The organism is Arthrobacter sp. MDT1-49-2 (assembly GCF_059090185.1).
This window is the reverse complement of sequence record NZ_JBNHFK010000010.1, coordinates 1-56,101: the sequence shown is the minus strand read 5'-3', so window position 1 is coordinate 56,101 and position 56,101 is coordinate 1. Positions and strand designations below refer to the sequence as shown.

Below are 56,101 nucleotides of genomic sequence, written 5' to 3'. Positions count from 1 at the left end.
GCCGCGTGCCCCGCCACCTCGACCGATTCCCTTTTTCTGGTTCTCTCGTTTTTTATCCTGCTGGTTGGAGCGGTTCTTCTTGTTCGGGGGATCATGCTGAGGCGGCTGGAGCCCGGGGCAGGGATCACGGGACAGCCGATGACGGCGACGCCGGGTCCTCCTCCACCGCTCTAGTTCCGCGTGCCTTGCTCCAGATGCGCACGCAGGTAGGAAACGATATGGTCCCGTTGTGGGTAAATCCCGCCGTGGTGCTCCTAGTGCTTCTGGCCGCAACCTTCGGTGCGTTCTGCCTCACCCAAGTCATCACACTGTGGCGGGAGCGGAAAGAAACTGCCAATGTAGGTGGTCGGGTCGCCGGCGGCACTTGTTGACTCCGTAATCATCCTCAGCGCCGTCCAGTCGCCGTCGCCTCTATTGTGCGGCGGACATCTGCTGGACACTGGACATATAGGCCGCAGGAGCGCGGCGCCGGATACGCAGCGGCAACAGAGCCGCGGGATGCCGCTGCATCAGCCCTCTGATGAGGAAGAACAGCCGAACACCGTACCCCGGAAAGGCAATCCGATGAGACTTCCTTCTCTTGCCCGGCGGGCTTTCTCCGCACTTCTAGCCGTCTGCCTTCTGGTCCTGGCGACGGGGTCGGCTGCATTCGCCGTGTCACCGGAGTCAAGCCCGCAGTCCGCGCCCTTTGCCGTGGTGAACGACGGCTCCGGTCCGCAGTTCTACAGCGGAGTGAACATCGACGTCCAGAATGACGTTTCCGGCGACGTGTACGTCTCCGGGCAGAGCGTCACCATCAGCGGGAATGTCACGGGGGACGTGATCGCGGCAGCCCAAACGATCAGCATTACCGGCAACGTCGACGGGAACGTGCGGCTCGCCGGGCAGGACGTGACCATCAGCGGTGAGGTTGCGCGCAGCGGAACGATTTTCGCGGCAACCCTCACCGTCACCGATGCCGGGTCTTTCGGGGATGACCTGGTGGGTGCCGCGGGAGACATCGCGATCGCCGGTGCGATCGGCCGGGATGTCGAGGTCGGCGTCGGAAACCTCACCATCAACGGGACAATCGGAGGCAACCTCACGTACAACTCCGACCAGGAGGCCAACATCTCCGATGGTGCGGTCAGCGGCACCGTGGAGCGCATCGCTCCGGAACCCGAGCAGGAGCCCACGGCGGGGGAGAAGTTCGTCGGGTGGCTGCTCGGGCTGCTGTATGCGCTGGTTGCGCTGAGCCTCATCACGGTGCTCGCGGGCTGGCTCTTCCCCCGTTTGCTGCACCGGGTGACCGACCGGCTTCTGCCTCGGCCGTGGACGGCGCTGCTGGTTGGTTTCGTGGCCTCAATCGCCGTTCCGCTTGTGGTGGTGCTTCTTCTGGCCACCATCATCGGGGCGCCCCTGGCGCTGGCGATCCTGCTGGTATGGATAACGCTGACGCTCGCCACCTTTGTTTTCGGCGCCTATTTCATTGGCAGGCTCATTTTCCGCGGCAACCAGCATCCGGTGGTCAAGGCGCTTGTCGGGGGCCTGATTCTGATTGTCGCGCTGCATATTCCGTGGCTGAACATTGTCGTATGGCTGGCCATGGTCTTCCTTGGGCTGGGTGCGCAGCTGCTGGCAATTTACGACCGGCGTCCCTGGCGCCGCGTACCGCCCGCATCCGGGGTGTCCGGCGCGTCCGGCGCCTCCGCCGTCGAACAGCGGAAGGGCGACGGCGGCGACCAGCCCCCAGCCGTCGACTCCAACTGACACGCTCCTGCGTCGGCAGCTGGAAACGCGCAATGCCCGGCGAAACGACGGCAGGCCTCCCGCATCGCGCGGAAGGCCTGCCGTTGTCGTTCGTTTCGGTTAGGAAGCCGGTTCCAGCACGGGGTAGTCCGTGTAGCCGGCGGCGCCGTCGGTGTAAACGGTAGCCTGGTCGACCTCGTTCAACGGGTGGTCCTCCTGCCAGCGGCGGGCCAGGTCCGGGTTGGCGATGACCGGGCGGCCGACGACGACGGCGTCGGCCAGGTCCTCCTCGAGCAGCATGATCGCGTCGTCGCGGCTGGTGACCGTGCCGAAGCCGGTGTTCAGCAGCACCGGGCCGCCGAAGCGGTGGCGCAGGTCCTGGACCATTTCATCGGCCGGGTCCTTGTGCAGGATGGACAGGTAGGCCGGCTTCAAGTCGGCGATGCCGTCAACGAGGGCGGTGTAGGTGGCGGTGACGTCGGCGCGGTCAGTTTCCAGCACGCCCTGGATGTTGTGCTCCGGGGAGATGCGGATGGCGGTGTGCTCGGCGCCGACGGCCTCGGCCACGGCGCGGAAGGTCTCGATCACCATCCGGGCGCGGTTCTCCGGCGAGCCGCCGTAGTTGTCCGTGCGGGTGTTGGAGACGGGGGAAAGGAATTCCTGCAGCAGGTAGCCGTTGGCACCGTGCAGCTCGACGCCGTCGAACCCTGCCTTCATCGCGTTCCGTGCCGCGGAGACGAAGTCCTGTACGACGCCGGGGAGTTCGGCTTCGGTGAGTGCGTGCGGTACCGGGAAGGGCTGCTTGCCGTCGTAGGTGTGGGCCATGCCTTCGACGGCGATGGCGCTGGGGGCCTGCACTTGGCGTCCGCCGTTGATGTTCTCGTGCGCGACACGTCCGGAGTGCATCAGCTGGGCGACGATCCGGCCGCCGGCCTCGTGCACGGCGTCGGTGACGCGCTTCCAGCCGGCGACGTGCTCCTCGGTGACCAGGCCGGGCATCAGGGCGTTGCCCTGGCCGGGGAAGGAGGGGTAGATGCCGTCGCTGATGATCAGGCCCATGGAGGCGCGCTGGCGGTAGTGCTCGACCATGATGTCGGTGGGCACGCCGGTGCGGTCGGCGCGCACTCGGGACATCGGTGCCATGACGAGGCGGTTGGGCAGTTCCATGGTGCCGACGGTGAGGGGGGTGAAGAGTTTCAAGTGGTTCCTTTTGTTGCTCGGTTCAGGGTGGAGGGGCCCCGGGTGAAAATGTGTATACACAGACCAACTGATAGGGAGGGTCCGGGTATTCCACTTGGCCTGAGACGTCACATTGAAGGAGATGTGCCTCTGGATGGATTTGTTCGCGGCGGCGCAGACTGGCGGGTATACGGGATGTCGATGCCAGCGCTGGTCCATGAAAGGCCGCTACCAAGGGAATAGGTCCCAGGGAACTTCAGACTGCTCCTAAGCCAACACGCGTCAAACAGGTATCACGGCAAAAGCGGGTTGCCTGATTTAGTGCCCCGTGCGCCAATCAGATTTCCTAGCCGGTCAATCGAGCTTGCGTTCGTTTTCGCGTTAGCGGCGATCGGCGACGTGCTTGGAAACGTACGACACCAACTTCTGCATCTCGTCCGCGAGTTCCGCAGACGCCACATAAGCTTGGCATGCGGACGTGGCCACATGCCCCTCGTCCAATGACAGTCCGCTAGATATGGCCGATACATACGAATGGTGATCCGATGTTGTTGCCAGAATGGAACGAATATCGGCCCCGTAGCGTTCGAAAAAGTGGTCCGCTACTGAATCGTGCCAAAATATTTGCTTCTCGGGCGGATCGTAACCCGGAAAGCTAGTAACGCCGTCGACGCCGTCGTGGTGGTTCATATCGCCGTCGGTGATACCAACCACACGTAACCCGGCCTTACGAATCTCAGCGACGCCCTTTGGGAGCGATTGACCTGACCCCATTGGGATCATATTTGCTCCGGCCAGCAGATCTGGGCTGTGCTGCCTAAAGATTTCCCGGGCGTACGTAGCCGCAAACTCGTCTTCCACGCAGATAGTTGCCCGGTCGGCTGAGGGCCTTGTTTGGAGATAGGAATCAATCTGGTAGGTGCTCAATCCGGACGTCGCCGTCAGTCCGCCACCCTGCACCCGCCGAAGGTAGACAACAGATTCTCGGCCTAGCTCACCCATTATGGCCGCGCTATGGGTCGTCAAAATAATCTGATGTCCCTTTCGATCACATACGTCTACTAGGTACTGGGCTAACCGCCGTTGCGCATCGCCGTGCAAGGATGTCTCTGGTTCTTCAAGAACGAACAAGCTGTTGTTGATTGCCCGTTCCATGAGGGAAACCATGTACACAATACGTCCTTCCCCAAAGCCCATGTGGTTCTCGGAGTAGCGCTTCCCGTTTCGCTGGGCCATGGCGAGGTCCGTAGTCCGTTTGGAATGAACGACGGCTGTAAAGTCTAGAGCGTCATAGTTGAGACCCAGGATTCTTCCTATAGCGGCGGTGGCCACTTCCGATAGCGGGACGGAGTCGCCAACTGTCAGAGCCTTCCCTCCATAAACAGAGAAGTCTCTGCGCTCGACTTTCGGTATAAATTGGGTGAACCCAACGTAATAGCAAGATCGACTTGGTTGACGTTTGTACCCAGACCATTCTTTCTGGGCCCTGCTTACGGTCACTTGTTTTACGGCTGAAGAAGCGGCTGCTGTAGTCGCCGCCGGAGGAGTCTCGATTGCATACGAATAGACGACGCTTCCGTCCAGTTCAAAAGGAGCTGGATCAATGGCCGAGACCGGGAAGAAATCCTTGACGTAGAATCTGTTGTTCGAGGCAGTGTCAGATTTCCTATACGCACAGCACGCCAACTGGGCGATGGTGCTTTTCCCAGTACCGTTCAGTCCTGAGAGTGCAGTGATTGGAGACTCAAAGCTTAGCTCAAGGTCTTTAACGCCACGGAAACCACGGATGGTCAACCCCTCAAGAACAGGACCAAAGTTTGCATAACGGGCTTTTGCGTCAAACCGTTTACGGAGCTGCCGCACCTTGTCATTGTGGCTCTTCATCTCCCAAATATACGACGCAACGATTCCTGACAGCGCCACGAGGGGTGTGACCCATCAGCTGTGCGTTGAGAAACGCGCATCTTAGCTAATGTACAGAGTGAAGGAGGGCATGTATGTCCCAGCTGGATCCCGTATGGGGAAAGCAAGTTTTAGAGTGGTGGAAAGATAATGCTTCGGCCATCTTGGTGCCGGGATATGGGTTCGCTGCAAAGAACAAAGCGGATTTATTGCGTGAACGCGAACACCAGACACAGCTAGTCGTGCAGCGAGTTCTAGGTTCGGCGAAGCTTCCCACCCTGATGGTCACTACGTCGAACGCAAAATTTGTGCACCTTTCTCAAGGGATTGACCAGGTGCTCCATGCCCTCGGAATTCTAGCGACGCAGGAAGAAACGCTCGCTCATATGGGCACCTCTGCTCCCGTTATGTCAGCGGACGGGTTGCATTCGACAGTCTGGGACGCGGCAGCGAAGTTGTGGTCCGATGGTCATTACGGTCAGGCCGTTCAACGTGCTGCAACGTTTTTGAACGCCCATGTGCAGGATCGTGTGGGCCGGCACGACGTCTCTGATGCGGGTCTTATGCAGCAAGTGTTTTCCCTCGCCGCCCCTGAAGTTGGGAAGTCCCGGTTGCGGTGGCCGGGTAAAGATGACGACCTCACCGTGAAGGCGATGCGCAGCGGTATCTTAACCTTCTCTCAAGGTTGCTTTATGGCAATCCGGAACCCAGCCACACATAGGTCCGAAGAACACACACGCCAGGTTTGGCTGGAACAACTCGCCACTCTTAGTACCCTCGCCCGGTGGATCGATCAATGCGAGGTCGAGTGTCTAACTGATCACTGACCTCCCGAAATTGGATTAGTCAATAACTCGAGCCTCAGGTGGCTGACCTGCTGCGGTCCGGTACGAAATAGCCTCGCAGGAAAATGAATAAGCGGTGTCGTCCCGCGGGTGAATTTATCCGAAACCGATGCCCCCTTGACGTGACCCCCACCACATGTCACCCTCGATGATATACGATTTCGTACTTGATCCAGGAGAGACATGGGCAACGACGCCACCACGGACACGCTCAAGCAGGTCGGCAAGGTCATCGCCGTCCACATCAACTACCCCTCGAGGGCAGCAGAACGCGGACGCACCCCGGAACAGCCCTCCTACTTCCTCAAGCCCAGCACCTCCCTGGCCCTGACCGGCGGCAGCGTGGAACGCCCGGCCGGTTGCGAACTGCTCGGCTTCGAAGGCGAAATCGCCCTGGTCATCGGCAAGACCGCCCGCCGCGTCAGCATCGAGGACGCCTGGAGCTACGTCGGGGGAGTGACGGCCAGCAATGACCTCGGCGTGTACGACCTGCGCTGGGCAGACAAAGGCTCCAACCTCCGCTCCAAAGGCGGCGACGGCTTCACCCCCGTAGGCCCCGCCATCCTCAACGCGGCCGACGTCGACCCCGCCAACCTGCGCATCCGCACCTGGGTCAACGGCGAAATCGCGCAGGACGACACCACCGCGGACCTGCTCTTCCCCTTCGCCCAGCTGGTGGCCGACCTCTCCCAGCTGCTCACCCTGGAACCGGGCGACCTGATCCTCACCGGTACCCCCGCCGGCGCCTCCGTGGCCGTCCCCGGCGATCGCCTCGAAGTCGAAGTGGACGTCCCCGGCACGGACAAGACCACGGGCCGCCTCGCCACCACCGTCACCGACGGCACGACGCCGCTGGCCTCCTTCGGCGCGCAGCCGAAAATCGACGACACGCAGCGCGAAGAAGCCTGGGGCTCCGCCGAAAAGGCTGGGCTGGCACCCCAGGGAAAGACCCTCACCCCGGAACTCAAGGCCAAGCTGGAATCCGTCGCCACCGCCACCCTCTCCTCTCAGATGCGCGCCCGCGGCCTGAACAACGTTTCCATCGACGGCCTCACCGGCACCCGCACCGGCCGCAAGGTGGTGGGCACCGCCCGCACCCTGCGCTTTGTCCCCAACCGCGAGGACCTCTTCAAGACCCACGGCGGCGGCTACAACGCGCAGAAACGCGCCATCGACTCCGTGGGCGAGGGCGAAATCCTGGTCATGGAAGCCCGCGGCGAAAAGGGCACCGGCACCCTGGGCGACATCCTCGCCCTGCGCGCCAAGCACAACGGCGCCGCCGCCATCATCACCGACGGCGGCGTTCGCGACTACTCCACCGTGGCCGGCATCGACCTGCCCGTCTACTGCGCCAACCCGCACCCCGCCGTCCTCGGCCGCAAGCACGTCCCCTGGGACACCGACCTCACCATTGCCTGCGGCGGCGCCACCGTGCAGCCCGGCGACATCATTGTGGCCGACGACGACGGCATCCTGGTCATCCCGCCGGCCATCGCCGAGGAACTGGTGGAGGCCAGCCTGAAGCAGGAGCACCAGGAAGAGTTCATCGCCGAAATGGTGAAGGCCGGCCACGGCGTGGACGGGCTCTACCCGATGAACGCGGCCTGGAAGGAAAAGTACGCGGCCTGGGCAGCGGAACAGGCATGACCAAAGAACCCATGAGCGCCGCACCCATCAGCGCGGGACAAACAAGCACCGCCACCGGCTCCAAATCGGAGCAGGCCTACACCCAGCTCAAGGACCGCATCCTCGGGGGCGAAATGAGCCCGGGCTACCGCCTGGTGCTCAGCAGCATCGCCACCGAGATGGGCTTCAGCGTGGTCCCGGTCCGCGAAGCCATCCGGCGGCTGGAAGCCGAAGGGCTGGTGCACTTTGAACGCAATGTGGGCGCCACCGTGGCCGGCATCGACCCGGACCTGTACCTGCACACCATGCAGACCCTCAGCATCATCGAAGGCGCCGCCACCGCGCTGGCCGCCCCGGACATCAGCGCCGAGGAACTGGCGCGGGCCAGGGACCTGAATGACCAGATGCGCGAGCTGCTGGCCGCCTTCGACCCGGTCCGCTTCACCCAGCTGAACACCGAATTCCATGCCCTGCTCTACGCCCGCTGCCCCAACCCGCACATCCTGGACCTGGTCCACCGCGGCTGGAACCGGCTGGGCCGCATGCGCTCCTCCGTTTTCCGGTACGTGCCGGACCGGGCCCACGCGTCCGTAGCGGAACACGCGGCGCTGCTGGGTTTTATCGAGGCGCATGCCGCTCCGCGCGTCATCGAAGTAGCTGCCCGCACCCACCGCACCAATACCCTCAACGCCTTCCTGGCCCAGGCAAACCAGCCACCGTCACCGATCTAACCGCCGCCGATCCAACGAGCCAGACCCAAAGACCCCGCCGAATTCGAGACCAGAGGAAACCATGAGCACGCACTTCGTCCCGGAAAACCTGCCCAGCCACATCCAGCACTTCATCAACGGCAAGTTTGTGGACTCGATCAACGGCGCCACGTTCGAGGTGCTGGATCCGGTCACCAACAAGACGTACGCCACCGCCGCCGCCGGGCAGAAGGAAGACATCGACGCCGCCGTCGCCGCCGCCCGCGAAGCCTTCGTGAACGGCCCGTGGCCCAAGATGAAGCCGCGCGAACGCGCCCGCATCCTCAATAAAATCGCGGACGCCGTCGAGGCCCAGGAAGACCGCCTGGCCGAAATGGAAACCTTCGACACCGGCCTGCCCATCACCCAGGCGAAGGGCCAGGCCCTGCGCGCTGCGGAGAACTTCCGCTTCTTCGCGGACCTGATCGTGGCCCAGTTCGACGACGCCATGAAGGTCCCCGGCGCCCAGATTAACTATGTGAACCGCAAGCCCATCGGCGTCGCCGGACTCATCACCCCGTGGAACACCCCGTTTATGCTCGAGTCCTGGAAGCTCGCCCCGGCCCTGGCCACCGGCAACACCGTGGTGCTCAAGCCCGCCGAATTCACCCCGCTTTCTGCCTCCCTCTGGGCGGACATCTTCACCGACGCCGGCGTCCCCGCCGGGGTATTCAACCTGGTCAACGGCCTGGGCGAGGAAGCCGGCGACGCCCTGGTGAAGCACCCGCAGGTCCCGCTGATCTCCTTCACCGGCGAAACCACCACCGGACAGACCATCTTCCGCAACGCCGCGGAAAACCTGAAGGGCCTGTCCATGGAACTCGGCGGCAAGAGCCCCTGCGTCATCTTCGCCGACGCCGATCTGGACGCCGCCATCGACTCCGCCCTGTTCGGGGTCTTCTCCCTCAACGGCGAACGCTGCACCGCCGGCTCCCGCATCCTGGTCGAGCGTCCGGTCTACGACGAGTTCTGCGAACGCTACGCCACCCACGCGAAGACCATCGTCGTCGGCGACCCGCACGACCCGAAGACCCAGGTAGGCGCCCTGGTCCACCCGGAGCACTTCAAGAAGGTCGCCTCCTACGTGGAGATCGGCAAGACCGAAGGCCGGCTGCTGGCCGGCGGCGGCCGCCCCGAAGGCCTGGAAGAGGGCAACTACATTGCCCCCACCGTCTTCGCCGACGTCGCCCCGGACGCGCGGATCTTCCAGGAGGAAATCTTCGGCCCCGTCGTCGCCATCACCCCCTTCGACACCGAAGCCGAAGCCCTGGAACTGGCCAACAACACCAAGTACGGGCTCGCCGCCTACATCTGGACCTCCGATCTCACCCGCGCGCACAACTTCGCGCAGAACACCGAGGCCGGCATGGTCTGGCTCAACAGCCACAACGTCCGCGACCTGCGCACCCCGTTCGGCGGGGTGAAGGCCTCCGGCCTGGGCCATGAGGGCGGCTACCGCTCCATCGACTTCTACACCGACCAGCAGGCCGTGCACATCACCCTCGGCACGGTGCACACGCCCAAGTTCGGGACCGACGACGCCGCCAAGGTCGACGGCTAAAGGTTCCGGACACGTCGCCCCACTTTTGCAAAGGAGCAAAACCATGGAGATCGAACACCGTATTCCCACCCCGAGCATTGCCCCGCCGGACATTGTCCGCTGCGCCTACACCGAACTGGTGGTCACGGACCTGGAGCGGTCCCGGCAGTTTTATGTGGACGTGCTCGGCCTGCACGTCACCGAAGAGGATGAAAACGCGATCTACCTGCGTTCCCTGGAGGAGTTCATCCACCACAACCTGGTGCTGCGCAAAGGCCCGGTGGCCGCCGTCGCCGCCCTGGCCTACCGTGTCCGCACCCCCGAAGATGTGGCCGTCGCGGAGGCGTATTACCAGGAACTGGGCTGCCGCACCGAACGCCGGAAGGACGGCTTCGTGAAGGGCATCGGCGACTCCGTGCGCGTGGAGGATCCGCTGGGCTTCCCCTACGAGTTCTTCTACGAAACCGAGCACGTGGAACGCCTCACCCAGCGCTACGACCTCTACTCCGCCGGGGAACTCGTCAGGCTGGACCACTTCAACCAGGTCACCCCGGACGTGCCCCGCGGCCGCGCCTACCTGGAGGATCTGGGCTTCCGCGTCTCCGAGGACATCAAGGATTCCGACGGCGTCACCTACGCCGCCTGGATGCACCGCAAGCAGACCGTGCATGACACCGCGCTGACCGGCGGCGACGGCCCGCGCATGCACCACCTGGCCTTCGCCACGCATGAAAAGCACAACATCATCCAGATCTGCGACAAGATGGGCGCCCTGCGCATCTCCGACCGGATTGAACGCGGCCCCGGCCGGCACGGGGTGTCCAACGCCTTCTACCTCTACATCCTGGATCCGGACGACCACCGGATCGAGATCTACACGCAGGACTACTACACCGGCGATCCGGACAACCCCACCGTCACCTGGGACGTGCACGACAACCAGCGCCGCGACTGGTGGGGCAACCCCGTGGTCCCGTCCTGGTACACCGAGGCCTCCCTCGTCCTGGACCTGGACGGCAACCCGCAGCCGCTGACCACCCGCACCGAAACCTCCGAAATGGCCGTCACCATCGGCGCGGACGGCTTCTCCTACACCCGGGCCGACAACGAGTCCGGCGAGGAAAAAGGCTTCAAAGTAGGCTCCCAGCTCTGACGTTGCCCCTGGCTCCTGCCGACGACGACGGCGGCACGCGCCCGCCGTCGTCGTACCCCCTCTTCCGCCCTCTCTTCCGCGAACAGAAAGCAGTGCCGTGCTAGATCAACCAACACGCCAGGCGGTGGCCGACGAACTGGTCAAAGCCAAGCGGACCCGGACTCCGGTGCCGCTGCTGACCGCCCGCTATCCCGACATGACCATCGAGGACTCCTACGCGGTGCAGAACCTGTGGGCGGACCGGCTGCTGGCCGACGGCCGCCGGCTGGCCGGGCACAAGATCGGCCTGACCTCCAAGGCGATGCAGGCCGCCACCGGCATCACCGAACCCGACTACGGCGTCATCCTCGATGACATGGTGCTGGAGAACGGCGCAGTCCTGGACCGGAACGCCTACACGCATCCGCGGGTCGAGGTGGAACTGGCGTTTGTGCTGGGCAAGCCGCTCGCCGGCCCGCACGCCACGCTCTTCGACGTCCTGGACGCCACCGACTACGTGGTGCCGGCGCTGGAGATCCTGGATTCGCGGATCGAAATGGAGGGCCGGACCATTGTGGACACCATCGCGGACAACGCGGCGATGGGCGCCATGGTGGTGGGCGGGAATCCGGTCCGAGCCGCCGACGTCGACCTGCGCTGGGTCTCCGCCCTGCTCTACCGCAACCAGGGCATCGAGGAAACCGGGGTCGCTGCCGGAGTGCTGAACCATCCCGCCGCCGGGGTGTACTGGCTGGCGAACAAGCTGGCCGCGCACGGCACCGTGCTGCAGGCCGGGGAAATCATCCTCGCCGGCTCCTTCACCCGGCCCATGTGGGTCTACCAGGGCGACACCGTGTTCGCCGACTACGGACCGTTGGGAACCATCACATGCCGCTTCGAATAGAGGAAACCTTCGCCGCCCGCCTCGCCGCCGGCGGCCGACAGACCGGCATGTGGGTCTGCTCCGGCAGCCCGCTGGTCGCTGAAATCTGCGCCGGCTCCGGGCTGGACTGGCTGCTGATCGACGCCGAGCACAGCCCCAACGGGATCGAATCCCTGCTCGCCCAGCTGCAGGCCGTGCACGGCTATCCGGTCAGTGCCGTGGTCCGTCCGCCCACCGGGGATGCGGTGCTGCTTAAGCAGTACCTGGACCTGGGGGCGCAGAACCTGCTGATCCCCATGGTGGACACCCCGGAGCAGGCCGCCGAACTGGTCCGCGCCGTCCGGTATCCGCCGCACGGCATCCGCGGAGTGGGCAGTTCCCTGGCCCGCGCCTCGCGCTGGAACCGGATCGACGGGTACCTGGAGAATGCGGACGAGTCCGTGACCCTGCTGGTGCAGATCGAGTCCGTGGCCGCCGTCGAGAACGTGGAGGCGATTGCCGCCGTTGACGGGGTGGACGGGCTGTTCCTCGGGCCTGCCGACCTGGCCGCTTCCATGGGGCTGCTGGGCCAGCAGGAGCATCCCGACGTGATGGCCGCCGTCGAGCACTGCATCCGCGTGGTGAAGGCCGCCGGCAAGCCGGTGGGGGTGAATGCGTTCGCGGAAGCCACTGCCCGCCGGTACATCGATGCCGGGGTGGACTTCATCCTGGTGGGTGCCGACGTTGCGATGCTGGCCCGGGGGAGCGAGGCACTGGCGGCGAAGTACATCCCCGCCGCGGATGGAGGGACGCGGGCCAGTTACTAAGCGGGCCGGAGGGTTCGCGGGAATCGAGAAGGCACAAATTACCGTTCTTCGGCTGAAAATCGGTAATTTGTGCCTTCTCGTTTGGCTGCCAGCCTCGCGGTGACTCGGTTTTCCCACGCTCTGGTGCAGGTGGGGCGGATGTTTCCCCACGCGTCGCACCAGTAACACTCCGTGGGAATCTGTGCGGGCCGGTGCGGGCCGGGGAGAGTCCCGGCTTGGAAAATCGACCGGTTCGGGAATCTGCTGCCGGTTTGGGTTTTTGCTGCCCGTTTAAACCGGCAGCACAAACCCAAACAGGCAGGGAATCCACAAACCGGCGGCAAAGTGCCGGGCCCGTACAGCCAGCCTGCCAGCCAGCCCGCCACCCACCGGGGCACCGTGAGCCGCCACGCACCCGAAGGGTATCCGCAACCGTTCGTCCCATGTATATTGTTTCGCATGCGAAATAATGACGTGACCTCGATCACTGCCGAACGGATTTCCATCCCGGTTCCCGCCGGCGGTGCGGTGGCCGGAACCCTGCGCCTACCCGACGGTGCGCCCCTGGCCGCCGTCGTCATCCATCCGGCAACGGCGGTGGCGGAACGGCTCTACACCGGCTTCAGCGAATACCTGGCCGAAAACGGGTTTGCCGTGCTGACCTATGACTACCGCGGGACCGGCGCCTCCGGCAGCCCCAAGGCCAACCGGCAGCTGAGGATGCGCGACTGGATGGACCAGGATGTCCCGGCGACGTCGGCCTGGATGCGGAACCGTTTCCCCGACGTGCCGCACCTGGCCGTGGGCCACAGCCTCGGCGCCCACGCCATGGCGCTGAACAACGGGCTGGAGGACCTGCGCGGATTCGTGGGCGTGGCCTCGCACGCCGGTGTCACCAGGGCCATTGAGGATCGGAAGGAACGGTTCCGGGTGGGACTGATCCTGAGTTTCCTCGGTCCGCTGACCGGCCGGCTGCTGGGCGCCGTGCCCGGCCGGAAGCTTGGCCTGGGGGAGGACATGCCCGGCGCCGCAATGCTGGAGTGGAGCGGCTGGAGCAAAAAACCGAACTATTTCTTTGATGATCTGAGCATGGATGCCGCCCGGCGCACCGCGCAGGTGAAGACCGACGCCCTGGTGATCGGGTTCACCGACGATCTCTGGGCGACGCCGGGGCAGATCAACGCGGTCTTCTCCCACCTGGTCAACGCCCCGGTGGAGCGGCGCACCTATTCACCTGCCGACGCCGGCATTCCGGCCATCGGGCACATGGGCTTCTTCCGCCGCAGTTCGCGTGAGAAGCTGTGGCCGGAGGTGCTGACGTGGTTGACGGAGAAAGCAGGGCTGAGCCCGCAGTAGGCGCGCCCCGCCGGAGTGCCGGGCCGGGGGAAGCAGTGCGTACGGCGAAACCGCCGCGCCTGTTTTTCCTTACGCTGACTGCCGAGCGCCGGCTGCGCCGCTGGATTGCCGGCCGGGGCAAGGAACGCGGCATCAGCGCCTCCGCCGGTGGGGTGCTGCTCTATGTTGCCTCCCATCCCGGCGCGAGCACGGGTGAAGTGGCCGATGCGGTGCAGGCGTCCCCGGCCGGACTGAGCGGGCTGCTGTCCCGGATGGCGTCCGCCGGGCTTATCACCCGTGCACCCGATCCGGCCGATGCCCGGACCATCCGCCTGTCCCTGACGTCGGCCGGAACGGAGGCGCTCGGCGTCGTCCACGGAGCCATCAACGAACTGAACACGCGCATCAATGACGGCTTCACCCCTGAGGAACTGGAAACCGTGGCCCGCTGGCTGCGGCACGTCTCCACGGCGTTGGACTGAGCGGGGCGGCCAAGCAACCGTAAATATCGGATTGCTTGGCCGCCCCGTGAAACAGGCGCCGGGGGTACCCGTCTTATTGTTCGCCGGAGACCCAGCGGATGATGCCGTCGAAGATCTGCTGGTATCCCGGCCATTCCTCGCAGAAGGCCACCGGAGCCCAGTGCGGGGAGCAGTCCGATGTGAAGACGGCGCTGCGCCCGGAACTATGCTCGGACAGTGCGATCAGCGGATCACCGTTGATGGATGCCACCAGCTCCGCACCGGGACGCAGCGTGGTGCGGTTGTAGCCCAGCAGTGCCGGCCACTGTTCGCCGGCGTTGCCCAGCACCGCATGCCCGGGCATCTCCACCTTGGCGGTCAGACCCGAGGGCAGCTCCCACCGGTCGTCCTCGGCCAGCATGCCAACCGGCAGCACCTCGGCGATGGCGGTATTGCGGAACGCGGCACGGGCCTGGAAGCCGGAGAAGGACAGGTAACCGCCGATCATCACCAGCCCGCCCCCGGCGCGGGTCCAGTCGGCGAGTGCCTGCAGCCGGTCCTCGCCCGGCGTGAAGCGTTCAAAAACGCCGGGGGCGAGCTGGATGGAGTTGGCGCCGATGTCCGAGAGCACAACGACGTCGTAGCGGCCCAGCGCCTCGGCGCTGCCGGGAAACTCTGTCGGCACCAGATGGGCCGGCATGTGGGTGACCTCGTGCCCGGCGGCTTCCAGGGCGTTCTTGAGCGGACCCACACCTTCCACGTAAGAGTGCACGGAGAACTCGTCGACGCCCTTGACGTGCGTGGAGGTGGTCATCCAGCTTTCGCCGGCAATTAGTACTTTGGCCATGATTCCTTCTTGGATAACTAGTGGTCTTGTAACTGGTGGAGTGGTTTATGCGTGGTGTGAATGGACAAACAGCTGCGCCGGATTCCTGGTCATCAGTTCCATGGCGGTTTCCCCGGATACCCCGCGCTCCGCCAGGAAGCGGGGGAAAACGGAGGGAACAAAGCCGAAGCCGTTGCCGCCGTAGCGGCTGAGCATCCCTTTGAGGAACACATCGTGGCTGAGCAGGATCCGGTCCCGGTAACCTGCCTCGATCAGCCGGGCCACCGCCTCCGCAGCCTGGTCCGGGGTTGGCGAAATTCCTTCTCCCGGGTAGCTGTACGGCATACCGATCATGTCGAAGCAAAGGTAGGTGCCGCGTTTGGCCAGCTCCAGCTGGTAGCCGGAGTCCTCCGATGAGGGGTCCATGTGGCACAGCACCACTGCCTCGGGCCGCACCCCGCATTCATCCAGCACGATGTCCAGCACCCGGTGGCCAACCCGCAACCAGCCGGGGAGATGGATAAACAGCGGCACCCCTAACTGCAGCTGGGCACGGGCGGCGGCACGCAGCGATTTTTCCTCCGCTGCGGTGAACGACGGCGAGACGCCGATTTCCCCGATCACACCGGGACGCACGCCCGGCCGCTCGAAGTCGGCGAGAATCTGTGCGGTGAGCTCCTCCTCGGAGGCCGCCAGTTCCTCACCAGCCTGGAATTTCTGCAGATACCATCCCGAGCCCATCACTACCCGGACCCCGGAGGTCTCGGAATACCTCAGCAGGGCTTCGGGGTCCCGGCCCAGGCCGGGCGGAGTGAGGTCAATGACCGTAGTCCCGCCCGCTGCCCGAAAAGCGCTCAGATCCTCAACCACTGCTGCGGGGTCATGCAAGCCGCAGTTGTCTTTGCTGTTATACGGATGTTCGCGCAGGACAGGTGCCAGTTCTGCGGTCACCGGGCCGGCCAGCAGGGTCCGGATCTGCGGGTCCTCGGCGGGAGTGAAGGCACGCGCCAGATCGTTTGCCAGGTGCTCGTGCGGCAGGACAAGCCCCAGTTCGGTGTGCTCAACCGGGCCGCCAACCGTCTGGACAGTGGTCATTTTCCGCTCAACCTGCTGACGAGATCGGAGAGTTTCTTGCCGCGCATATTGATCCAGATCGCGGCGAGGAGGACGAGGCCGGTAACAATAGGGGTGAGGAACGGACTCATGCCCACCAGGGTCAGGCCGTTGGCGATCAACCCGGTGAGGATTGCCCCGATCAGGGTTCCCACAACCGTGCCGCGTCCGCCGAACAGGTCGGTACCGCCGATGACGACGGCGGCGATCACCGTCAGTTCGAGCCCGACGGCGGAGTTCGCCGAACCTGACCCCAGGCGGGCTGCGATCATCACGCCGGCGATGCCGGCGGCCAGGCCGGAGAGGGCCATGACCAGCATCTTGATGCGGCGGGTATTGACGCCGGCCCGGCGGATCGATTCCTCGTTGGAACCGATGCCGGTGACGTACTGGCCGAAACGCATCTTGTGCATAAGGATCAGTCCGGCGATGAAGACAACAATGCCGATCCAGGCCAGCCAGGAAATCCCGAGGAAGGAACCGGAGCCGATCTGCCGCATCACGGTCTGCTCGCCGATGGGAATGGAGAACCCTTCGGTAGAGAGCAGCGCCAGGCCACGGATCACGGACATGGTCGCTAGGGTGACGATGAAGGCCGGGATGCCCTGGTAACTGACCAGGTAGCCGTTGACCAGCCCCCAGGCGAGCCCCATGAGGCAGGCCAGCAGGATGACCACCGATGATTCCATGCCCGTGGCGATCAGTTCGGCACTGGTGGCTGCAATGAACGCGGCAATGGCGCCTACGGAGAGGTCAATCTGTCCGGCCGTGATGACGAACGTCATGGCCACGCCGATCACCAGGACCGGAGCAATCTGGGTGGCCAGGTTGGCCAGGTTGCCCAGCGACAGGAACGCCGGGCTGGCGATGGAGAAAATCACCGCGATGAGCACGGTGACCGCACCCATCAGCAGCGTGGGTTTATTCGAGCGTTCCAGCCACGAAGGGGAACTGGTCCGGACGGCGCGTGCGGTCGGTGTGGGGGTAGTCATCAGGATGCCTCCGGGTACTCTTCGTCCGACCGGGTGATCATGGCGACGAGGGATTCAATGTTCAGGGAGCTGATGGGCCGGTCATCCACGCTTTGGCCCTCATACATGGCGGTGACCCGGTCGCAGACCCGGAAGATGTCCTGCAGCCGGTGGGTAATCAGGATGACGCCCACCCCCTCCGCAGCAACCTGGCGGATGAGGCGGAGGACCGACTCCACCTCGGCCACGGCGAGGGCCGCCGTCGGCTCGTCCAGAATCAGCACGTCGGGCTTGAAGGAAACCGCCCGGGCGATGGCGACAGTCTGGCGCTGGCCGCCGGAAAGGGTACCGATTTCCTGGTGGGTGGACTTGACCCGGACATGCAGGTCATCCAAAACCTTGGCAGCCTGTTCGTGCATGGTCCGCCGGTCCAGGAACCTGCCCTTGACCGGCTCACGGCCAAGGAACAGGTTGCTCGCCACATCGAGGGTGTTGCAGAGGGCCAGGTCCTGGTAGACGATGCCGATGTTTTCCTTCTGCGCGTCACCGGGGCTGTTGAATTTCACGGACTTTCCGCGGATCAGGATTTCGCCTTCATCGTGCTGTTCGGCGCCGGCGAGCACCTTCATCAGCGTGGATTTGCCGGCGCCGTTGTCCCCCACCAGGCCAAGGACTTCGCCCCGGTGCAGTTTGAGGTCCACGCCCTGCAGCGATTTCACTGGACCGAAGGACTTCTTGATGCCTCGGAGTTCAACGAGGAGTTCGGGAGAGGTCATCGGGATCACTTCTTCAAGTAGTAGAGGTAATCGTCGACGTTCGACGGGGTGACGATCTGGGTGGGCACGGGAATGGTGCTTTCCACCTCGCGGCCGCAGCTCAGGTCCACGGCGGCGGTCATGGCGTCATAGCCGAACTGGAAGGTGTTCTGCTGGACCACGCCCTTGACGTAGCCCTCCTGCAGGCCGTCAACCGCGGCGTCGGACAGGTCCCAGCCGACAATGCTGACCCGATCCTGGGCGTTCTGGTTCTTGACGCCGGAGACGAGGCCGATCAGTGCCGGCTCACCGGTGGCATAGACGTATTCGAGGTTGGGGTTTCCGGTCAGGAGGTTTTCCGCGGAGCTCTGGGCGGTTTCCTGCACGTTCTTGCCGTCTACTACGGTGCCCACCTCCATGCCGCCGGACTTGATCGCGTCTTCGAATCCCTTCTGGCGTTCAAGCTGGATGGTGGAGTTCAGAGCGCCGACGATGCCGACGGGCCCGGCATCGCCGTCAGCTGCTTCCAGCAGGAACTCACCCATCTGGGCTCCGCTTTCCTCATTGGAGGTGCCCACCTGGGTGGAGACCGCCGGGTCCTCGACGATGCCGTCAACGGCAACAACCTTCACCCCGGCCGCTGCGGCAGCCTTCAGTGCGGGCTTGATGCCTTCGGTATCGATGGCGGCCACGATCACTGCCTGCACGTTCTTGGCAACCAGGTTTTCCACGGCGTTGGCCTGCTGGATGGGGTCATCGTTGGCGCTGATGATCTGCAGGTCCACGTCCGCCTCATCTGCGATGGTCTGGGCGCCGGTGTTGATTTGGTTGAAGAACAGGGCCTGGAGATTCGGGGTGACCAGACCGATCCTCAGGTTGCCGCCGTCGGGGGCCTCGCATGTTTCGGGGATCCGTTCCGGCTGGGGGATTTCGGCAGCAACGGCGGCACCGGTGGAATCGGGGGTGTCGGCGGCCTCCGACGAGCCGTCGCAGGCCGAGAGGGTCAGGGCCAGAGCGGCGATGGACAGGGCGGCAGTAAATCGCTTTCGCATGGTGGGTCCTTTTCAGTGGGTGCCGTGGGTGGCGGGAACGGTCTGGATGGTGGCAAGAAAGTCGCGAAGTTCAGCTCGGCCCGGTGATGCGCGGGCGCCGCGGCGGGTACAGGCCAGTGCTGCGGCGGCGGCTGCTGTTGTGGCAGCCGCAGCTGCGGTTTGTCCGAGGGCAAGTTCAGCGACATAGACTCCCGCGAAGCAGTCTCCTGCGCCGGTGTCGTCGACGGCCTCGACCCGGACGGCCGGAATATGGCGGACGGGCCGGCCGGGCTCGAGCAGATCCAGGCCGCCGGCGCCGCGGGTGAGCACAATGGTGGTTTCTTCGCGACGGGACATTTCCTGCAGCTCTTCCAGTGAAAGCCCGCAGGTGTCCTCGAAGGTGCGGCGGCTGCCCAGCAGGTGCCCGGCGGCAGCGGCGGCATTGCGGACCTGGGCTGCAGTGTGACATCCGTCGATGTCCACGACGATGCGGGCCTCGGTGCGTGCCGGGAGCGGCTGTTCCCAGCGGTAACCGTCCACGTACAGCCAGTGCCCGCTGCCGGGGTGGAGCCTGCCCAGGACGGCCTCGAGGTCATCACCGGTCAGGGCGTCATCCTCGCTGACGACGGCCCGCTCGCCATGCCGGTCCAGCAGGACGACGGCGTGGGTCAGGAAGGCATCGGTGCGGGACCAGGCGGTGGAGACACCTTCACGTTCCAAGGCGGCGAGGAACGCAGCGGATTCGGGATCCGCTCCCACCGCCCCGGCGAATACCGCGTCGGCACCGAACCGGGCTGCGGCCACGGCCGCATTCGCTGCCATGCCGCCGTCGTACAACCGGATAGACCGCGCCTGGAGGCGTTCGCCCGGTGACGGCAGCACGTCCATCTGCACAATGACGTCCCGGTTCGCGTAACCACAAAAGGCAATCATGGTTCCGGCTACATCCCGGCGGCTTTTGCCACCGCGCGGACTTTGCTGCCTTCGGCCCGTCCCCACCAGCGGCCGTTGTCCTTTACCGATGACGCCACAATGGCTCCGTTGCATTCACCCAGCAGCTCAGCGGCGTTCTCAGCAGTGATGCCGGATCCGATGATGACGGGCAGGACAGTGCAGTCCCGGATACCGCGCACCTCCTCAACGCTGGCTGCATCCCCGGTCCGGGAACCGGTGGCAATCAGGACGTCAGCATCAAAGAACTCCGCGTCCTCGGTCTGCTCGGCGAGTGTGCGGTCGGCCACGATGGCATGGGCACCGTGCTTCACGTGGACGTCGGCGAACACCCGCACGCCCTGCGCCTGGATCCGTGAGCGGTAGCGCGTGGTGGCCGCGGCCTGGCCTTCGATGAACCCCTCGTTGGCGACGTAGGCGTTGGCCCACTGGTTCACCCGGATCCATCCTGCGCCGGCGGCATGCGCGGCAGCGACGGAGCACTCACCGGCGTTGGAGAGGATGCTGACCCCGATTCGCGGACCGAATTCCTCCACCACGCGGCGCGTGATGACAGCCATGGCTGCCGCAGTTTCGTAACCGTGCTCGCCGGGTTTCTGGAACGGAATGTCCCAGTGGTTTTCCACAATCGCGGTGCTGAAACCGTTCTCCAGATAAGTGCGTGCCTCCTGCAGCCCGTAAGCCGCGATCTCCTCGACCGGCTGCCCGCGGTAATGCGGGCTGCCGGGCAGCGGCGGCAGATGAATGGCGCCGACGAGAACCTTGTCCGCGGCGAAGAGCTCGGCGATGGCGGACGGTTTGGGTGGGAACACGCCCAGTGCTGGTGTCGACATGGGAGCCTCTCGGAATAGGTGAGAAAACGTTTCCTCGGTTTTGGACGATGCTAGGCCGAGCAACCGAAACGGTCAATACATTTCTTTTCCGCGTCGTCACATGTAAGTTCGTTGTAACGCCCCGGAAACAATGGTCAAATGAGGGATTTTTCCTCGGCTGGTTATCTCACCTGGAATGGGCCTAGTATCAGAAGACGTTTTCACAGCAGGGGGCTGAATTTGGAAAGGGTGACCATACGGACGGTCGCTGACGATGCAGGCGTTTCCATCGCCACGGTGTCCAGGGTCCTGGCAGGAGCCGAGACTGTGGATCCGGCACTGCGACGTGCCGTGCAGGTGTCAGTCCGAAAGCTCGGATATTCGCGCAACACCATCGCCAGCGCATTGCGCAGTTCCAAAACCCGCACCATCGGGATGGTCCTGCCGGAAATCGCCAACCCGTTTAATACGGATCTGGTGCAGGAGGTCGAAGACGCGCTGCATGCCCGGGGCTTCCAGCTGCTGCTGTGCAACGCCCATCAGGACGTCGAGCGGGAACGCGAAGCACTGCAGTCCCTGCTGGGTCAGCAGGTGGACGGTTTGATCGTCAGCCCCGTGGACGCGACAGGCAGCATGGAAGCCGTGCAGGCTGCCGCACGTGCACGGCCGCTGGTGCAGGTTGACCAGCGGATTGAAGGCCTCGACGCCGACTGGGTTGGCGTGGACGATGAGCGGGGCATCCGGCAGGTCCTCGAACACCTGGTGGAGCAGGGGGTCAAGTCGGTGGGATTCATTGGCGCCCGGGAAACAGACTCCTCCGGGGCCGCACGCCATCAGGCCTTTCGCAGGCTATGCCGGCACTTCGACCTGTCCTTTTCCGAGAACTGGATAATGCTGGGCGAGTACAGTGCCTCCTTCGGCCGGAGCGCGATGGCATCGATGGCCGAGCAGGGGACTCTCCCCGACGCGCTGGTGTGCGGAGCCGACATTATTGCCATTGGCGTGCTGCAGACCTGCCACCGGTCAGGGATTGCCGTGCCAAAGGATTTACAGGTCACGGGCTTTGATGACATTGAATTCGCCGATCTTTGCACGCCCCGGCTGACCACCGTCCGGCAGCCGCTGGAAGCGATGGCCCGGCAGGCGGTGCGCTTGCTGCTGGAGGACGGAGATGAAGCCTCTGTCCGGCTCGCGCTGGCGCCGGAAATGACGCTGCGGGAAAGCACCGGAAAACCCGCCTGCTGATTCAGCGGGCGGAACTACAACGAAGAGCGGCAAGGAGCGTTGATGACCGAGGAACAGACCGTGCAGCTCCTGCAGGATCTGGTCAGGAGACAAACAGACTCCGGCGACCATGCGGCGCAGGAAGCACTGCAGGGATTTGTGGCCGATCTGGTGTCTGCTTCGGCCCGGAATGTCAGGGTTCGCCGAAGCGGCCCGGGCGAATACCCCTGGACCCTGCTCACCGCAGGCGCAGGAGATGGACCGGTCCTGCTGTTCGCCTGCCACGTGGATACCGTGCCCGTGGGGGAGCCGGCCCGGTGGAGCCAGGCGCCCTTCGCAGCACAGATCGCTGACGGACGTCTGTACGGACGTGGCTCCACGGACATGAAGGGAGGGCTCGCCGCTGCGGTGGCGGCCCTGCTGGAAGCGGACCGGCTGGGCCGCAATGTGGGTCTGCTGATGACTGCCGACGAGGAGATTGGCAGCCTCGGAGCTCCCGACGCCGCTGCGGGGCTGGCCGGGCTGGATCTGGGGGCGGTGATTATTCCGGAGGCTACGCAGAACCGGATTGTGCTGGGTCATCGCGGGGCGTTGTGGCTGCGGGTCACCGCGGAGGGTCTGGCTGCCCACGGAAGCACGCCGGAACGGGGCGTGAACGCCGCGCTGAAACTCGCCGATGTCCTGGTGCGTGCCGGCAAGGAACTGCCCCTGGGAGCAGACGGGTTCCTCGGCCCCGAAACGTGGAATCTGGGGACGTTCTCCTCCGGAACCGCACCGAACATTGTCCCCGACGCTGCCGAAGCGGTGATCGATATGCGTATAGCCGGTGAGGGCACCACACTGCTGCAGTGGTGGCAAAGCCAGCCGGAGATCTCCGGGGTGGACGTGCTTTTGGCGCTGCCCGCGCTGCGCTCTTCCGTTGACGGGATCGAAGCGCTCGCCGCCGTCGAGGTTGATTCCAGCCCCGCGCCCTACTTCACTGACGGTGCGGTGCTGGCGCAGGCGGCGCCCGGTGTGCCGGTGCTCGTTTGGGGGCCGGGATCGCCTGCCCAGATGCACGCCGTCGACGAGTTCCTGGAGCTTGCGGCGCTGGAGGATGCTGCCAGGATGTTCCGCGCCCTGGTCGGCCGCTGGTCCTGATCCAGCCCTTCGGCGTTTCAACCTGATGCTCGGCACTAAAACCGGGGGTGGGCCAGCCTAGGATGGGCCGCATGAGCCAGAACCCCGCCAACTGGAGCCCCGTCACCACCGAGCATTTGCTGTTGCGCCGGCTGGAACGCACGGACTATGAGGCCGCGCTGCGGATCCATACCGATCCCCGTACCAATCTGCACAATCCCGTGACGCCCACCGCGGAATCGGCTGCGAAGTCGCTGCAGGATTTCCTGGACCACTGGGACCGCGAAGGGTTCGGCTACTGGGCCGTGGCGGAGCGGGACGCCCCCGGCACCGTCATCGGCTTCACCGGGCTGCAGCGGGCAACAGTGGATGACCGGGACATCCTGAATCTCTACTACCGGTATGACCCCGCCGTCTGGGGCCGGGGCTACGCGAAGGAAGGGGCCCGCGAAGCCGTCCGCCGCGGCCGGGAACTACTGCCGGAGCTGCCGGTGCTGGCCCGGACCACCGCCTCCAACATCTTGTCCCAGCGGACCGCGCAGGCTGCCGGGCTGCAGCACCGCCCGAAACTGGACCGGCATTATGCCGGGCTGCCGGAGGTCTATCTGGTGCTCGGCTGGCCGGAGGGCTCCGCTGACGGATCCGCGGACACCGGAGCGGTAGCCCAGAAGACCAGCGCTGCCACCGGCAGCACCACGCCCAGCCCGGTGAACAGCTCCAGCGCCACCGGTCCCTGACCGCTCACCGTGCCGGTGAGCATCATGGTGACGGTGATCGAGGAGAGCATAAACACCGGCACCAGCGCCACCAGCAGGGCCGTGCCCGCAGCACGCACCCCGGCGCGCCGCCGTCGTACCGCCCCCCACAGCGCCGGCAGCAGCAGCGCGATCCAGACCCAGTGGTGGAACCAGGAAATCGGCGAAATCGCCAGCATCACCACGGCATTCGCGCTGATCGCCGCCACGGCATCCCCGCGGGCATCCGAACGCCGGATTGCGAGGAACCCCAGGACGACGACGGCGGCGGAGGCGAGCAGCCAGAGCGGACCCTGCAGGGCCTCGGGGGTGCCGAAATGGGCAATGAGCGAGTTCAGCGAGACGTTGTACATATCCGTCGTGTCGCCGACCCGGTCCGCATTAAACAGCGAGTCGAACCAGAACGTCCGCGCCTGCTCCGGGGAGGTAAGCCAGCCTGCGGCCACGGTGGCGGCGAAGGTCCCGCCCATGGCCAGGATGGCCTTCCAGTCCTTCCGGACCAGGAAGATCAGCCCGAACGCCAGCGGCGTGAGCTTGATGCCCGCCGCCAGGCCAATCAGGATGCCGCGCGGGAACCTGGCGGACGCCGGGCGGAGCAGGTCCGCCACAATCAGCAGCATCAGCATCGGGTTGATCTGGCCGAAGCCCAGCCCCTCCCGCCAGGGACCCAGCACGCCGATCAGCAGCACGGCCAGGACGGCGGTGCCGGCGCTGCCGCCGAGGGCATGGTGCAGCTTCGCCGGGAGCACCTCGTTGCGTTCCAGGTAGCGGGCTACGAGGAACCCGGTGACCAGCAGGCAGGCGCACGAGGTGGCCGTGATCAGCACCAGCCCCACGGCTTCGGGCAGGAATGCGAACGGGGTCAGCAGCATCGCGGCGAAGGGCGGATAGGTGAACGGCAGCCCGCGGGTATCCGTCTGCACCAGCGCCGGGTCATACAGCCGGTGTTCACCCAGGCCCAGGAACGCCCGGGCGCCCTCACGGTAGACGGTGAAGTCCAGCCCGTGGATCTGCGCGCCCAGCACCACCAGCACCAGGGCCACGGGAAGCCCGACGGCGAGCCAGAGGACCTGCGTGCGGGTGCGGGCGCGGGGTTCCGCCGTCGTTAGTGCCATGCCTGCCAGTTTAGTGGGCGGTCTCCTGCCGGCCGGGAACGGGGAACCGTCCGGAGGCATCCGCGTCCAGGACCATGAACACGCTGTGCGGGTCCTCGGTGTAGCTGCCGAAGGGCGGGCATTCGGTGAACCCGTGCCGGGAGTAGAGCCGGCGGGCAGAGGCGAAGAAGTCCTCGGTGCCGGTTTCCAGCAGCACGGACCGGTACCCGCGCGCCTGCGCCTCGGCCAGGATGCCCTGCAGGATCCGGGTGGCGACGCCGAGCCCGCGGGCAGAGGCGGCGGTGCGCATGGACTTGATCTCACCCTGCTGCGGGTTCAGTTCCCGCAGTGCGCCGCAGCCCAGCAGCAGACCGTGCCCGCGCACCGTCCAGAAAGTGACGGACGGATCGCGCAGTGCTTCCGGATCCAGCGCATGGACGCTTTCGGCCGGGGAGGTGGCGAACATGTCCGCCAGATGCTCCTCCAGCAGGGCCAGCACATCCGGGGCGCAGGGGTCATCGAGTTGCAGGTTCACTGGTGTCTCGGCTCCGGGTTCTCAGCGCCTCGGCTGTCCCGCCGCCATTGCCCGCTGGGCGGCCAGGATGGCGGTCAGGGTGCCGGGCTTGGCGTGTTCGCGCACGGGCGGGGCGGCGTCCGCCGCTGCGCCGTCCGGTGTTCCGGCGTCGGCCGGGGCCTGCAGGTCGAGGCGCATAAAGATGCTGCCCGGATCGGCCCGGTAGGTTCCGAACGGCCGGCATTCCACAAAGCCGTGGCGCTGGTACAGCCGGCGGGAGGAGGCGAAAAAGTCCTGGGTGCCGGTTTCCAGCAGCAGGCAGGCGTAGCCCCGGGCGATGGCGTTGCTGATGATCTGCTGCAGCAGCAGCTGGGCCACGCCCCGTCCGCGGGCATACGCGGCGGTGCGCATGGAGGTGATCTCTCCGCACAGGCCGGTGGTGCCGCTGCCGGGCACGGGCGGGGTGAGTTCCTTCAGCGCGCCGCAGCCCAGCAGCGTCCCGTTCTCGCGGACGGTCCAGAAACTCACGGACGGGTGCTTCAGGTAGGGAGGGGTCAGGCCGACCGCGCCCGCACCCAGTCCGGGATAGAGCAGATCGCGGTTCTGGGCCAGCAGCGACATCACATCGGATTTGGCCGGATCATCACGCAGCAGGGTCACCTGCCGGACTTTTTGGGCACCGCCCTGGCCGGAGCGGATGGTGCGCAGCGAGTCCGGCAACCCCGGCCGCGGCGGGGTGCCGGAAAGCCCGGGCCGCTGTCCCGGGACGGCAGGCTGTACCGGCAGGGTGACCTGCTGTGAGGCGGGGCTAAAGGGATGCATCTCTACTTCTTCCGGGAGCGGGACGGAGACGGGCTCCGGAGGAAGGTCCGGCTGCCGGAGGGCTGGTGTCTGTGCTGCAACCCGGGCCCCCGCCGCGTCTCATGCGCCGATTCTAACCGCTGCCCCGGCCGGGGATGCGGCAGCTGCCCAACGTGTCAGGCCGCCGTCATAAACGGCCGACGGCGGGGCCATCGGGCGGTGCCGGGTGCCCTGGGTGCGCGCCTACGCTGCGGCCATGACCGATTCAAGCACCGCCTGAAACGCCGGGCCCACCCGGACCTGCAGGGCGCCGTCGTCGGACACGTGGGTGAGCTGCTCATATCCGGTCCCGTTCCACCAAAAGACATGGGGGCTCAGCGGTCCGGGGGAGTTGGTGTACCCGGCGGCGGCGAAGCGGGCCATGCCGCTGACTGCTCCGATCACGGAGCTGTCCTCGATGACATGCCAGGCGACCTGATGCCGGTTGGGAATGCACATCAGCCAGCCGTAGTCCTCCCGGATGCGCCTGCCGGTGAGTTCGGTGGCCAGCCCGGGTAGCAGCAGCGCCCTGCTCGCGGTGTAGAAGGATTCGCCGATCAGGGCCGTGACCGTTCCGCCTTCGGGCGGGGTCAGATGCTCCAGCCGTTCCACCTCCAGGCCGTGCAGGTTCGCCAGGCCCTGCTTTCGCAGCGCCTCGTAGCCGCCGTAGGCCCTGGCGTTCTCATGCCGGAAAACCGCGACGGTGTCCGGCAGGTCCAGGGCCAGCATTTCGATCACTCCCGGCGCGAATTCGCGGTGCGGATGGCCGCCGAGTTCGGGCACCACGGATTCTTCATACAGCCGGGCGAAGGTCCGGCCCGGGATGTCCGCCGGGGACAGGTCCTGGAACGGGTCGGGCGCATCGAAGCTGGTCAGCAGGCGCTGCAGGTGTGCGCGGATCAGCTCCGGCCACACGGGCTGCGGCTCCGATTGGCAGACCGCGGCGATGTTCCAGAAGCCGAACTTTCGGCCCGCACCGTCCACTGCGTGATCCGGATGCACATCCACCTCGTAGCCCAGCTCGGCAAAGACCTGCCGGGTCAGCGCACGGAACTCATTCGCCGCGGAAATCGAAAAGAACGTCAGATGCGGATCCGGAGTGTCGGTTCCGGCCGACTTGTTCCCAAAAATACCCACAGCGGTGTCCCTTCCAAGCGCCGACCCATCATTGGGCCTCAGCCTAGGGGGTCCGCGGTTCCGTGCAGGGAAGACGTGCCGGGCGGTGCCTCAGGGTTGGCCGGCGAGGACCTGAGTATCCGAGTACGTGACGTTTCCGTCCAGTGCGAGGTAGATCGGATTCGGTGGTTCCAGGCCCGGGCACTCGACGAAAAGCTGGTAATTGCCGCGCGGCTGGACAAACTCCACTACCCCGGCGGCATCCGAAATACCGGCTGCGGCACGGGGTGCCGGCGAAGTGCTGTACAGGGGATCCAGCCGGACCTGACAATCCTGCACGGAATCCGTTTCACGGACCGGCTGCACCGTGACCGTCAGGAACACGTGGCCGTCCGGAGGCATGGGTGCACTGTCGACCTGGCATCCGGACAGGGCCGTGCTTCCGGCCATGGCGAGCATCGACAGCAGCGTGGCCGTCCGGCGCGGCCGCGGCAGCATCCCCCGTGTCATCACCGGGACAGCGTAACCCTGCGGGCCGCCGGTGCCGGGAAAATCCCCGGGCCGGGTTACGCCGGCCCGGGGCAACGCGGTTGGTAGCTCAGCTGTTCAGCAGGTCCTTCGCCGCCGCGGCAATCTCCGTGATGCGCGTGTTGAGCTTCTCCAGCTCCGCTGCGTGTTCCGCAACGGCGGCCTTCTTGGCTTCGAGAATCGAGGCGGCGAATTCATCCCGCACCTCGGTTTCGACGGAGCAGTTGTAGTACTTCACGGCCAGGGCCGCCTCCGCCGCCGTGGGCTCGTAGGCAATTTCGGTATCCGCGGGAATGATCTCCACGCCGCTGGACTGCTTCGGGCCGCTGCGCTCCGGGTATTCCACCGGGGCGCCGAGTTCGACGTCTGGCGTCATGCCGAAGAGCTGGTCCGTTGCGGCAGTTACCGGTTCCCCGGCGTCGGCCAGGCACTGGACCACTTTCGCCTGCAGCGGCTGCAGATCATCCATGGTGGGGTTAAAGATGCCCGAGAGCTTGCTGGCGAGCTGGTTGTACTCGACCAGGGTGTTCTCGGCGTCCTTCCCCAGTGCGGCCCAGGCCTTGGTGTCGCAGGCCGTGGCGACGGCGTCGAAGGCGGCATCGTGCACAAAGACCTTGGCGGGGGCGGGCGGCTGCGCCTCGTACCGCAGGCCCCGGTCGGTGGCATCCTGCACGCTGCCGAAGAAGGCGTCAGTGACGGTCAGCTGATCCAGCAGTTCGCTCCGGTACTGGGTCCGGGGCTCGGCGGGGATGAACTGGGCGTACTCGGAGTAGCCGTTGTCCGCGTAGCACTGGAAGCGCAGCACGTCCTGGGCGAAGAACGCCTGATCCATCTCCTCGGCCAGGTAGGCCTCGAACGGATCGGCGGAGGAATCCGCCACAGCGGTCAGTCCGGCGTCAGCGGAGCAGCCGGCCAGTGTTGCCGTGCCGAGCAGCAGTGCGGAGCCCAGGCCCGCCAAATAACGACGCCGGCGGCCCGGCTGGGGGGATACGGCGCCCTGGGTGCGGCCCGGGCGGCGGGAAGGGGTGTTCACGGAGAGGTTCATGATGTGCCTTTCGAGACTGGTGCGGGTGTGCTGCAGTACCGGACCGGCTCATCGGGAGCGTGTCCGCGGAACGGTATTCGAGAGGGGATGCAGATGGAGCGGGTAAGTAAGGCGGATGATGCGCTGGAACGGGTCAGCCGTCTCAGCACGCTTAGCCGGTGCGGGGGATACCTTGCCTGCTGGGAGAACCGGTCCGGCGGGATCCGGTCCGGTCGAGCCGGCCGAGCCGGCCGAGCCACAGGCCGACGGCGGTCAGCGCCGCGGCCACCGGGGTTAGGAGCAGGAAGGTCCGGTCCCAGTCAGCGGCAGCCGGCAGTCCGGAACCGGCCAGGGCCTCATCCAGCAGACCGCCGGACCAGAGCCGGACAAGCAGCGGCACGGCAGCCACGGCCAGGCCGGCGGTCCAGGGCAGGGCACGCCGTCCGCTGGCCAGCAGCATGCCGGCCACGAGCATCAGGAACACCGCACTCATGGTGAGCGAGCGGGCATCCACGGACACCAGGCTGTCGGCGTCGTAGAAGAACCGGGCGGCACCGCCGGGGAGCCGGCTCACCGCGAGCATCATTCCGGCCCATGCGGCGCCGGCGGTGACAACCGCCAGCAGCAGCCGGCCGGAGGCCGTCGTGGCGGGGGTGCCGGCCAGGGCCAGCAGCGCCAGTGCGCTCACCCCCAGCATGGGAACCAGCGGTGGTGCCAGCACCTCCATCCAGGTTCCGGCCAGGCTGACCAGGGGAGCCGCAGCTGCGACGCTGAGGTACAGCGTCCGGCGCAGGCTGCGCCGGCCCGCCAAGGTGGCCAGGAACCCGGCGATCAGTGCCAGATAAACCACTGCGGCCGCCGTCGTGAACGGTCCCAGCGGCAACAGGGACTCGCCGAACCCTTCACCGGTGGGCCGCCAGCGCAGGGTTCCCGGGCGGACCCATGGTCCCCACTCGCCCAGCAGTGTCAGTGCGAGGGCCAGATAGGTGGCCAGCACTGTGGCGGTGAAGGCGATGCCGTTGCGGCGCGTCCGGCCCACCGCGCCGAGCAGAGCCAGGGCGCGGGCGGCCAGGCCGTTGCCCACCAGATTGATCAGCTCTGCCGGGGTGGGCCGGGAACGGTGTTCACTGCGTGCGACGTCGAGCAGCACGCCGATCATCTCCGCACCCTGCTCCCGCCGCCAGCTCCGCGGGTAGGCGTACAGTGCCCTGCCGTAGACGGTCTCCAGTGCGGTGGTGTCGCTGCCGGTGTTCATGCGCCGGCCTGTGCTGCACGCAGCTTCAGTTTCGACATGGCCTGACGGGCGTTGGCCGCCAGCCGTTCGGCTTCGCGACCCAGGGTGGCGGCTCCGTTCTCGGTGATCCGGTAGTAGCGCCGTGCGCGGCCGTCCACCACGTCCTCGCCGGAAATTTCGACCAGCCCGTCTTCGCGCAGCCGGTCCAGCACGCCGTACAGGGTGCCGGGCTGCAGCTTCACGCGGCCGCCGGAAAGATCCTTTGCCTCGGAGATCAGCGCGTAGCCGTGCTTGGGCCCGTCAGCCAGGGCGGAGAGGACCAGGAAGGTCGGTTCGCGCATCTCATGCTTGCTCATGCCCAGAACGATACTCAGAAAAACTGAATATAGGGAACAAATGTATATAACGGTTGGATCACGCTTGTTGCGGGGCGATTCCGAGCTGCGTCAGGCATCCAACTTCGCCAGCAGTGCGGCCAGGGCGGTGCGTTCTGTTGTATCCAGAGCATCCAGCAGTCGCTGTTCGGTGGCTACATGGTCCGGCAGGGCGGCATCGACGGCCGTCTTTCCCGCATCCGTCAGTGACACCAGCTTGCCCCGCCGGTCGGTTGAGCTGGGTGAGCGGTGCACGTATCCCTGCGCCTCCAGCCGGTTCAGCCGCTGGGCGATGGCGGCGGAGGTGACCATGGAGCTGGCGCTGAGGTCCTTGGGGGTGAGGGTGTACGGCGGACCGGAGCGGCGCAGCGTGGCCAGGACGTCAAAGGAGGCCGCGTCCAGGCCGTGCCGGGCGAACGTTGCTGCCAGCTGCTCCTCGAACCGGCGTGCCACCCGGGACAGCCGGCCCACCACGGCCATTGGCGAGACGTCGAGATCCGGCCGTTCAGCCGCCCACTGCTCCAGAATCCTGCCTACATGGTCACTCATGAATGCACCCTAGCAATTTGCTAAGCACTTAGCTACATTAGCTAAGTGCTTAGCAAACCATTCATTCTGACCGCGACGACGGCCCTCGCGCCGATCGTCTGGGGAACCACGTACATCGTGGCGGCGGAACTGCTGCCTCCGGAGCGGCCCCTGCTGGCTGCCCTGCTGCGTTCCCTGCCCGCCGGGTTGCTGCTGCTTCTGCTGGTGCGGCGTCTGCCCCGCGGCCAGTGGTGGTGGCGATCAGCCGTGCTGGGAGTACTGAACATCGGGTTGTTCTTTGCGCTGCTGTTTGTGGCCGCCTACCGGCTGCCCGGCGGGGTGGCCGCCACCGTGGGGGCAGTGCAGCCGTTGCTGGTGGCCCTCTTTGCCTCGCGGTGGATCGGGGAACGGCTCACTCTGCGGAAACTGGCGGCCGGCACCGCCGGAATAGCCGGCGTCGGGCTGCTGGTGCTGCAGGCGCAGGCGCGCCTGGACGCGATGGGTGTGGCGGCCGCCCTGGGCGGGGCCGTGGCCATGGCCGCCGGTGTGGTCCTGACCAAGAAATGGGGCGTGCCGGATACGCTGCTGGCGGCTACGTCCTGGCAACTGGTGGCCGGCGGGTTGTTCCTGCTGCCCGTGGCGCTGCTGGTGGAGGGGCCGCCGCCCATGCTGACCGGCACCAATCTGGCCGGATATGCCTATCTGGGGTTGGTCGGCACGGCGCTGGCGTATGTGCTCTGGTTCCGCGGCCTGCACCGCCTGCCCGCATCCAGCGCCGCACTCCTCGGGCTGCTCAGCCCGGTGGTTGCCGCAGCAGTTGGCTGGCTGCTCGCCGGTCAGGCCCTCAGCCCCGGGCAGTGTCTGGGCGCGGCCGTCGTTCTGGGCGCCCTGGTGCTGGCGGGTCCGGCCGGAAACCGGCGGGGCATCCGCCGCAGGACGGCAGAGCGTGGTGTGCTGGGACAGTCCGTTCCCCGGCCCTGAAACGAGGTCCCGTGTTCACTGGCTTATCCGCCTTTCCTCTGACACCGGTGGTTGGTGACGCCGTGGACATTGATCTGTTCGCTGCACTGGTGCACCGGGCGGCGGCCGCCGGTGTGGATTCCATCGGCGCCTTGGGTTCCACCGGCAACTATGCGTATCTGAGCCGGGAGGAACGACGCCGCGTGGCGGCGGCTGCCGTGCACGCTGCTGGCGAAGTGCCGGTAATCGTGGGAATCGGGGCGCTGCGCACCTCCGACGTTCTTCATCTGGCAGAGGATGCACAGAACGCTGGCGCGGCGGGGCTCCTGCTCGCGCCGGTGTCCTATCAGCCACTTACCGAAGACGAGGTGACAGGCCTCTTCGAAGCGGTATCGGCGGCCAGCTCGGTGCCCGTCTGCCTCTACGACAATCCCACCACCACCCGGTTCACCTTCACCGACGAGCTCTATGCCCGGATCGCGGCCCTGCCCCGCATGGCGGCAGTGAAGATTCCACCGGTTGCCGTGGAACGCGCGGCCGACCGGGTAGCGCAGGTTCGCGCCGTCCTGCCGCCGGATGTGGCTCTGGGCGTCAGCGGCGACGAGTTTTCCGGCCCGGCGCTCTGCGCCGGCGCGGACGTGTGGTTCAGTGTGCTGGGCGGGACCCTGCCGGAACAGGCCGTGGCCATCACACGGGCTGCCCAGGCCGGCGACTCCGCCGCTGTCCGGCAGCTGTCCGGGCAGCTGCAGCCCCTCTGGAACCTGTTCGGACGGTACGGCAGTCTGCGGGTGGTGTCGGCTATCGCCGCCCAGCTGGGGCTGCTGCCGGTGGGGAACCTGCCGGCACCGCTGAAACCGCTGGCGGTTCAGACGCAGAGGGAAATTTCAGGGGTGCTGGCGGGCCTCGGTCTGCTCTAATGTCCGGGGCCTTAGGCAGCCGTAATGGAGGCATCCCTGCACGGACTTTGAGATAACGCCCTACACCGCCGGGGCCGGTGCGTCCCGTTCGCCTAGTTCCTTGGCCAGGTTCCCGGCAGCCTGCGCGTCGCTGGGACCCGCACCGCCGGAACCCGTGTCGCCGGAACCCTCCCGGGCCGCCCGCATCCCCAGATAGATGGTGTCCCGGGCGAACGGCAGCCGGGCGAACCGGATCCCGGTGGCGTCCCGCAGGGCATTGGCCAGGGCGGGAGCCACCGGGTTGAACGGGCTCTCGCTCATGGACTTGGCACCCATCGGCCCCAGCGCATCGTCGGTCTCGGCGAAGAACACCTCCGTGCGCGGCACGTCGGCGAAGGTGGGGATGTGGTACTGGCGCAGGATCCGGGTTTCCACCGTGCCCTCGGCGTCGATCCGCACCTCCTCATACAGCGCAGCGCCGAGCGCCTGGGCAATGCCGCCCTCAATCTGGCCGCGGCACTGCACCGGGTTCATCACGACGCCGGCGTCCGCGGCATGCACGCTCTGCAGGATCCGCAGCTCGCCGGTGCCGGCGTTGACCGCCACCCGGAAGCCCTGCACATTGAAGGCCACCGAGCGTGGCGTGCCGCCCCAGCGGCCCTCGGCGGACAGCTCGATCTCCTCGGCCTTGGCGCGGGCGGCGACGTCGGCCAGCGGGATCCGCTCGCCGTCGCACTCCACGCAGTCCGCGAGCAGCTGCACCTGGGCCGAGGTGTTGGAAAACAGCGACGCCGCGAAGCCCTTGAGCAGGGTGGCCAGTTCCTGCGCGGCCGCCAGCGAGGCCTTGCCTGCGACCACGGTGCCGGTGGAGCCGTAGGCACCGGTGTCGTGGTCCACCAGATCGGTGTCCGACTGGCGGATCACGATCCGGTCCGCGGTGGTGTGCAGCGCGGTGGAGGCCAGCTGCGTGTGCACGGTGGTGGTGCCGTTGCCAAACTCGGAGGTGCCCACGTCCAGCCCGTACCGGCCGTCCTCCTGCAGGGAGATCTTCGCGTGGCTGATGTGCCCGCGCGGCGGCACGGTATCGATCATGGCGACGGCGGTGCCCTCGCCGATCAGCCAGCCGTCGCCGTCGTCCGCGCCGTCGACGACGTCGGCAGCGTCACCATCGGGACCAGGCGCAGGCCCGGACGCCGCGGGTAGCTGCGCACCGGAGGTTTCCGGCCGCTGCCGTCCCTCGGCCAGCGCGCCGGAGACCAGGTCGATGCACTGGTCCAGCCCGTAGCTGCCGTAGAGCACGTCCTCGGCCGGTTCGGGGGCGGTGGAGACCATGTCATCACCCTTGGCCACCACGTTGCGGCGGCGGAATTCCAGCGGATCCATGCCCAGGCCGCGGGCCAGCTCGTCCATGGCGGATTCGATGGCGTAGATCATCTGGCTCAGCCCGTAGCCGCGGAACGCGCCGGAGGGCAGCGTGTTGGTGTACACCGAGCGCGCGTCCACCTTCTTGTTCGCGCATTTATAGACGGCCACGGATTCCCCGCAGCCGTGGAACATCACGCCGGGCGCGTGGTTGCCGTAGGCACCGGTGTTGGCGGTGACGTCCAGCGCCAGGGCGGTCAGCGTCCCGTCCGCCGCGGCACCGGCGCGGACATGCACGGCAAACGGATGCCGGGTGGTGGTGGCGGTGAACTGTTCCTCGCGGGTCAGTTCCAGCTGCACCGGCCGGTTCAGCTTCAGCGCGGCCAGCGCCACGATGTCCTCGGTCAGCATTTCCTGCTTGCCGCCGAAGCCGCCGCCCACCCGTCCGCTGAGCACCCGCACCGAGGCCGGCTTCAGGCCGAACACCCGGCACAGCGCGCGGCGGATCAGGAACGGCACCTGCGTGGAGGTGCGCACCACCAGGCGGCCCAACTCATCAAAGGACGCGATGGCGCCGTGCGTTTCCATCGCCACGTGCTGCAGCCGCTGGCTGACATAGGTGTTCTCATGCACGACGGCGGCTGCCGCGAGTCCGGCCTCCGCGTCGCCGAGCTCGGAGTGCAGTTCCGCCACGATGTTCCCGGCCGTGCCGGGATGGACCTCGGGGGCGCCGTCGGCCAGCGCGGCGTCGGTATCCAGCACCGCGGGAAGCAGCTCGTATTCGACCTTCAGCGCACGCACGCCTTCCGCGGCGGCACCGACGGACGCGGCGACGACGGCGGCCACCCGCTGGCCGCGGAACCGCATCACGGTGTCCAGGATCTTGGTGTCATCGGGATCATCGGTGTGCAGTTCGTGCTGGGCGGTGGAGAAGAGCTGGTCCGGGGAGTCCTCGTGCGTGAGCACTGCTTCGACCCCGGGGACGGCCAGCGCGGCACTGGTATCAATCGAGACAATCCGGGCGTGTGCATGCGGGGACCGCAGGATCTTCATGTGCAGCAGTCCGGGCAGCTCGGCTGCGGGCACGTCCAGGGTGTAGCGGGCGCGACCGGTGACAATGTCCCGCCCGGCCGGGGCCGGAACGCTGGTGCCGACGGTCTTCGCCGCGGGGGTGGCGACGGCGGGTGCGGCGGCGTCGCCGGGAGCCGAAGCGCCGCCGTCGTCGGGCACATCCACATGCCGGTGCCCGCAGACCGCGTCGCCGATGGCGCGGTAGCCGGTGCAGCGGCAGAGGTTGCCCTTGAGGTTCCGTGGCAGGTTGGCCTTCTGTTCCTCGTCGAAGGTGGCGGCGGTCATCACCATGCCGGCGGTACAGAAACCGCACTGGAAGCCCTGCGCGTCTAGGAACTGCTGCTGCATGGGGTGCAGCCCGTCCTCACCGGCGAGGCCCTCGATGGTGGTGATTTCCCGGCCCTCGGCCCGCACCGCGGGGTAGAGGCAACTGTGCACCGGTTTGCCGTCCACGTGCACGGTGCAGGCACCGCAGTCTCCGGCGTCGCAGCCCTTCTTGACCCCAAGGTTGCCCTGCTCGCGCAGGAAGGTCCGCAGACACTGGCCGGGGAAGGGGATGGCCTCCACCTCGGCGTCATTGATCCGGTAGGTCACAGGGAACCCTCCTTCGGGGCAGGGATATTCGTGGAAGCGGGGGCGGCGGGGGCGGGAGAGGCCGGAGCCGGGGTTGCCGGGGCCAGAGAGGCCGGAGCGGCGAGTTCGGCACGGATTTCCTCCGCCAGCCGGTCCGCCATGTAATGCCGCCATTCGGGCAGGCCGTGCACATCGTCATGCCAGAGCGCGGGGTCGATGCTCCGGTCCAGTTCGGCGCGCAGCTCGGACCGGCTCGGCAGCTCGGCGAACCGCAGCTGGACCGGACGTTTGGTGGCGGCGGTGACGGTCAGGACAAACGTGCCGTCCTCGTCCAGCCGGCCGATCACCAGCACCCCGGAGCGGCCGAGGTTGGTCAGGGACAGCCGGCGGAATGCGGTGCGGGCGCGCAGTGCCGCCGCGGGCAGGGTGATGCTGCGCAGCAGTTCGCCCGGGGCCAGCGCGGTGCGGCCGTCGCCGATGACCAGTTCGGTCACGGGCAGCCGGCGCGAGGTGCCGTCGGGGGAGTGGACCAGTGCGACGCCGTCCAGCGCCGTGGTCAGCGACGTCATGGGCCCGGCGGGCAGGCCGGTGCAGATGTTCCCGCCCACGGTGGAAACGTTCCAGACTTTGAAGGAGGCAACAAAGGAATCGCAGCACAGGGGGATCAGGCCCAGGGCCGGCCACTGCTCCCGGGCCGCTGCCGGGGCTGCGTCGGGGAAGGCGAACAGCTCGGCGATGGTGCAGGTGGCAGCAATCTCCAGGCCGGCGTCGGACACCGTCAGCGGTTCCCAGCCGGCGTCGGTGATATCCAGCAGGCGTGCCAGCGTGTCGGAGCCGTAGGAGAAGAGCACCGTCCCGCCGGCCATCCAGGCATCACCGGGGCGCCACTGCTGCGGATCCGCAGTGCGGATGACGTCGGAAACGGTAGGCATGTCCATGGTGGTCCCTTAGCTGGCGTGAAGTCGGTTGTACGGATGGATGGGCCCGCTGCGGGTGCGCAGCGGCTGCCCGCTGGCGACGGCCCCGGAGCGGGCGGCAACAATTTCGGCGAAGACCGACAATGCGGTTTCCTCCGGCGTCCCGGCGCCGATGTCCAGCCCGATGGGGGAGTGCAGCTTCTCCAGTTCGCCCGGGGTCAGGCCCGCGGCGCGCAGGGCGGCCATCCGCTGTTCGTGGCTGCGCCGGGATCCCATGGCTCCCACGTAGGCGAGGCTGCCGCGCAGGGTCTCGGCCAGCACCGGGACATCGAATTTGGCGTCATGGCTGAGCACGCAGACCACGGTCCGGGCATCCAGCTTCCCGTCCGCAGCCTCGCGGCGCAGGTACTGGTCCGGCCACTGCACCTGCACGTGGTGCGCGGCGGGGAACCGGTCCGGGGTGGTGAAGGCGGGCCGGGCGTCGCAGACGGTCACGTGGTAGCCCAGCAGCCGGCCCTGCCGGGCCAGGGCGGCGGAGAAATCATTGGCGCCGATCAGGATCAGCCGCGGCGGGGCGAGCCGGGATTCCAGGAACAGGACGGGTCCGGGCTCGCACGCAGCGTCGGAGCTGCCGCCCGCGGGCCCGGGTCTGCCCAGGGTCGAGCCGCCCAGACCGGGTCCGTCCAGTTCGACGACGCCGGTGCGTCCGGCCGCGAGCAGCGGCGCAATCCGGGCGGCGGCAGGCGCGGGGTCCGTGCCCAGCATCGCGGCCAGGGCTGCGCCGTGGGCGGCGAGGAGTCCGGCACCGGTGGCTCCGGCCGGGTCGGTGACGAGCAGCGGGGCGGCAGGTCCGCCGTCGGCAGCTGCGGCGTCGAGGGATCCGGCGGCGGCGGCTCCGGCATCGATCCGCCGGATCAGGGCGCAGGGGGCGTCGGATGCGGGGAGCGCAGGAATGCTGCCGGCCGCGACGGGCTGGATCAGAACCTCCAGAACGCCGCCGCAGGTCAGGCCGACGGCGAAGGCATCGGCGTCGCTGTAGCCGAAGGTTTCCACGCGGGAACGGCCCTCGGCGAGAACCTCCTCGGCGGCAGTGACCACGGCTGCCTCCACGCAGCCGCCCGAGAGGGAACCGGTGATTTCTCCGGTTCCGCTGATCACCATGGAGGTGCCCACCGGGCGGGGCACGGAGCCGGAGGCGCGCACGATGGTCGCCACCGCACAGGGGACGCCGTCCGCCGTGGCGGATGCCAGCGCATTGAGCATGTCCAACACTGCGGCCTACCCTCCAGCAACACCTGCCGGCGGCAACCGCCACCGGCTAACCCAGTAACCAAAGCGGTGAGTTCCCCCTGCCGGGTCACCGGGCAGAGGCCTTAAATCCGCAAAACTAATGACTAAAAACGAAACATATTACGGCGCGCATTGATCCGCCCCGGGGGCGGAAAAGAATGCATATTCCGGCACCCTCAGGAAACGATGAATGCCGCAATTGCTCCGGTAATTGCACGGAAGCCTACCACGCAGTCCCGCCGGGCGGGACACCTCGCCGGTTATGACGCGTCCGGCCGCCGGTCGGTCTTGTCACCCGGTGTCAGCACCCGGGCCGGCCGCCGGGCGGTGTTATCTCCCGGCGCCGTCACCGGCGCCGTCACCCGGGCGGGAACCCCGGGCCGGACGCCGGGCGGTGTCGTGGCCCCGCGCCGTCACCCGGGCGGTCACCCGGGCGGGGTGGCACCTGCTGCCCTCCCGCCGGGACAGCAGGAGGTACCCCAGCAGCGCCGTGCCCCAGAGCAGGAACAACGGATCCCACAGCCAGGCGTGGCCGATTATCGCGGCCCGGTCATAGCCGGACTCCGGACGGATCAGCCCGGCGAGCACCGCGTTGGCCACCACTGTGTTCGCCCCGCCGTAAAGCACCAGCAGCACGGCCCCGGCCCAGCTCAGTGCGCGCCACAGACGGGGCCGGGGCATCCTGCCGTAGGCCACGGCCACCGGGATCAGCGCTCCTGCGGTCTTGGCCAGAGCCACCAGCCCCAGCAGCAGGCCGGTCCGCAGCGGGTCATCCCGGGACTGCTGGACCGCCCATGAGCCCACCGTGTCCAGCAGCTCCTGGCCGCCCGCGGCCCAGTACAGGCTGAACACGGCATGCACCAACCCCGCGGCACAGGCCGTCCAGACGCACGCTCGACCCAGTTTCCGGCGGGTGGGGGAGTCCATGGGGAATCCAATCGCTGTCCTGGTGTTGGACCCGGAATCTTCCGCGGGCCAACACGTCACATTTTCCGGGAAGGTGCCTCCGTCTGGGTAGGGTGGGCCCGTGCGGACGGTCAGGCCACCGGCGCACAGCCGGCCCGCCGAGTACGGCCCGGAACGCAGAACCGGCCTCTTGGATCAGCAGACAAGTCCACTGAGCTGGCCCCGGGAGGGGTCTGTCTGCCCAAGGATGTTCCATGACTGCTTCAAAGCCCGCCGCCGCACCTACGGCCGCCGCCCATGCCGCTGAACCCGCCGCCGTCGTTCCCGCCGCCGTCTCCGCCTCTTCACCCGCCCGCCTCTGGATCAAGAATCCGCTGGCCGCCTTCACCGCCAACGGGCTGGACGCCGCCGGCGGCCTGGTGATCGAGAACGGGATCATCGCCGAGGTGCTCGCCGCCGGACAGGCCCCGTCCCGGCCCTGCAGCGAGGTTTTTGATGCGTCCGGCCACGTGCTGCTGCCGGGGCTGATTAATACGCATCACCACTTCTACCAAACGCTCACCCGGGCCTGGGCGCCGGTGGTGAACACCCCGCTGTTCCCGTGGCTGAAGAACCTGTATCCGGTGTGGGCGCGTCTGACCCCGGCGGATCTGGAACTGGCCACCACGGTGGCCCTGTCCGAGCTGCTCCTTTCCGGCTGCACCACCGCCGCCGACCACCACTACCTCTTCCCGGACGGGCTCGAGGACGGCATCGACGTGCAGGTGGACGTGGTGCGGAAACTGGGCATGCGGGCCATGCTCACCCGCGGTTCCATGACATTGGGGGAGGACGACGGCGGCCTGCCGCCGCAGCACACCGTCCAGGCTCCGGAGGTGATCCTCGAGGACAGCCGGCGGCTGATCCGGGACTACCACGAGCGCGGGGACGGCGCGGTGATCCAGATCGGACTCGCGCCCTGTTCCCCGTTCTCGGTCACCCGGGACATCATGCGCGACAGTGCCGCGCTCGCCGAGGAATGCGACGTCCGGCTGCACACCCACCTGGCCGAAACCATGGATGAGGAAGCCTTCTGCCTGGAGATGTTCGGGCTGCGGACGGTGGATTACCTGGAGAGCGTCGGCTGGCTGGGGGACCGGACGTGGCTGGCACACGGCGTGCACTTCAACGACGACGAGATTGCCCGGCTGGGAGCCGCGGGCACCGCCGTCGCCCACTGCCCGACGTCGAACATGCGCCTGGCCAGCGGCATCGGCCGGATGGCGGAACTGGAGGATGCCGGTGCTCCGGTGGGGCTGGGCGTGGACGGCTCGGCCTCCAATGACGCCTCGAACCTGATCCTGGAGGCGCGGCAGGCCCTGTATCTGCAGCGGCTGCGCTACGGCGCCGAAGCCATCACGCCTGAGCGTGCGCTGGGCTGGGCCACCAAGGGGTCGGCGCGGGCGCTGGGCCGGGAGGATGTGGGCGAACTGGCGCCGGGCCGGCAGGCGGACCTGGCGATGTTCCGGCTGGATGACCTGCGTTTCTCCGGCAGCCATGATCCGCTCTCGGCCCTGCTGCTCTGCGGTGCGGACCGGGCGGACCGGGTGATGGTCGGCGGTGCCTGGCGGGTGGTCGACGGGGAACTGCCCGGTGTGGATCTGCCGGAGCTGGTTGCCCGGCACACCGCGGCGGCCCGGCGGATGATGGCCGGGTAGGCGGTCCTTACAGGGGTCTCACGGGCGCCTCGCGTGCTCGGTCCACATGCCGAAGGACACCCCGGTTGGATCCCGGAAAATGCCGAACCACCGATCGTCGCCACCCAAAGCCACCCTGGCTCGCTCTACCTGGCCGCCCAGCGCCACAACACGGTTGAGTGCTGCCTCAAGATCATCGACCGCCACATACAACCGTGGTCCTGCAGATGGAGCAGGTGCAGGCGGGGCGGCCCGTTGAAGCCCGCCGATTCCTCGACCGTCGGCCTTGATGATCCAGTAGTCCGCACCCAATTCCGTGTCCGCGAAGGCAGGCTCAAAAGACCAACCTGACAGCGCTGCATGAAACTGCTGAAAGAGCTCCGGATCGGTTGTCTCGACTTCCCACCACACCACCTTGTCCATGGGCTCATGCTAGGGAAAAGCAAGCAGGCCACGACCCACAACACGCCCGGGTGGGGGGGCTGATGGGGTAGGGGTTGGGGCCAGACGGGGCAGGGGTGGGGCTGGCTGGATGGCCCGCCGGGCAGGGTGGGGGTCGTTCCTGGGCCCGTTCCTTGGTTCGTTCCCGGGCCTGCACAGGATCCCACCGAGTGGGACTGCTGTTATTGGTGGGACCCCTCCAGCACCACCAGTATCAGTCGGTGGGAGGGTGTGCGGGGGAGCGGCTGGATGTTGTCCCGCCGGGCAGGGTGGGGTCGCTCCCGGACCCGTTCCTTGGTTTGCTCCCGGACCCCTTCCCAGGCCCGCGTTCCCGGGCTGGTTCCTTGGCTCGCGCCCGGGGTCTGCACAGGATCCCACCGAGTGGGGCTGCTGTTATTGGTGGGACCCCTCCAGCACCACCAGTATCAGTCGGTGGGAGGGTGTGTGGGGGAGCGGCTGGATGGCCCCCGGGCAGGACGCCGAAGCCCGGAGATTGTCACCGGCAGACGGACACCCACGCAATACTTTCCCGGAAAAAGTCGAACGATTACCGCCGAATTTACCGGCCCGAAACATAAATCAGTTTTATTCCGACGCAAAGACATGTTTCTTGACAGATATGACGTACCTCACCCAGACTGTCCGGCATATCTATTCCGTTTGCAGGAAACATCGAATCAAGTCGGCGCCGCCGATGGTCAAGGGTGTTCAGCGCCGGCAACGGACGAGCTCTACCTGAAAGCTGACACCCGTGCCCTCAGAACCCCGTCACGAAGACGCCCCGGACTTCCTCACCGCTTTCAACGCGGCACGGAGAGCCGACGCCGAAGCCATGCTGCGTCCCTGCGTGGACGTTGATCGCTGGTGCAACGAGGTCGCCGCGGCCCGGCCGTTTGCCACCGCCGGAGAACTGCTCAGCTTCGCCGAGCTGGCCGCCCCGGACTTCACCGAGGCGGAAATCGAAGCGGCCCTGGCACACCACCCGCGGATCGGCGAGCGCCCGGCAGGTTCCGGCACCGAAGCACGCTTCTCCCGCAGCGAGCAGGCCTCCGTCAGCGGCCTTGAGGATGTGCAGGACCGGCTGCTGGCCGGCAACCGTGCCTACGAGGAGAAGTTCGGCCAGGTCTTCCTGATCCGTGCCGCCGGCCGCAGTGCCGAGGAAATCCTGGCCGCCTTGCAGGAGCGGCTCGGGCACACCCCCGCCGAGGAAGTCCCCGTCATCGCAGCCCAGCTGCGGGAAATAGCCATTCTGCGTCTGGAAGGACTGCTACACCCATGACCCGCAGCCACGTCACCACCCACATCCTGGACACCGGGGCCGGCCGTCCCGCCACCGGCGTCGCCGTCTCCCTCTGGGCCGCCGGCGGGAACGGCTGGGACCAGGTCGGGGAAGGCACCACCGACGCCGACGGCCGGGTGGGCAGCCTGGGCCCGGAGCAGCTCACCCCGGGCACCTACCGGATCGACTTCGCCACCGGCGACTACTTTGCCGCCACCGGCACCGAGACTTTCTTCCCCAGCGTTTCCCTCACTTTCGCCCTGACCGACGCGACCCAGCACTATCACGTACCTCTGCTGCTGAGCCCCTTCGCCTACTCCACCTACCGAGGAAGCTAAACCCATGACAGAAACCACGCAGGCCACCACCGCAGCCCGGATTGTCCTCGGCAGCAACCAGTACGGGAAGGCCGAGGTGCGGCTGGTGAAGGTCACCCGTGACACCGCCCGGCACCAGCTCGAAGACCTCAGCGTCACCAGCCAGCTGCACGGCGACTTCGAGGCCGCGCACACCGAGGGCGACAACGCCCACGTGGTGGCCACGGATACACAGAAGAACACCATTTACGCCTTCGCCCGCGACGGCGTCGGCTCGCCGGAGGCGTTCCTGCTGCGCCTGGAGCGGCACTTCACCGGCGGCTTCGAGTGGGTATCCGGCGGCCGCTGGGCCGCGGAACAGTACTTCTGGAACCGGATCAGCGACCATGACCACGCCTTCGCGAAGGACAAGTCCGAAATCCGCACCACGGTGCTCGTCTCCGAGGGCGGCCGGCAGCACCTGGTCTCCGGCATCAGCGGCCTGACCGTGCTGAAGTCCACCGGCTCCGAGTTCCACAGCTTCCCCCGGGACCGCTACACCACGCTGGCCGAAACCACGGACCGGATCCTGGCCACCGACGTGACCGCCAAGTGGCGCTACGCCCCGGACACGGACCTGGACGCGCTGGACTTCAACGCCCTGTACGCCTCCGCCCGCACCCTGCTGCTGGACGCGTTCGCGAATACGCACTCCCTGGCCCTGCAGCAGACCATGTTCGAGATGGGCAAGGCCGTTATCGCCGCGCATCCGGAGATCGCCGAAGTGCGGCTCTCGCTCCCGAACAACCACCACTTCCTGGTGGACCTGGCGCCGTTCGGCCTGGACAACCCCAACGAGGTCTTCTTCGCCGCGGACCGGCCCTACGGCCTGATCGAAGCCTCCGTGCTGCGCGAAGGCGTGAACTCCGACTCGCCGGTATGGAATACCGTGGGCGGTTTCTGCTGATGGGCCGCAAACACAGCACCGCAACCGCCGGCGGCGCGCCCGCCCGCCCGGAAGACGCCCGCCTGCCGCTGGGCAGCACCTTCGCCTACGGCTTCCAGCACGTGCTCACCATGTACGGCGGCATCATCGCCCCGCCGCTGATTGTCGGCACCGCCGCCGGACTGGATTCCGCCGACGTCGGCATGCTCGTGGCCGCCTGCCTGTTCGTGGGCGGCCTGGCCACGCTGCTGCAGACCGTCGGCATCCCGTTCTTCGGCTCCCAGCTGCCCCTGGTCCAGGGTGTGTCCTTCGCCGGGGTAGCCACCATGACCGCCATCCTCGACGGCGGCGGCGGCCTGCAGTCCGTGTTCGGTGCGGTGATTGTCGCGTCCCTGATCGGCCTGCTGATCACCCCGGTGTTCGCCAAGGTGATCCGCTTCTTCCCACCGGTGGTCACCGGCGTCGTCATCACCACCATCGGCCTGACCCTGATGCCCGTGGCCGCGAACTGGGCCATGGGCGGCAGCAGCGCCGCCCCGGACTACGGCAGCGTCTCGAACATCGGCCTGGCCGCGCTGACCCTGCTGCTGGTGCTGCTGCTGAGCAAGCTGGGCAACTCCACCATCTCCCGGCTTTCGATCCTCATCGCCATTGTGCTGGGCACCGTCTTCGCCGTCGTCACCGGCAAGGCCGATTTCTCCGCCGTCGGCACCGGTGCGATCTTCGCCGTTCCGGAACCCTTCGCCTTCGGCATGCCGACCTTCGAGGCCGCGGCCATCATCTCCATGGTGATCGTGATCCTGGTGACCCTGACCGAGACCACCGCGGACATAATTGCGGTGGGCGAGATTGTGGAAACCAAGGTGGATTCCAAGCGCATCGCCAACGGCCTGCGCGCGGACATGCTCTCCAGCGCCCTGTCCCCGGTGTTCAACTCCTTCACCCAGAGCGCCTTCGCCCAGAACGTGGGCCTGGTGGCCATCACCGGCGTCAAGAGCCGGTTTGTGGTCAGCGCCGGCGGCCTGATCCTTGTCATCCTGGGCCTGCTCCCGGTCCTGGGCCGGGTAGTGGCAGCGGTGCCGACGCCGGTACTTGGCGGCGCAGGCATTGTCCTGTTCGGCACGGTGGCGGCCAGCGGCATCCGCACCCTGGCGAAGGTGGACTACCGCAACAACATGAACTTCATTATCGTGGCCACGTCCATCGGCTTCGGCATGATCCCGATTGCCGCTCCCACCTTCTATGACCAGTTCCCCACCTGGTTCGGCACCATCTTCCACTCCGGCATCAGCTCCGCGGCCGTCATGGCCATCCTGATGAACATCCTCTTCAACCACATCCGCACCGGCAACTCCGAGGATCCCTCGGTCTGGGCCGAAGGTTCCAACCGGATTGTGCGCATTGAGGACCCGGCGGCGCTGAAGGACGGCGACCACATGCAGGACGGGAAACTGCTCGACGCCGACGGCCAGGAAGTCCCGCTGGCCACCACCGGCAGCACCGAAAACGACCCCCACTAGGACCGTGACCGTGAAACCCTCCACCGCCCCCGCACCCGCGCCCGTCCTGGGCGACGGCCACCTGCACCGCCTGGACGCCGTCCTGGCGGATACCGACCGGCTGCTGGCCGCCGCCTACCCCGGCGACGCAGGTACTCGGCAGCCCGTGCACACCGTCTACATTCCGGCCGACCGCTGCGTCCCGGCCCTGCCTGCCCACTGGGGCCGGGAGGGCCTGGCCGCCGCGGCGGCGCAGGGATCGCTGACGGACCTGGCAGCGGTGACGGGGCTGGATGCGGACCTCGCGGCCGCCGTCGTGCCCCTGGTTGAAGCGAAACTGCAGAGCGAACCCATCGAGGACCTGCGGCTGGACTTCGAGGACGGGTACGGCGTGCGGCCGGACGAGGAGGAGGACACCCACGCCCGGCAGGCCGCCGCCGCGGTGGCAGCGGCCGTGGCGGACGGGACCGCCCCGCCGTTTGTCGGCATCCGCTTCAAGTGTTTCGAGGCCCCCACCCGGGCCCGCGGCGTGCGCACCCTGGACCTGTTCCTGGCCGGCCTGCTTGCGGCCGGGGACCTTCCGGAGGGCCTGGTCCTGACCCTGCCCAAGGTCTCCACGGTGGAGCAGGTGGAGGCCATGGTCTACACCTGTGAACGGCTGGAGGAAGCGCACGGGTTGGAACCGGGCCGGCTGCGGTTCGAGGTGCAGGTGGAAACCCCGCAGCTGATCCTGGCTGCCAACGGCACGGTGCCCGCGGCGCAGCTGATCCACCGCGGCAAGGGTCGGATCTCCGCACTGCACTACGGCACCTATGACTACAGCGACTCGGTGCAGATTGCCGCCGAATACCAGTCCATGGAGCACCCGGCCGCCGACTACGCCAAGGCCGTGATGCAGGTGGCCGTCGCCGGCACCGGCGTCCGGCTCTCGGACGGCTCCACCAACATCCTGCCGCTGGGCAACCCGGAGGAGATCCGCGCCGCCTGGCAGCTGCACGCCCGCCTGGTGCGCCGCTCCCTGGAACGCGGCTTCTACCAGGGCTGGGACCTGCATCCGGCCCAGCTGCCCACCCGCTTCCTGGCCACCTACGCCTTCTACCGGCAGGGGTTCGACGCCGCTGCCCGCCGGCTGCACACCTACGTCGCCAAGCTCGAGGGAACGGTGCTGGACGAGCCGGCCACCGCCCGCGCGCTGGCCCGGTTTGTGCACCGCGGACTCCTCTGCGGAGCCCTCACCGAGGAGGAAGTGGCCGAGGGCACCGGGCTGACCGGCGTCGAACTCGCCGCCCTGGCCCATCCCAAGGCCGCTCCGGCCACTTCCCGCCCCACCACGTCCTGACCTGCAACATTCCCCACCCCCAAAGAAGGTCCGCTAGATGAATACCCCTCAGTCCGACTCCCCGCGCTACTACGCAGCCGCCGGCGGCCTGCCGGGCCAGACCGAGCTGCTCACCGGCCGCGCCGTGGTGACCGAGGCCTACACCGTGATTCCCCGCGGCGTGCTGCGAGACATTGTCACCAGCGTGCTGCCCGAATGGACTGACACGCGCACCTGGATCCTGAACCGGCCCGTGGCCGGCGGCGCCACCACCTTCGCCCAGTACCTGGTGGAGGTGGCACCCGGCGGCGGCTCCCGCGCGCCGGAACCGGAAGTGACAGTGGAATCCTTCGTGTTCGTGCTGGAGGGAACCCTCACCGTCCGGCTGCTCGGCCGGGACCATGTCCTGACCCCGGGCGGCTTCGCTTACCTGCCCCCGGAAGCCCTGTGGAGCGCCTACAACGAGGGCAGCGAACCGGCCAAGTTCCAGTGGATCCGCAAGGCGTACCAGCCGCTCACCGGCCACACGCCGCAGCCGCTCTTCGGCAACGAGCAGGACATTGAACCGAACGCGATGCCGGACACGGACAACAAATGGCGCACCACCCGGATGATTCCGGTGGATGACGTGGCCTATGACATGCACGTGAACGTGGTGACCTTCGAACCCGGCGCGGTGATTCCGTTTGCCGAGACCCACGTGATGGAACACGGGCTCTACGTGCTGGAGGGCAAAGCGGTGTACCGGCTGAACCAGGACTGGGTGGAGGTTGAGGAAGGGGACTACATGTCCCTGCGCGCCTTCTGCCCGCAGGCCTGCTACGCCGGCGGCCCCTCGAACTTCCGTTACCTCCTGTACAAGGACGTCAACCGCCAGGTCCTGCTCGGCGGCCGGTAATGACGGCGTCCGACGGCGGCCCGCTGGCCGGGTACTCGGTGAACTGCTCCACGCTGTTCACCGAGCTGCCGCTGCTCGAACGCCCTGCCGCCGCGCGGGCCGCCGGGTTCGGCACGGTGGAATTCTGGTGGCCGTTCGAGGAGCCGGTACCTGCCGAAGGGCAGATCCGGGAGTTCGAGGCCGCCGTCCGCGACGCCGGCGTGCAGCTGGGGGCGCTGAACTTCTACGGAGGGGACATGCCCGCCGGGGAGCGCGGCGTGCTGTCGCTGCCGGACCGGGGCGATCAGTTCCGGGCCAACACGGCAGTGGTGGCCGGGATCGGGGAGCGCCTGGGCTGCCGGCTGTTCAACGCCCTGTACGGCAACCGCAGCACGGGCTGCACCCCCGAGGAGCAGGACGCCGAAGCGCTGCGGAACCTGCGTGCCGCCGCCCGAGCCGTCGCGCCCTTCGGCGGGACGGTGCTGCTTGAACCCCTCAGCGGTGCCCCGGACTACCCGCTGCACACCGCGGCGGACGCGGCAGCCGTACTGCAGCAGGCGCACGACGCCGGGGCGGAGAACGTCGCGCTGCTCGCGGACTTCTATCATTTGGCGGTCAACGGCGAGGATGTGGCCGCGCTGATTGCTGACGACGCGGCGCGGTTCGGGCACGTGCAGATTGCCGACGCACCCGGCCGCGGCGCACCGGGCACCGGCAGCCTGCCCCTGGCCCGGTGGGTGCGGGAGCTCCGCGCCGGCGGGTACGCGGGGGATGTCTCGCTGGAGTACTTCGCGCCGGCGGACGGGATGACACTGCCGGACGGCACGTCCCTGCAGGATTTTTTGGTAGCCGGTGACACATCGCCGGATGGTGTTTCTTCAACGGAGGTTTAGTGATGGGTAGTTCGTCAGCGCAGGAAACGCATTTCGACCTGGTGATCCGCGGCAACGCCGTGCTCACCCCTGAAGGGACCATCCCCGCCGAAGTGGGGGTGCGCAACGGGGTGATTGCCGCCGTCGTTCCCCTGGGCACCGGACTGGAAGGTGACCGGCTGATCGAGCTGGCCGCGGACGAGACCCTGCTGCCCGGCCTGGTGGACACCCACGTGCACGTGAACGAGCCCGGCCGCACCGAGTGGGAGGGGTTCGCCTCCGCCACCCGTGCCGCCGCCGCTGGCGGGGTCACCACGCTGATCGACATGCCGCTGAACAGCATTCCGCCCACCGTGAGCGTGGAGGCGCTGGACATCAAGCGCGCCGTCGCGGCCCCCCAGTCCGCGGTGGACGTGGGCTTCTGGGGCGGAGCCGTGCCCGGCAACCTGGCGGACCTGCGCCCGCTGCATGAGGCCGGCGCGTTCGGCTTCAAATGCTTCCTGGTCCATTCCGGCGTGGACGAGTTCCCGCACCTGGAACCGGCCGAAATGGAAGCGGCGCTCGCCGAACTGAAAACCTTCGACGCCCTGCTGATTGTGCATGCCGAGGATCCCGCGGCCATCGCGGACACCCCGCCGGGTGCGCAGTACTCCGGGTTCCTCGCTTCCCGCCCGCCGGCCGCCGAGAACACGGCCATTGCGGGGGTCATCGACGCGGCCCGGCGCACCGGCGGCCGGGCGCACATCCTGCACCTGTCCTCCGCCGAGGCTCTGCCGCTGATCCGCACCGCCAAGGCCGACGGCGTGCGGCTGACCGCCGAGACCTGCCCGCACTACCTCACGCTGAAGGCGGAGGAGATTCCCGACGGCGCGACGGCGTTCAAATGCTGCCCGCCGATCCGCGAGGATGCGAACCGGGAACAGCTGTGGGACGGCCTGGCGGACGGGACCATCGACTGCATTGTCTCCGACCATTCGCCCAGCACCCTGGATCTGAAGGACCTGGAGAACGGGGACTTCGGCGTGGCCTGGGGCGGGGTTTCCTCGCTGCAGCTGGGCCTGGCACTGATCTGGACGGAGGCCCGCACCCGCGGAATCAGCCTGGAGCAGGTGCTGCGCTGGATGTCCGCCGCCCCGGCGGAACTGGCAGGCCTGGACCGCAAGGGAGCCATTGCCGAGGGCAACGACGCCGACTTCGCCGTCTTCGCCGCGGAGGACACCTTCACCGTGGATCCGGCTGCCCTGCAGCACAAGAACCCGATCACGCCCTACGCCGGAAAGCAGCTGACCGGCGTCGTCCGGCGCACGCTGCTCGCGGGCGCCGACGTGGACCCGGCGGCACCCGCCGGCCGGCTGCTGCGCCGCGGCGAGGCTACCGGCGCCTAGGAGCGCCTGACCTGCGGGCCCCGCCCTTCTGCGCACCCAGCTGGACCGCGGGCCCTCCCGGGTCGCTTGCCCTGCCGGGCAGCAGGAGCACCCCTGGATGCTCCTGCTGCCCACACCAGCCGGTGATGGTGGCCACATGACGCCCGTCGCATTTTAGTAACTGCCAAGCCTGAAAGTAGTGTCTTCTTATGGCCCCATTTCGAAACAGCCGCGCTGCTGCGCTCCCCGCGAAACTTTCCCGTTCCTGGCTGCTCGCTTCGGCAGCCGATGAAGCGAACTTTGCGCCGGCGCTGGCGTCCGAGGCCGATTCGGTGGTCTTCGACATGGAAGACGCGGTGCCTGCGGACGGCAAGGCCGAAGCCCGCGAGCGGGTGGTGGAGGCACTGTCCACCGGCATGACCGCCTGGGTGCGCGTCAACGGCATCGAAACCGATTACTGGGCCGATGACCTGGCAGCACTCTCCAAAGCCCCGGGACTGCGCGGCGTGATGCTCGCAATGACGGAAAAGCCCGAGCAGGTCACCCACACCGCCATGCGGCTGCAGGCCGGCACCCCGGTGCTCGCCCTGGTGGAATCCGCCCTCGGTATTGAGAACGCCACGGCCATTGCCAGTGCTCCCGGCACCTTCCGCCTCGCCTTCGGCGTCGGCGATTTCCGCCGCGACACCGGCGCCTCGGACGAGCCGATGGCGCTGGCCTATGCCCGCTCCAAGCTCGTGGTCGCCTCCCGCGTGGGCCAGCTGCCCGGCCCCATCGACGGACCCACCGTGGGTGCCGTGGGGGAGCCCCTGCTGGAGGCGTGCAAGGTCACCCAGAGCATGGGCATGACCGGCAAGCTCTGCCTGATGCCCGAGGCCACGGACTACATCAACCGCGGACTCTCGCCCAGCGAATCCGAAATCACCTGGGCACATGAGCTGCTCGAAGCGCACGCGGCCGGTGCCGTGGTGGGCGACGGCTCCTACCTGCCCCGCCTGGCCCGCGCGCAGAAGATCTCCTCGCTGGCGGACTCCTACGGACTCTGGAACGCGTAGGGATTCCTTCCCCAAACCTCGAAGCTGCGGCGCCCCCGTGCGGGTGCCGCAGCTTCTGTGGTTAAGGCCTGTGGATAGGGGACCGGGCCGGGTCAGCCGGCAGCATCGGTGCGCTCCAGCAGCTGCAACACCATCCGTGTGAAGGCGAACGAAGCATCCATGTCGAAGTCCGGCTGGCTGATGTCTGCGAACAGGTGCGAAGCGCCCATATACAGGATCAGGTCTGCGTCAGGGCTGGATGCGGCCAGGTTTTCCGCGGCATCCAGGTCCCCCTCCTCCGCGAAGTACGGGTCCGCGTCCATGCCGTGGATCTGAACGGGCACGCCTGCCGGCCAGGTATCGCCGTAGGCGCCCAGCGGCAGGCAGGCGCTGACCAGCACGGCACCGCGCGCACCGGGCCGGGTCTGCGCCAGCCGCTGTGCCGGCATCACGCCCAGCGAAAAGCCGATATAGACCAGCTCCGGCGGGAAGCGCTCGGCAATCTGCACGCCCAGCTCCTCGATGGCGTCCATGCCGACTTCCTGCGCGTACTCAACGCCTTCCTCCAGATCACCGAAGACCCGGCCGTCATAGAGGTCCGGCACCGTGACCGTGTGCCCGGCTTCGCGCAGCACCTCGGCAAAGGCATCCATGCCGGCCGTAAGGCCAAGCGCGTGGTGGAACAGCAGCACATTGGCCACGGGGGACTCCTAAGGTTCGACGAGGATGCCGTCCTCGTCGGCAAACAGCGTCGCGCCGGGACGGAAGGTGACACCGCCGAACTCTACGGGCACGTCTACCTCGCCGGCAGAGTTCTTGGCGCTCTTGCGCGGATTGGAGCCCAGCGCCTTCACACCCAGCGGCAGCTTGGCGACGGCGGAGCGGTCGCGGATGGGCCCGTTGATGACGACGCCGGCCCAGCCGTTCTCCACGGCGGCGGCGGCAATCATGTCCCCCATCAACGCGGTGTTCAGGGACCCGGCGCCGTCGATCACCAGGACCGCGCCGTTGCCGGGGGAGTTCAGCAGGGACTTGATCAGCCCGTTGTCCTCCAGGCACCGGACGGTGCGGATGGGGCCGGTGAAGGCGGTGTGTCCGCCCAGGTCCTGGAACTGCAGTGAAACGGAGGCCAGTTCCTCGCCGCGCTCGTCATAAAGGTCAGCTGTGCTCAGTCGGGTTTCCATGCCCACTACTGTGGCAGAGCGCACAGGGCCGGACCGAACTGCCACGCCGGATCCGGCAAGGTTTGCCCGGCAGGTTACGCGTGCGTCTGCCGGGCGTGGGCCTTCAGCAGGTCCACTACCTCGAGCAGCTCGGGCACGGAGCGCGAACGGTCATTGCGGTTGTCCTGCGGCCAGCCGCCGGGCAGGCCCTCGTTGTAATACAGTCCGTCCGCGAGCAGCATGATCGCCCGGGAAATCGCCGGATCGCCCACTTCCTGCTGCACCAGGTCAAACCAGCTGTGGTGGATCTCCTTCAGCAGGTCCGAGGCCACCGGGTCGGAGGCCTGGGCCAGGCGCACCACGCCGATCAGGGCGCGGTCCAGTTCGCTGCCCACGTAGACCGAACCACGCACCAGGTACCGCGACGGTCCTTCCGGATCCTCACGCATGGTCTGCAGATCCGCGGCGGCCAGCTCGCGCAGCTTCTCGATCAGGGCGCCCGCCATCGCCTCCTTGTTCTTGAAGTGGTACAGCAGCCCGCCCTTGGAGACTTCGGCGCGGGCAACCACGGCATCAAGGGTGGCCCCGCGGGGGCCCTCGTTGATGAGCAGCTCTTCGTAGGCGTCAAGGATGCGGTCCCGGGCGGGACGAGGGGTGGACATGCTTTTACGCTACGCCATCAGGCGACATATAAGCGGCAATTTGGGAACCGTACAGTCTAGACGGTACAGTAGATGGTCGGGGTTTTCCCGTGCCCAAAAACAAAGCTGATGTATCAGAAGGAGGATGCCGTGCTGGCCGTCCAGGAAAAGCCCGCAGTAACGCGTGCAGGTAAGCGCGAATGGTGGGGGCTCGTTGTCCTGATGCTGCCGGTGCTGCTGATCTCCATCGACAACAACGTGCTCAGCTTCGCCATCCCGTCGTTGTCGCAGGCGCTGGCGCCCACCGGCGTCGAACTGCTGTGGATCGTGGACATCTACGCCCTGGTCCTGGCCGGACTGCTGGTCCCCATGGGCAGTCTCGGCGACCGGATCGGCCGGCTGAAGCTGCTGATGATCGGCAGTGCCGGCTTCGGTGTCTTCTCCCTGGTGGCGGCGTTTGCGCCCTCGGCCATGCTGTTGATTGTTGCCCGCGCGCTGATGGGTGTCTTCGGTGCCATGCTGATGCCCGCCACCCTGTCCCTGATCCGCAACATCTTCGAGGACCCCTCCCAGCGCAGGATTGCCGTGGCCATCTGGGCGGCAGGCTTCTCCGGCGGCGCGGCCCTCGGCCCGATTGTGGGCGGCGTCCTACTGGAGCACTTCTGGTGGGGCTCGGTGTTCCTGCTCTCCATTCCGGTGCTGCTGCCCCTGCTGATCTTCGCCCCGATCCTGCTGCCTGAGTCCAAGGACCCGAGCCCCGGGGCAGTGGACCGGCTCGGCGTGGTCCTGGTCATGGGGGCCATGCTCTCGGTCACCTACGGCATCAAGACCTTCGCGCACGACGGCGCCGGCGCGGGACTTCCGTTCATCGCCGCCGGCCTGGTGCTCGGGTACTTCTTTACCCGCCGCCAGCTGTCCCGCGAGAAGCCGATGCTCGACGTGCGGCTGTTCCGGAACCCCGTTTTCAGCGGCTCCATTGCGGCGAACCTGCTCAGCCTGTTCGCCATGGTCGGCTTCATCTTCTTCCTCTCCCAGCACCTGCAGCTGGTGGTCGGCCAGACACCCATCGAGGCCGGACTGACCATGCTGCCGGGCCTGGTGCTGACCATCATTACCGGCCTGGCCGTGGTGCCCCTGGTGAAGCGGGTCCGCCCGGCCGTGGTGGTGGCCGGCGGGCTGCTGTTCAACGCCGCCGGCTACGGCCTGGTGTTTGCGGCCGGGGAGAACGTCACCGTGATGACCCTGGTCGTTGCGTTCCTGCTGCTCGGTGTGGGCGTGGGGGCGGCTGAAACCATCTCCAATGACCTGATCCTGGCCAGCGTTCCGCCCTCCCGCGCAGGATCCGCCTCTGCCATTTCCGAGACCGCCTACGAGATCGGCTCCGTGCTGGGAACCGCCGTGTTGGGCAGCATCCTCACCGCCGCCTATCGCAGCGGCGTCTCTGTCCCCGGAGGACTGAGCCCGGAGCAGACGGCTGCCGCCGGGGAAACCCTGGGCGGCGCGGTGCACGTGGCCGAAGGACTGCCCGCGGAGCAGGCGGCGTCACTGCTGCATTCGGCGCAGGTGGCCTTCGATTCAGGTGTCAGTGTCACCACGCTCATCGGTGTGATCACCATGGTGCTCGCCGCCATCGGTGCCGGAATCCTGATTCGCCGGGTGCCGGCCCACCGCTGACGGTCTGTCCCGGGTGTGCGATTCCGGGGCACCCGTGTGCCGTGATCCTGATCTGCTGCCCGGACCTCGAGCCGGGACCTCGCGCCGCAGTCTGGTGCCCCGTCCCGGCACGTCCGGCCCGGTGTAGCTAGTCCGGTGCGGTGGTTAGTCCCGGTGCGTCCGGGCAATCAGCACCGGGCAGTAGGCATGAGCTGCCACAGTGTGACTGACGGAGCCAAGCAGCAGCCCGGCAAATCCGCCGCGGCCGCGGTTGCCCACCACCAGCATTTCTGCTCCGCGGCTGGCCTCGATCAACACCCGTGCCGCCTGGCCGGCTACTGCCTCCCGGGTCAGGCCCTTGGGAACGCTGGTGCCCTCAAAAGCGGCGTCCACCGCATCCGACAGGGCCTGCTCGGCCTCAACCTGCGGGGAGAACTCCGAGGTGGGGAACGGCATGGCCAGCATTGCCGGGTATTCCCAGACAGTGAGCGCCTGGATTTTGCAGCCGAGCAGCCCGGCGAGCCGCGCCGCCTGCCGCAGGGCCTGGATGGACTCCTCGGACCCGTCCATACCCACCACAATCCGTTTCCGGGATGCCTCAGCCATGGGGGTTCCTTTCAAGGGGCGGCCAGATACCAAGTAGTGTGCGCGTTCTGTATGCGTCACGGCCAGAGCAGATGCGGGCAATCTCCAAAAGATGGCGCAGATGTCCGCACGTCACCGCTCCGCCGCAACCGACGTCTTCGTGCTCACCGCTCCGCCGCAACCGACGTCGTCGTGCTCACCGTCCTGAAGCGGCCGTGCTCCGACGTCGTCGTGCTCCCGTCCTGCAGCGGCCAGGCCCCGACGTCTTCGTGCCACCGTCCTGCAGCGGCCGTGCGCCAGCCCCTTCGTGCTCCCCGCCGTCGTCGTGGTCCGCCCCGACTTGAGCCGGAACGACTCTCGGGCATAGGGTAGTAAGCATACTTACGTAATCGTGAGTGACCGCCTTTTGCGGCGGCCCCGACCGGACCGCCCGAATGGACTGACCTACCGAAAGTGGGAACTTCTATGACAAACGGCAACAACTCGGACCAGTACACCTTCCAGAACCCGGTAGACCGCTACCCGAGCATCGCTCCGCCGGTGCAGGACCAGAGCGAGCCCGGCCTGGATAAGGACATGACCCCGCACGTGGACCACGGCGAGGACACCTACCACGGCACCGGCCGGCTGGAGGGCCGCAAGGCGCTCGTGACCGGCGGCGACTCGGGCATCGGTGCGGCCGTGGCCATCGCCTTCGCCCGGGAGGGCGCCGACGTCGCCATCTCCTACCTCCCCGAGGAGGAGCCCGACGCGCAGCACATTGCCGAAGTCATTGAGAAGACCGGACGCAAGGTCGTGAAGCTTCCCGGTGACCTCAAGGACGCCGAATACTGCGCGCAGCTGGTGGAAGACGCCGTTGCCGGCCTTGGCGGGCTGGACATCCTGGTCAACAACGCCGGCAAGCAGATTGCGGTGGATAACCTCGAGGACCTCTCCGACGAGCAGCTGGACCACACCTTCAAGACGAACATCTACTCGTTCTTCCGGGTGACCAAGGCCGCCCTGAAGCACCTGCCGGCGGGTTCGAGCATCATCAACACCACCTCGATCCAGGCCTACGAGCCGTCGCCGAACCTGCTGGACTACGCCAGCACCAAGGCTGCGATCAACAACTTCACCAAGGGCCTGGGCCAGCAGCTGGCTCCCAAGGGCATCCGCGTGAACGCCGTGGCGCCGGGTCCGTTCTGGACTCCGCTGCAGCCCAGCGACGGGCAGAACAAGGAAGACCTGCCCGAGTTCGGCCAGAGCGTTCCGTTGGGCCGCGCCGGCCAGCCGACCGAACTGGCTCCGGCCTACGTCTTCCTGGCGTCCCCGGAATCCAGCTACGTGATTGGCGAGACGCTGAACGTCAACGGCGGCACTCCTTCGCCGTAACGCCTGCAGTCACATGCAGTGCGCCACAGGGGCCCCGCATTGAACTGCTCCCCGAAAGTTGGACTGAGAAATCAGTTCTAACTTACGGGGAGCAGTTCTATGCCTGCGCGCAGTTCATTGTCCGAGGACCAACG

The 56,101-nt window shown here is 67.1% G+C and carries 54 protein-coding genes and 1 pseudogene; 27 read left to right on the top strand and 28 right to left on the bottom strand.

The window, feature by feature from the left end; all coding sequences use genetic code 11:
* Positions 1-564: 564 nt before the first annotated feature.
* On the top strand, positions 565-1,749 hold the full coding sequence (locus AC5RTS_RS13980) for a DUF8173 domain-containing protein (protein ID WP_493992614.1): 1,185 nt from the start codon (positions 565-567) through the stop codon (positions 1,747-1,749).
* 99 nt (positions 1,750-1,848) lie between these two features.
* Here AC5RTS_RS13980 and AC5RTS_RS13975 read toward each other — a convergent pair whose 3' ends face one another.
* Together AC5RTS_RS13975 and AC5RTS_RS13970 are read right to left on the bottom strand one after the other, a co-directional pair.
* Entirely contained in the window at positions 1,849-2,928 is a 1,080-nt protein-coding gene (locus tag AC5RTS_RS13975; protein WP_493992613.1) for an alkene reductase, read from the bottom strand.
* Between the two features lie 360 nt (positions 2,929-3,288).
* Positions 3,289-4,791 (bottom strand): ATP-dependent nuclease, encoded by a 1,503-nt coding sequence (locus tag AC5RTS_RS13970; protein WP_493992612.1) that lies wholly within the window; start codon positions 4,789-4,791, stop codon positions 3,289-3,291.
* Positions 4,792-4,904: 113 nt separating this feature from the next.
* Here AC5RTS_RS13970 and AC5RTS_RS13965 point away from each other — a divergent pair, with 113 nt between their 5' ends.
* The 9 genes from AC5RTS_RS13965 to AC5RTS_RS13925 all read left to right on the top strand — a co-directional run bounded on the left by AC5RTS_RS13965 (position 4,905) and on the right by AC5RTS_RS13925 (position 14,186).
* Positions 4,905-5,636 carry a TIGR02391 family protein gene (locus AC5RTS_RS13965; RefSeq protein WP_493992611.1) on the top strand — a complete coding sequence of 244 codons (732 nt, stop codon included), beginning with the start codon at positions 4,905-4,907 and terminating at the stop codon, positions 5,634-5,636.
* A gap of 201 nt (positions 5,637-5,837) precedes the next feature.
* On the top strand, positions 5,838-7,301 hold the full coding sequence (locus AC5RTS_RS13960) for a fumarylacetoacetate hydrolase family protein (protein ID WP_493992610.1): 1,464 nt from the start codon (positions 5,838-5,840) through the stop codon (positions 7,299-7,301).
* Complete coding sequence (locus tag AC5RTS_RS13955) at positions 7,298-8,011, top strand: GntR family transcriptional regulator (protein WP_493992609.1); 714 nt, start codon at positions 7,298-7,300, stop codon at positions 8,009-8,011. Before AC5RTS_RS13960 ends, AC5RTS_RS13955 begins: the two co-directional genes overlap by 4 nt.
* 61 nt (positions 8,012-8,072) lie before the next feature.
* The gene (gene hpaE, locus AC5RTS_RS13950) at positions 8,073-9,590 is read left to right on the top strand and encodes a 5-carboxymethyl-2-hydroxymuconate semialdehyde dehydrogenase (protein ID WP_493992608.1); all 1,518 of its coding nucleotides are present in this window, start codon (positions 8,073-8,075) and stop codon (positions 9,588-9,590) included.
* A 43-nt stretch (positions 9,591-9,633) separates the two neighbouring features.
* Positions 9,634-10,722, top strand: coding sequence for a 3,4-dihydroxyphenylacetate 2,3-dioxygenase (hpaD, locus tag AC5RTS_RS13945; RefSeq protein WP_493992607.1), 1,089 nt, complete (start codon positions 9,634-9,636; stop codon positions 10,720-10,722).
* A gap of 97 nt (positions 10,723-10,819) precedes the next feature.
* Positions 10,820-11,605, top strand: a complete 786-nt coding sequence (gene hpaH, locus AC5RTS_RS13940; protein WP_493992606.1) for a 2-oxo-hept-4-ene-1,7-dioate hydratase — start codon at positions 10,820-10,822, stop codon at positions 11,603-11,605.
* Positions 11,590-12,390, top strand: coding sequence for an HpcH/HpaI aldolase family protein (locus AC5RTS_RS13935; RefSeq protein ID WP_493992605.1), 801 nt, complete (start codon positions 11,590-11,592; stop codon positions 12,388-12,390). Before hpaH ends, AC5RTS_RS13935 begins: the two co-directional genes overlap by 16 nt.
* A gap of 438 nt (positions 12,391-12,828) precedes the next feature.
* A complete protein-coding gene (locus AC5RTS_RS13930) occupies positions 12,829-13,725 on the top strand; it encodes an alpha/beta hydrolase family protein (RefSeq protein ID WP_493992604.1) in 897 nt (298 codons plus the stop codon).
* A gap of 35 nt (positions 13,726-13,760) precedes the next feature.
* A complete protein-coding gene (locus tag AC5RTS_RS13925) occupies positions 13,761-14,186 on the top strand; it encodes a MarR family winged helix-turn-helix transcriptional regulator (RefSeq protein ID WP_493992603.1) in 426 nt (141 codons plus the stop codon).
* A 73-nt stretch (positions 14,187-14,259) separates the two neighbouring features.
* On the opposite strand, the gene AC5RTS_RS13920 is transcribed toward AC5RTS_RS13925, so the two are convergent.
* The 7 genes from AC5RTS_RS13920 to AC5RTS_RS13890 are packed head-to-tail and all read right to left on the bottom strand — an operon-like array spanning position 14,260 to position 20,645.
* Complete coding sequence (locus AC5RTS_RS13920) at positions 14,260-15,012, bottom strand: glutamine amidotransferase (RefSeq protein WP_493992602.1); 753 nt, start codon at positions 15,010-15,012, stop codon at positions 14,260-14,262.
* Positions 15,013-15,057: 45 nt separating this feature from the next.
* Positions 15,058-16,086 (bottom strand): phosphotriesterase family protein, encoded by a 1,029-nt coding sequence (locus AC5RTS_RS13915; RefSeq protein WP_493992601.1) that lies wholly within the window; start codon positions 16,084-16,086, stop codon positions 15,058-15,060.
* Entirely contained in the window at positions 16,083-17,096 is a 1,014-nt protein-coding gene (locus AC5RTS_RS13910) for an ABC transporter permease (protein ID WP_227902886.1), read from the bottom strand. The genes AC5RTS_RS13915 and AC5RTS_RS13910 overlap by 4 nt, the downstream gene beginning before the upstream one ends.
* Positions 17,096-17,851 carry an ATP-binding cassette domain-containing protein gene (locus AC5RTS_RS13905; RefSeq protein WP_227902885.1) on the bottom strand — a complete coding sequence of 252 codons (756 nt, stop codon included), beginning with the start codon at positions 17,849-17,851 and terminating at the stop codon, positions 17,096-17,098. The genes AC5RTS_RS13910 and AC5RTS_RS13905 overlap by 1 nt, the downstream gene beginning before the upstream one ends.
* Before the next feature lie 5 nt (positions 17,852-17,856).
* Positions 17,857-18,882, bottom strand: a complete 1,026-nt coding sequence (locus AC5RTS_RS13900; RefSeq protein ID WP_227902884.1) for a substrate-binding domain-containing protein — start codon at positions 18,880-18,882, stop codon at positions 17,857-17,859.
* A 12-nt stretch (positions 18,883-18,894) separates the two neighbouring features.
* Complete coding sequence (locus AC5RTS_RS13895) at positions 18,895-19,794, bottom strand: carbohydrate kinase family protein (RefSeq protein WP_493992600.1); 900 nt, start codon at positions 19,792-19,794, stop codon at positions 18,895-18,897.
* Positions 19,795-19,802: 8 nt separating this feature from the next.
* Positions 19,803-20,645, bottom strand: coding sequence for a BtpA/SgcQ family protein (locus tag AC5RTS_RS13890; RefSeq protein ID WP_227928375.1), 843 nt, complete (start codon positions 20,643-20,645; stop codon positions 19,803-19,805).
* Between the two features lie 228 nt (positions 20,646-20,873).
* On the opposite strand from AC5RTS_RS13890, the gene AC5RTS_RS13885 reads away from it, so the two are divergent.
* From AC5RTS_RS13885 to AC5RTS_RS13875, 3 genes and pseudogenes are all read left to right on the top strand, one after another.
* Entirely contained in the window at positions 20,874-21,869 is a 996-nt protein-coding gene (locus AC5RTS_RS13885) for a LacI family DNA-binding transcriptional regulator (protein ID WP_493992599.1), read from the top strand.
* 42 nt (positions 21,870-21,911) lie between these two features.
* Positions 21,912-22,988: a M20 family metallopeptidase gene (locus AC5RTS_RS13880; RefSeq protein ID WP_493992598.1), complete on the top strand. Its 1,077-nt coding sequence runs from the start codon at positions 21,912-21,914 to the stop codon at positions 22,986-22,988.
* Between the two features lie 62 nt (positions 22,989-23,050).
* A pseudogene (locus tag AC5RTS_RS13875) lies at positions 23,051-23,512 on the top strand (GNAT family N-acetyltransferase); the annotation flags it as partial.
* 56 nt (positions 23,513-23,568) lie between these two features.
* On the opposite strand, the gene AC5RTS_RS13870 reads toward AC5RTS_RS13875, so the two are convergent.
* From AC5RTS_RS13870 to AC5RTS_RS13830, 9 genes are all read right to left on the bottom strand, one after another.
* Positions 23,569-24,837, bottom strand: a complete 1,269-nt coding sequence (locus AC5RTS_RS13870) for a glycosyltransferase 87 family protein (RefSeq protein WP_493992597.1) — start codon at positions 24,835-24,837, stop codon at positions 23,569-23,571.
* Positions 24,838-24,847: 10 nt separating this feature from the next.
* On the bottom strand, positions 24,848-25,351 hold the full coding sequence (locus AC5RTS_RS13865) for a GNAT family N-acetyltransferase (protein ID WP_493992596.1): 504 nt from the start codon (positions 25,349-25,351) through the stop codon (positions 24,848-24,850).
* Between the two features lie 21 nt (positions 25,352-25,372).
* On the bottom strand, positions 25,373-26,152 hold the full coding sequence (locus AC5RTS_RS13860; RefSeq protein WP_493992595.1) for a GNAT family N-acetyltransferase: 780 nt from the start codon (positions 26,150-26,152) through the stop codon (positions 25,373-25,375).
* A 222-nt stretch (positions 26,153-26,374) separates the two neighbouring features.
* A complete protein-coding gene (locus AC5RTS_RS13855; RefSeq protein WP_493992594.1) occupies positions 26,375-27,307 on the bottom strand; it encodes a hypothetical protein in 933 nt (310 codons plus the stop codon).
* A gap of 90 nt (positions 27,308-27,397) precedes the next feature.
* The gene (locus AC5RTS_RS13850) at positions 27,398-27,799 is read right to left on the bottom strand and encodes a hypothetical protein (protein ID WP_493992593.1); all 402 of its coding nucleotides are present in this window, start codon (positions 27,797-27,799) and stop codon (positions 27,398-27,400) included.
* An 85-nt stretch (positions 27,800-27,884) separates the two neighbouring features.
* The gene (locus tag AC5RTS_RS13845; RefSeq protein WP_493992592.1) at positions 27,885-28,859 is read right to left on the bottom strand and encodes a hypothetical protein; all 975 of its coding nucleotides are present in this window, start codon (positions 28,857-28,859) and stop codon (positions 27,885-27,887) included.
* A 151-nt stretch (positions 28,860-29,010) separates the two neighbouring features.
* On the bottom strand, positions 29,011-30,093 hold the full coding sequence (locus AC5RTS_RS13840; protein ID WP_493992591.1) for a hypothetical protein: 1,083 nt from the start codon (positions 30,091-30,093) through the stop codon (positions 29,011-29,013).
* A complete protein-coding gene (locus AC5RTS_RS13835) occupies positions 30,090-30,428 on the bottom strand; it encodes a PadR family transcriptional regulator (RefSeq protein ID WP_227902873.1) in 339 nt (112 codons plus the stop codon). Before AC5RTS_RS13835 ends, AC5RTS_RS13840 begins: the two co-directional genes overlap by 4 nt.
* A 90-nt stretch (positions 30,429-30,518) precedes the next feature.
* Positions 30,519-30,995, bottom strand: a complete 477-nt coding sequence (locus tag AC5RTS_RS13830; protein ID WP_493992590.1) for a MarR family winged helix-turn-helix transcriptional regulator — start codon at positions 30,993-30,995, stop codon at positions 30,519-30,521.
* Positions 30,996-31,040: 45 nt separating this feature from the next.
* Between AC5RTS_RS13830 and AC5RTS_RS13825 the strand changes: the two genes are divergently transcribed.
* Together AC5RTS_RS13825 and AC5RTS_RS13820 are read left to right on the top strand one after the other, a co-directional pair.
* Positions 31,041-31,955: an EamA family transporter gene (locus tag AC5RTS_RS13825; protein ID WP_493992589.1), complete on the top strand. Its 915-nt coding sequence runs from the start codon at positions 31,041-31,043 to the stop codon at positions 31,953-31,955.
* A gap of 11 nt (positions 31,956-31,966) precedes the next feature.
* A complete protein-coding gene (locus AC5RTS_RS13820) occupies positions 31,967-32,851 on the top strand; it encodes a dihydrodipicolinate synthase family protein (protein ID WP_493992588.1) in 885 nt (294 codons plus the stop codon).
* Positions 32,852-32,911: 60 nt separating this feature from the next.
* On the opposite strand, the gene AC5RTS_RS13815 is transcribed toward AC5RTS_RS13820, so the two are convergent.
* The 4 genes from AC5RTS_RS13815 to AC5RTS_RS13800 form a co-directional block, all read right to left on the bottom strand.
* A complete protein-coding gene (locus AC5RTS_RS13815; protein ID WP_493992587.1) occupies positions 32,912-35,857 on the bottom strand; it encodes a molybdopterin-dependent oxidoreductase in 2,946 nt (981 codons plus the stop codon).
* Positions 35,854-36,774, bottom strand: a complete 921-nt coding sequence (locus tag AC5RTS_RS13810) for an FAD binding domain-containing protein (RefSeq protein WP_493992586.1) — start codon at positions 36,772-36,774, stop codon at positions 35,854-35,856. Before AC5RTS_RS13810 ends, AC5RTS_RS13815 begins: the two co-directional genes overlap by 4 nt.
* A 9-nt stretch (positions 36,775-36,783) precedes the next feature.
* Positions 36,784-38,016, bottom strand: coding sequence for an XdhC family protein (locus tag AC5RTS_RS13805; protein WP_493992723.1), 1,233 nt, complete (start codon positions 38,014-38,016; stop codon positions 36,784-36,786).
* 357 nt (positions 38,017-38,373) lie between these two features.
* Entirely contained in the window at positions 38,374-38,970 is a 597-nt protein-coding gene (locus AC5RTS_RS13800) for a DUF3995 domain-containing protein (RefSeq protein ID WP_493992585.1), read from the bottom strand.
* A 233-nt stretch (positions 38,971-39,203) separates the two neighbouring features.
* Here AC5RTS_RS13800 and AC5RTS_RS13795 point away from each other — a divergent pair, with 233 nt between their 5' ends.
* On the top strand, positions 39,204-40,646 hold the full coding sequence (locus tag AC5RTS_RS13795; protein ID WP_493992584.1) for an 8-oxoguanine deaminase: 1,443 nt from the start codon (positions 39,204-39,206) through the stop codon (positions 40,644-40,646).
* A gap of 18 nt (positions 40,647-40,664) precedes the next feature.
* Here the strand turns inward: AC5RTS_RS13795 and AC5RTS_RS13790 are convergent, their stop codons facing one another.
* Positions 40,665-41,048 carry a VOC family protein gene (locus tag AC5RTS_RS13790; protein WP_493992583.1) on the bottom strand — a complete coding sequence of 128 codons (384 nt, stop codon included), beginning with the start codon at positions 41,046-41,048 and terminating at the stop codon, positions 40,665-40,667.
* 769 nt (positions 41,049-41,817) lie between these two features.
* On the opposite strand from AC5RTS_RS13790, the gene uraD reads away from it, so the two are divergent.
* From uraD to AC5RTS_RS13745, 9 genes are all read left to right on the top strand, one after another.
* On the top strand, positions 41,818-42,345 hold the full coding sequence (uraD, locus tag AC5RTS_RS13785) for a 2-oxo-4-hydroxy-4-carboxy-5-ureidoimidazoline decarboxylase (protein ID WP_493992582.1): 528 nt from the start codon (positions 41,818-41,820) through the stop codon (positions 42,343-42,345).
* The gene (uraH, locus tag AC5RTS_RS13780; protein ID WP_493992581.1) at positions 42,342-42,683 is read left to right on the top strand and encodes a hydroxyisourate hydrolase; all 342 of its coding nucleotides are present in this window, start codon (positions 42,342-42,344) and stop codon (positions 42,681-42,683) included. The genes uraD and uraH overlap by 4 nt, the downstream gene beginning before the upstream one ends.
* Positions 42,684-42,687: 4 nt before the next feature.
* Positions 42,688-43,608: a factor-independent urate hydroxylase gene (gene pucL / locus AC5RTS_RS13775; protein WP_493992580.1), complete on the top strand. Its 921-nt coding sequence runs from the start codon at positions 42,688-42,690 to the stop codon at positions 43,606-43,608.
* The gene (locus tag AC5RTS_RS13770) at positions 43,608-45,107 is read left to right on the top strand and encodes a nucleobase:cation symporter-2 family protein (protein ID WP_493992579.1); all 1,500 of its coding nucleotides are present in this window, start codon (positions 43,608-43,610) and stop codon (positions 45,105-45,107) included. Before pucL ends, AC5RTS_RS13770 begins: the two co-directional genes overlap by 1 nt.
* A gap of 10 nt (positions 45,108-45,117) precedes the next feature.
* Positions 45,118-46,425 carry a DUF6986 family protein gene (locus AC5RTS_RS13765; RefSeq protein WP_493992578.1) on the top strand — a complete coding sequence of 436 codons (1,308 nt, stop codon included), beginning with the start codon at positions 45,118-45,120 and terminating at the stop codon, positions 46,423-46,425.
* Positions 46,426-46,462: 37 nt separating this feature from the next.
* Entirely contained in the window at positions 46,463-47,302 is an 840-nt protein-coding gene (locus AC5RTS_RS13760) for a bifunctional allantoicase/(S)-ureidoglycine aminohydrolase (RefSeq protein ID WP_493992577.1), read from the top strand.
* Positions 47,302-48,174, top strand: a complete 873-nt coding sequence (locus AC5RTS_RS13755) for a hydroxypyruvate isomerase family protein (protein WP_493992576.1) — start codon at positions 47,302-47,304, stop codon at positions 48,172-48,174. The genes AC5RTS_RS13760 and AC5RTS_RS13755 overlap by 1 nt, the downstream gene beginning before the upstream one ends.
* A 2-nt stretch (positions 48,175-48,176) precedes the next feature.
* The gene (gene allB, locus AC5RTS_RS13750) at positions 48,177-49,538 is read left to right on the top strand and encodes an allantoinase AllB (RefSeq protein WP_493992575.1); all 1,362 of its coding nucleotides are present in this window, start codon (positions 48,177-48,179) and stop codon (positions 49,536-49,538) included.
* Between the two features lie 188 nt (positions 49,539-49,726).
* Positions 49,727-50,572, top strand: coding sequence for an HpcH/HpaI aldolase/citrate lyase family protein (locus AC5RTS_RS13745; protein ID WP_493992574.1), 846 nt, complete (start codon positions 49,727-49,729; stop codon positions 50,570-50,572).
* Between the two features lie 92 nt (positions 50,573-50,664).
* Here AC5RTS_RS13745 and AC5RTS_RS13740 read toward each other — a convergent pair whose 3' ends face one another.
* The 3 genes from AC5RTS_RS13740 to AC5RTS_RS13730 all read right to left on the bottom strand — a co-directional run bounded on the left by AC5RTS_RS13740 (position 50,665) and on the right by AC5RTS_RS13730 (position 52,376).
* A complete protein-coding gene (locus AC5RTS_RS13740; RefSeq protein WP_493992573.1) occupies positions 50,665-51,252 on the bottom strand; it encodes a dienelactone hydrolase family protein in 588 nt (195 codons plus the stop codon).
* Positions 51,253-51,261: 9 nt separating this feature from the next.
* Positions 51,262-51,735, bottom strand: coding sequence for a ribonuclease E activity regulator RraA (rraA, locus tag AC5RTS_RS13735; protein WP_493992572.1), 474 nt, complete (start codon positions 51,733-51,735; stop codon positions 51,262-51,264).
* 74 nt (positions 51,736-51,809) lie between these two features.
* Positions 51,810-52,376 carry a TetR/AcrR family transcriptional regulator gene (locus AC5RTS_RS13730; protein WP_493992571.1) on the bottom strand — a complete coding sequence of 189 codons (567 nt, stop codon included), beginning with the start codon at positions 52,374-52,376 and terminating at the stop codon, positions 51,810-51,812.
* Positions 52,377-52,484: 108 nt separating this feature from the next.
* On the opposite strand from AC5RTS_RS13730, the gene AC5RTS_RS13725 reads away from it, so the two are divergent.
* Positions 52,485-54,029 (top strand): MFS transporter, encoded by a 1,545-nt coding sequence (locus tag AC5RTS_RS13725; RefSeq protein ID WP_493992570.1) that lies wholly within the window; start codon positions 52,485-52,487, stop codon positions 54,027-54,029.
* A 144-nt stretch (positions 54,030-54,173) separates the two neighbouring features.
* On the opposite strand, the gene AC5RTS_RS13720 is transcribed toward AC5RTS_RS13725, so the two are convergent.
* Together AC5RTS_RS13720 and AC5RTS_RS13715 are read right to left on the bottom strand one after the other, a co-directional pair.
* Entirely contained in the window at positions 54,174-54,614 is a 441-nt protein-coding gene (locus AC5RTS_RS13720) for a universal stress protein (RefSeq protein ID WP_493992569.1), read from the bottom strand.
* Positions 54,615-54,725: 111 nt separating this feature from the next.
* On the bottom strand, positions 54,726-54,869 hold the full coding sequence (locus AC5RTS_RS13715; protein WP_493992568.1) for a hypothetical protein: 144 nt from the start codon (positions 54,867-54,869) through the stop codon (positions 54,726-54,728).
* Positions 54,870-55,058: 189 nt separating this feature from the next.
* On the opposite strand from AC5RTS_RS13715, the gene AC5RTS_RS13710 reads away from it, so the two are divergent.
* Entirely contained in the window at positions 55,059-55,967 is a 909-nt protein-coding gene (locus AC5RTS_RS13710; RefSeq protein WP_493992567.1) for an SDR family oxidoreductase, read from the top strand.
* Positions 55,968-56,101 lie beyond the last annotated feature (134 nt).

Excerpts from the sequence above, each read along its gene's own strand:
- AC5RTS_RS13980 (WP_493992614.1), top strand. The coding sequence starts at position 565 with ATGAGACTTCCTTCTCTTGCCCGGCGGGCTTTCTCCGCACTTCTAGCC.
- AC5RTS_RS13970 (WP_493992612.1), bottom strand. The coding sequence starts at position 4,791 with ATGAAGAGCCACAATGACAAGGTGCGGCAGCTCCGTAAACGGTTTGAC.
- AC5RTS_RS13965 (WP_493992611.1), top strand. The coding sequence starts at position 4,905 with ATGTCCCAGCTGGATCCCGTATGGGGAAAGCAAGTTTTAGAGTGGTGG.
- AC5RTS_RS13960 (WP_493992610.1), top strand. The coding sequence starts at position 5,838 with ATGGGCAACGACGCCACCACGGACACGCTCAAGCAGGTCGGCAAGGTC.
- AC5RTS_RS13955 (WP_493992609.1), top strand. The coding sequence starts at position 7,298 with ATGACCAAAGAACCCATGAGCGCCGCACCCATCAGCGCGGGACAAACA.
- hpaE (WP_493992608.1), top strand. The coding sequence starts at position 8,073 with ATGAGCACGCACTTCGTCCCGGAAAACCTGCCCAGCCACATCCAGCAC.
- hpaD (WP_493992607.1), top strand. The coding sequence starts at position 9,634 with ATGGAGATCGAACACCGTATTCCCACCCCGAGCATTGCCCCGCCGGAC.
- AC5RTS_RS13935 (WP_493992605.1), top strand. The coding sequence starts at position 11,590 with ATGCCGCTTCGAATAGAGGAAACCTTCGCCGCCCGCCTCGCCGCCGGC.
- AC5RTS_RS13930 (WP_493992604.1), top strand. The coding sequence starts at position 12,829 with ATGCGAAATAATGACGTGACCTCGATCACTGCCGAACGGATTTCCATC.
- AC5RTS_RS13920 (WP_493992602.1), bottom strand. The coding sequence starts at position 15,012 with ATGGCCAAAGTACTAATTGCCGGCGAAAGCTGGATGACCACCTCCACG.
- AC5RTS_RS13915 (WP_493992601.1), bottom strand. The coding sequence starts at position 16,086 with ATGACCACTGTCCAGACGGTTGGCGGCCCGGTTGAGCACACCGAACTG.
- AC5RTS_RS13910 (WP_227902886.1), bottom strand. The coding sequence starts at position 17,096 with ATGACTACCCCCACACCGACCGCACGCGCCGTCCGGACCAGTTCCCCT.
- AC5RTS_RS13905 (WP_227902885.1), bottom strand. The coding sequence starts at position 17,851 with ATGACCTCTCCCGAACTCCTCGTTGAACTCCGAGGCATCAAGAAGTCC.
- AC5RTS_RS13900 (WP_227902884.1), bottom strand. The coding sequence starts at position 18,882 with ATGCGAAAGCGATTTACTGCCGCCCTGTCCATCGCCGCTCTGGCCCTG.
- AC5RTS_RS13895 (WP_493992600.1), bottom strand. The coding sequence starts at position 19,794 with ATGATTGCCTTTTGTGGTTACGCGAACCGGGACGTCATTGTGCAGATG.
- AC5RTS_RS13890 (WP_227928375.1), bottom strand. The coding sequence starts at position 20,645 with ATGTCGACACCAGCACTGGGCGTGTTCCCACCCAAACCGTCCGCCATC.
- AC5RTS_RS13880 (WP_493992598.1), top strand. The coding sequence starts at position 21,912 with ATGACCGAGGAACAGACCGTGCAGCTCCTGCAGGATCTGGTCAGGAGA.
- AC5RTS_RS13870 (WP_493992597.1), bottom strand. The coding sequence starts at position 24,837 with ATGGCACTAACGACGGCGGAACCCCGCGCCCGCACCCGCACGCAGGTC.
- AC5RTS_RS13860 (WP_493992595.1), bottom strand. The coding sequence starts at position 26,152 with ATGCATCCCTTTAGCCCCGCCTCACAGCAGGTCACCCTGCCGGTACAG.
- AC5RTS_RS13845 (WP_493992592.1), bottom strand. The coding sequence starts at position 28,859 with ATGAACCTCTCCGTGAACACCCCTTCCCGCCGCCCGGGCCGCACCCAG.
- AC5RTS_RS13840 (WP_493992591.1), bottom strand. The coding sequence starts at position 30,093 with ATGAACACCGGCAGCGACACCACCGCACTGGAGACCGTCTACGGCAGG.
- AC5RTS_RS13835 (WP_227902873.1), bottom strand. The coding sequence starts at position 30,428 with ATGAGCAAGCATGAGATGCGCGAACCGACCTTCCTGGTCCTCTCCGCC.
- AC5RTS_RS13830 (WP_493992590.1), bottom strand. The coding sequence starts at position 30,995 with ATGAGTGACCATGTAGGCAGGATTCTGGAGCAGTGGGCGGCTGAACGG.
- AC5RTS_RS13810 (WP_493992586.1), bottom strand. The coding sequence starts at position 36,774 with ATGGACATGCCTACCGTTTCCGACGTCATCCGCACTGCGGATCCGCAG.
- AC5RTS_RS13805 (WP_493992723.1), bottom strand. The coding sequence starts at position 38,016 with ATGCTCAATGCGCTGGCATCCGCCACGGCGGACGGCGTCCCCTGTGCG.
- AC5RTS_RS13800 (WP_493992585.1), bottom strand. The coding sequence starts at position 38,970 with ATGGACTCCCCCACCCGCCGGAAACTGGGTCGAGCGTGCGTCTGGACG.
- AC5RTS_RS13795 (WP_493992584.1), top strand. The coding sequence starts at position 39,204 with ATGACTGCTTCAAAGCCCGCCGCCGCACCTACGGCCGCCGCCCATGCC.
- AC5RTS_RS13790 (WP_493992583.1), bottom strand. The coding sequence starts at position 41,048 with ATGGACAAGGTGGTGTGGTGGGAAGTCGAGACAACCGATCCGGAGCTC.
- uraH (WP_493992581.1), top strand. The coding sequence starts at position 42,342 with ATGACCCGCAGCCACGTCACCACCCACATCCTGGACACCGGGGCCGGC.
- pucL (WP_493992580.1), top strand. The coding sequence starts at position 42,688 with ATGACAGAAACCACGCAGGCCACCACCGCAGCCCGGATTGTCCTCGGC.
- AC5RTS_RS13770 (WP_493992579.1), top strand. The coding sequence starts at position 43,608 with ATGGGCCGCAAACACAGCACCGCAACCGCCGGCGGCGCGCCCGCCCGC.
- AC5RTS_RS13760 (WP_493992577.1), top strand. The coding sequence starts at position 46,463 with ATGAATACCCCTCAGTCCGACTCCCCGCGCTACTACGCAGCCGCCGGC.
- AC5RTS_RS13755 (WP_493992576.1), top strand. The coding sequence starts at position 47,302 with ATGACGGCGTCCGACGGCGGCCCGCTGGCCGGGTACTCGGTGAACTGC.
- allB (WP_493992575.1), top strand. The coding sequence starts at position 48,177 with ATGGGTAGTTCGTCAGCGCAGGAAACGCATTTCGACCTGGTGATCCGC.
- AC5RTS_RS13745 (WP_493992574.1), top strand. The coding sequence starts at position 49,727 with ATGGCCCCATTTCGAAACAGCCGCGCTGCTGCGCTCCCCGCGAAACTT.
- rraA (WP_493992572.1), bottom strand. The coding sequence starts at position 51,735 with ATGGAAACCCGACTGAGCACAGCTGACCTTTATGACGAGCGCGGCGAG.
- AC5RTS_RS13730 (WP_493992571.1), bottom strand. The coding sequence starts at position 52,376 with ATGTCCACCCCTCGTCCCGCCCGGGACCGCATCCTTGACGCCTACGAA.
- AC5RTS_RS13725 (WP_493992570.1), top strand. The coding sequence starts at position 52,485 with ATGTATCAGAAGGAGGATGCCGTGCTGGCCGTCCAGGAAAAGCCCGCA.
- AC5RTS_RS13720 (WP_493992569.1), bottom strand. The coding sequence starts at position 54,614 with ATGGCTGAGGCATCCCGGAAACGGATTGTGGTGGGTATGGACGGGTCC.
- AC5RTS_RS13710 (WP_493992567.1), top strand. The coding sequence starts at position 55,059 with ATGACAAACGGCAACAACTCGGACCAGTACACCTTCCAGAACCCGGTA.